The sequence below is a fragment of the Isoptericola chiayiensis genome (assembly GCF_013149805.1).
GTDB lineage: Bacteria > Actinomycetota > Actinomycetes > Actinomycetales > Cellulomonadaceae > Isoptericola > Isoptericola chiayiensis.
This window is the reverse complement of record NZ_JABEZT010000013.1, coordinates 1-49,360: the sequence shown is the minus strand read 5'-3', so window position 1 is coordinate 49,360 and position 49,360 is coordinate 1. Positions and strand designations below refer to the sequence as shown.

The window sequence follows — 49,360 nt, the reverse complement described above, 5'->3', positions numbered from 1 at the left end:
CGTCGCGGATCTTCACCGCGGGTGACGTCGTCGTCCACGACGGCGAGACCCACACGGCGAAGTGGTGGACGCGGAACCAGGTGCCGGCGTCGTCCCCGTGGGGTCCGTGGGAGGTGACCGCCGGCTGACCGCCTCTCGGTGAGGTTGTGGGCGCACTTCCTGTGGTCGCAAAAAACGCGAAAGCGGCATAGCGGGCCAGGAAGTGCGCCCACAACCGTGGGAGGGTGCATCCGCGGACAGGCCTCCGGGCGAACACCCGGTGGACGGCGGTCCTCCTGGGGGTGGGTCGTCGTCCCATCGCCGCCGGGCACCGGGCCCGGCGCACGACGAGGAGGTCCTCCATGCGCGTCCGACACCGTGCCGTCCAAGCCCTGGCCGCTCTCGCGACCGCCACGGCGCTCGCCGTCGGAGGTGCCGCCGTCGCGCAGCCGGCAACGGCGCAGCCGACCGGTCCGGCCCCCGCAGCGGCCTCCGGGGAGGTGGTGGGTGTCCCCGGCCTGGACGTGGAGCGCTACCTGGGCACCTGGTACCAGATCGCCGCGATCCCGGCGATCTTCGAGCTGCAGTGCCGCAAGGACGTCACGGCCGAGTACACGCTGGTGCGCGACGGGGTCGTCGGGGTCCGCAACGAGTGCCGCACGTGGCTGGGTCGGACCAGCAGCGTCACCGGTGAGGCGAAGGTCCTCAATGCGCCGGACAGCTCGGAGCTGAACGTCTCGTTCCTGAAGATCAAGGACCGCTACCTGCACTTCGGTGGCGCCAACTACGTGGTGGTCGGGCTCGGCGCGGACTACGACTGGGCGGTCATCGGCGACCCCGACCGGTCCAGCGGCTTCGTGCTGTCGCGGACCCCGTCGCTGAACGACGCGCAGCTCGACGCGGCTCGCGACGCCCTCGTCGGCGTCGGGTACGACCCGTGCGACCTGCGCCTGACACCGCAGAGCGACGGGCAGCGCACCCGCGCCCCGCTCTGCTGAGCCGGGCGGCCGGCGTGGCGACCGACGTCGGGCACCACGCCGGCCGCGACCCTCAGGACCGCGACAGCACCAGCGCCGAGCTGTGCCCGCCGAACCCGAACGCGTCGACCAGCGCGTGCCGCGCCGTCGTCGGTCGGGCCGCGGTGACCACGTCGAGACCGACCTCCGGGTCCTGACGGTCCAGGTTGATCGTCGGCGGCACGACGGCGTCACCCCACGCTCCCAGCGCTCCCAGCGCGGCGAGCGCCCCGAGCGGCCCGGACGCGCCGAGCAGGTGACCGGTCGAGGCCTTCGTCGCGGTCACGGGCGGCGGGTCGCCGAACACCGTGCGCAGGGCACGGGCCTCGTTGAGGTCGCCGGCGGGGGTGGACGTCGCGTGGGCGTGCACGAGCCCGACGTCCGACGGCGCGAGGCCCGCCGAGCGCAGCGCGAGCGAGACGGTGCGGGCCTGGTTGCCGGGTTCGCCGCCGACGATGTCGTGGGCGTCCGAGGTCAGCGCCCCGCCGTCGACGGCGCCGAGCAGGCGGGCGCGGCGCGCCCGGGCGTGCTCCTCGGCCTCCAGGACGACGAGCACGGCGCCCTCGCCCATGACGAACCCGTCGCGGTCCACGTCGAACGGCCGCGAGGCACGCTCCGGCGCGTCGTTGCGGGTGGACATGGCGCGCGAGCGCGCGAACGCCGAGACGCAGAGGTCGACGATCGTGGCCTCGCTGCCGCCGCAGACGACGACGTCGGCCTCCCCGGCGCGGATCATCGACCGGCCCGCCAGGATCGCCTCGACTCCCGCGGCGCAGGCGCTGACGGGTGCGCGGGCGCCGGCCCGGGCGCCCAGGTCGATCGACAGCCAGGCCGCGGGCCCGTTGGCCATCACCATCGTCACCGCGTGCGGGCTGACCGCACGGTGTCCCCGGTCGATGAGCCGGCGGTGCTGACCGAGCGTCGTGCCGAACCCGCCGTTGGCGGTCCCCACGGCGACGCCGAGACGCTCGGGCTCCACCTCCGGGGTGCCGGCGTCGGCCCAGGCCTGCCGCCCGGCGGCGAGCGCGAGCTGTTCGCCGCGGTCGAGGCGGCGCAGCTCGCGCACGGCCAGGGCGTCCGCGAAGGAGTCGTCCACGCGGGCGCCCATGCGCACGGGAAGGTCGGCGGGCCAGTCGTCGTCGAGCGGTGCCGCGCTGGTGCGGCCCGCCACGAGTGACGACCAGGTCTCCTCCGCCGTGAGCCCGAGTGGCGTGATCGCCCCGATCCCCGTGATCACCGTCCGCCGCATCGACCTGTCCTCCGTCGCTCCACGACGCGCCGTCCGGCACGCCGTGGCGCTCAGGATGCCCTACCCGCACTTCGTTTGCTAGAGCAAAGGTGCAGGTCAGGGGCGATCGGTCGCGGTCAGGTCTCCAGGGTGGCGGCGAAGGCGTCCAGCACGCGTGCGCTGAAGAGCACGAACCGCACCTCGTCCACGGCGGCCGGGTTCTCCTCGTCCCACGCGCGGACGGCGTCCACCGCGACCCGCGCGACGTCGTCGGCCTCCCACCCGTAGACCCCCGCGCTCACCGCGGGGAACGCGACCGTCCGCGACTTCGCGTCCGCGGCGACCCCGAGGGACGTCGTGAAGCACGACTCCAGCAGGGCCGGGTCGGTCTCGCCGCGGTGCCGGTTCGGGCCCACCGTGTGCACGACCCAGGCGGCCGGCAGGTCGAAGCCCGGCGTCGCGACGGCGTCACCCACGCCCAGCCCGTCGGGGAGGGTGGTGCGCCGCAGCTCCTGGCACGCCTCGAGCAGCCGCGGGCCCGCCGCGGCGTGGATCGCGCCGTCCACCCCGCCGCCGCCCAGCAGCGAGGAGTTCGCGGCGTTGACGATCGCGTCGACCTGGATCTCGGTGATGTCGCCCTGCTCGGCGGTGATGCGCACGGTGCCTCCCGGAGTCGGTCGGGGCTCTCGGCTCCCTCGACGCTACACCCGGGCATCGGATCGGTCAGGCGGGGGCCGGCGTCGGTGCCGCGGTCACCGTCAGCCGTCGTCGGCCGCCGACGTCCAGGTCGAGCCGGGTCAGGTGGTCCCCCCAGACCCGGCTGAGCATCGGGTCGCCCAGGTCCCGGCGCACCGTCGTGGCGGGGACGGCCGGGTCCCAGGTGAGCCGCAGCGCCGTGGCGCCCTCGAGCGGGACGACGACGGCGGCACCCGGCTCGAGCCGCACCTCGCCGGCGAGCACCAGGTGCACGGTGGTCGCGGCCTCGGCCGTCGTCGCTGTCTCCAGCTCCCACGCGTCGTGCACGACGACGGTTCCGGCGTCGCGGTCGATCCGTGCGGTGCGCCGCCACGCCGTCAGGTCGTCGACCGGGTACGCCGCCGCGAGGTCCATCGCCACCGTGGTGCCGCCGTCGGACACCTCGACGTCCCGTGCCCGGAACTCCGCACCCACCCCCTGCTCGACCCCCGCGACGGTCGGCAGGTTGTGCCAGGCCGACCGCATGGTCCAGATCGTGTACCGGTCGGGGCCGAACGTCTGCGCCGTGTACGTCGGGCGGCCCGGGTCGACGACGACGGGCACGCCGTCGGACGCGACGACGAACGACCCGACGTCGCAGTGGTTGTGGGCCTCGGCGTCGTGGCCGCCCTTCACGGCCAGCGTCAGCCCCCGGGCCGAGCCGGGGCTCTCGCGGGCCAGCACGATCTGCACCGAGTCGAGGCGGACCGTGCCGGGCAGCGGGGAGCGGCCGCGGGCGGCGGACCAGGTCGGGTCGACGAGCGCCTGGAGGAGCCGTCCGAGGCCGTCGCCGTCGTCGGCGACGGCGGCCCCGTCGGTGCGGTGGGACGCCGCGTGGGCGAGCGCGTCCTCGTCGCCGGCCCGTCGCGCGGCGCGGTGCAGGACAGCCCAGGCCTGCTCGCGCCAGGGCCGGGCGACGCCGTCGGCCACGTTGACGTACCACTCTCCGCCGAGGTGCATGCGGTGCGGGAACGCGACGGTGGCGTGCAGCGCGGGGACGAGGGGTGCGCCGTCGTCGTGCCGGCCGAGCGCGTCGAGCCGGCCGCCGGTCGCGTGGGCGAGGAGCTCGACGGCCTCGAGCGCCCGCCCGGCGCCGTTCCACCAGTACGAGTAGCCCTCGTCGATCGCGCCGTCGGCGGGCAGCGCGGCGACGAACCTGTCGAGGCCCTCGATCACGAGGTCGACGACGTCGGCGCGCAGTGCGGCCTGGTCCGGCCCGTCGAGCATCCGCAGGGCGCTGACCAGCACCTGGGAGTGGATCCAGGGGTTCCAGTTGTGGACGTCGCCGTCGAGGCCGAGCCAGTGCCAGTCGCGCCGGGCGACGAACGGGTCGAGCACGCGGCGTCGCGTCTCAAGGCGGAGCCGCTCGCGCAGACCGGGGTAGCGGTCGTCGAGCGCGGCGCCGAGCAGGTGGTCGGTCCAGGCGAGCTGGGCGGCGACCTCCGCCGCTCCGAGGTCGAGGACCGGGTCGGTGACGTCGGTCAGCACCCGGCCGCGACGGCGCGCGGAGTCGTCGTGGGCGGGCCAGCACCAGGTCGACTGCTCACAGAGCTGCCACAGGCCGTCGGCGACGGCGTCGATCCACCCGGGCTCGGGTGTCGTCGCCGCGGCGACGACGGCGCGGGTGAGACGGCGGGAGCGGGCGAACACGAGCTGTTCGTGCTGGTCCCGGTCGCCGTCGAGGTGCACGCGCGCCGCGGTGCTGGCCAGCGGGGTGGGCCACGGGTTCGACCGTTCCGCGGCGGCCTGCTCGCGGAGCGCCTGCCGGGTCGGCCGGTCGGCACTGCCTTCCTCGGCCCACACCGACCGCTCCGTCGCCGGCGGGACCGGGAGCGCCGAGTCGGCGGGGCGGAGCAGCTCGCGCAACGCGGCCTGCGCACGCACCGGCGCGAACGCGGCGTGCAGGGGGCCGGTGAAGGTGCCTGTGCTCATGCTGCTCCTCGTCGGGCGGGCCGGCTGCCGACGCTACCGCAGTTGACGCCAGCTGGATGTATCGATTCAATCCGAGGATGGACCACAGCCGCTCCTGGTGGGCAGCGCTCGCCGACCGCATGCTCGCCGCCGTCGACCCCTACCGTTCCGCAGGGGGCGCGCTGATCACGCTGCCCGGTCCGACGGGCGCGAACAGCCGCGAGATCGCCGGCCTCGAGGGCTTCGCGCGGACCTTCCTGCTCGCCGGGTTCCGCCTCGCGGGGGAGCGCGGCGACGACCCCCACGGGTACGCCGAGCGGTACGCCGCCGGGCTCGCGGCCGGGACCGACCCGGGCTCGCCGGAACGGTGGGTCCGCCTCGCCGAGCACGGCCAGGCCAAGGTGGAGGCCGCCTCGACCGTCCTGATCCTTGACATGACCCGGCCCTGGCTGTGGGACCGCCTCGACCCGCTCGTCCAGGAGCAGGTCGTGGACTACCTCGCCGACGCCGTCGGGGACGACACCTACCCACGCATCAACTGGGTGTGGTTCCGCCTCGTCGTCCAGACGTTCCTGCGCTCCGTCGGCGGACCGCACTCGCTCGACGAGATGCGCGCGGACCTCGCCACCCACGACACGTTCGCCCGCGCCGACGGCTGGATGGCGGACGGCCCCGAACGGTCCTTCGACCACTACAACGGCTGGGCGCTGCACACCTACCCGGCGCTCTGGGCGCGGATGGCCGGCGCCGTCGACCTCGCCGCCGAGCGTCGCGACCGGGATGTCGCGACGCTCGACCGGTTCCTCGACGACGCCCTCGCACTCGTCGGCGGGGACGACTCTCCGATGCTGCAGGGCAGGTCGCTCACCTACCGCTTCGCGGCCGCCGCGCCGTTCTGGGTCGGCGCGCTCGCCGAGGTGCCCGGCCACTCCCCGGGCCGGCTCCGCCACGCCGCGTCCGCCGTCGTCGGCCACTTCGCCGACCGGGGCGCGCCGGACGACGACGGCCTGCTCACCCTGGGCTGGCACCACACCTGGCCGCGGATCGCGCAGGCCTACTCCGGGTCCGGGTCGCCGTACTGGGCGTCCAAGGGGATGCTCGGCCTCGCGCTGCCGGCCGACCACCCCGCCTGGACGGAGCCCGCGGAGCCGCTGCCCGTCGAGACGGGGGACGTCCTGCGGGCGGTCCGCGCCCCCGGGTGGGTCGTCAGCGCGACGCGGGACGACGGCGTCGTGCGCGTGGTCAACCACGGCACCGACCACGCGCTGCCCGGCGCCGACGTCGGGGACTCGCCGCTGTACGCGCGGCTCGGCTACTCGACCGCGACGAGCCCGTGGCTCGACGACGCGAGCTGGGACGCCCCGTCCGACCAGTCCGTGGTGCTGGTGGACGCCGCCGGCCGGGCGACCCACCGTGCCGGGTTCGAGACGCTCGGCGACCCGCGGGTCCGCGACGGGTTCGGCGTCGCGGGATCCACGGGGCCGGCGCGCTGGATGGACCTCGAACCCGGCCAGGCCGACCACGGCTCGGGGCGGCGTGGCGCGTCGAGCGTCGCCGGCGTGCTCACCGTCGTCTCCCTGGTCCGCGGTCCCTGGGAGGTGCGGTGGGTGCGCGTCGAGTCGGTGCCCGACGGCGGTGCCGCGGCCGCGCTGCGCGTGAGCGGGTGGCCGGTGGTCGCCGGGGACGGGCTGGTCTCGCGCCTGACGCCGCTGCTCGGCCGGTGGGACGCCGAGGAGCTCCGCGGTGACGACGTGAGCCCGCTCGGTCGCGACGCCCGCGTCCCGGTGCTGGCCGGACCGGTCGTGGTCGGGGAGTGGGTCGCCGTGCTCGTCACGCTGCGGGGCGCCCGGGCCGGCGCGGCCCAGGGGGAGGCGGGCGTCGACCTCGACGGGACCACCGCCGTCGTGCGCTGGCCCGACGGGACCCGGACCCGCACGCCGCTCCCCACCCCCTCGACGTAGGCAAACCCTCCGCGAGGTAGGCGACCTTCCCGCGAGGTAGGCGTCAGCCGGCGAGAGCCTTGCGCTCGTCCGGCATCAGGATCCAGAACACGATGTACGCGAGGAACTGCGGGCCGGGGATGATGACCGACAGCGCGGTCAGGAGCCGGACGAGTCCGCGGCTCCAGCCGAAGTAGTCGGCGACGCCGGCGCACACGCCGCCGATCATGCGGCCGTGGCTCGGGCGGTACAGCTTGCGGGGTGCGGTCTGAGGATTGCTCATGCCTCGACAGTAGGCACGACGGCGGTCGTCCGGTATCCGGGGATCCCCCGGTTCGACCCCGAGCGGCCGCGAGCGACCCCGAGCGATCGGTCGACGCGTCAGGCGGGGCGCGCGACGAGGTGCTCGGGCACGAGCTCCTCGCCGTGGACCCCGTCGAGGAGCTCGGCGTCGATCGGCGTCCCGCGCCGCAGCACGCTGATCGCACCCGTGGACTCGAGCAGGGCGACGGCGACGTCGTCGTACCGGTGGATGCCGGCGAGCCGCAGCGTGGAACGCAGCTCACGGTCGGCCACGTGGGCCCGCCGGAGCTGGTCGGGAAGGACCTTGCCGTCGGCCATCAGCACGATCGGGTTCATGGTGATGGCCCGGGACCCGAACGGGCGCACGATCAGGGCACCCGCGATCGACTGCAGCGCGATGAGCGTCCCCATCGCGACCAGCCCGCCGCCGAGCACCGCGACGTCGCCCAGCGCCGCGCGCCCCAGGATCGCCCCGAACGCGATGATCGCGACCAGGTCGTAGTTCGACATCGCCCCGAGCATCCGCTGCCCGATCACCCGCACCAGCAGCATCATCGCCAGGTACATGCCGGTGGTCGCGAGGACGACGGCGAGCGCCTCGGTGGGGGTGAGCCAGAGCAGGTCGCTCAGGGACTGGTCGAACATGGCGGGAGTCTTCCTCGATGCGGCGTGGGTCCGGGTTCGAGGATGCCACGTGCTCGGCCGGTGTCGGCGGACGTCTCAGACGAGCGAGACCCGTCGCTTCCAGGAGTGCAGCGACCAGACGACGCAGCCCACCGCGGTCAGCAGGAGGGCGGGGAGGAAGCCGATGGGCATGACGTCGGCCGGGCCGGTGCTGCCGGCGCTCATCTCGGCGAACAGGTCGAAGGTCTCGAGGGTGAGCCGGTCACCGCTGAATCCGACGGCGACGGGGACGGTGGCGAACGAGACGAACGTGATCACCTGGACGACGACGTAGGTCGCGACCCAGACGAGGATCGGTCCACCCACGCCGAGGCGGTTCAGCGGGGCCTGGCTCCCGACGGAGGCCGCGAAGAAGTACTGCGTGGGCCACACCAGGACCAGCGCGGCGACGGTCGCGAGCACGGCGGGGACACCCCACCCCGGTGCGAGCTCGGCCAGGGTCGACCAGCCCTCGCGCAGCGACGCGAGGATCGGCTGCTCCTGGCCGGTGCCGCGCATGATCAGGGCTCCGGCGGGCAGAGCGATCGCGAGAGCGACCACGACGCCGACCAGGGAGACCAGCCAGGCCCACAGCATCTTGGCCCAGTAGATCGTGGTGCCCTTCTGCGGCAGCGTCTGGGTCAGGTAGCCGCCGCGGCCGAAGCCGGAGCGCCAGAACTGCGCGGCGAGGAGGACCTGGGCCAGAGGGACGAGGAGGAACGTCGACATCAGTGCGACGCTCTCGCCGAGGACGGCGATGACGGGCCAGCGTGTGGCGGCGAGGAGGGCGCCCGCGAGGGTGATCACGGCGGAGATGCCGACGACGACCCCGAGCATCGCCCGGGTCTGGAGGAACTCGTGCTTGAGCAGGGTGATCATGAGCCGTACACCTCTCGGAAGATCTGCTCCAGGCTGGCGCCGTGCTCGGCGCGCAGGTCGTCGACGTCGCCGGTGAGCAGTACGCGGCCGTGCCGCATCATCACCACGGAGTCCAGGGACGTCTCGAGGTCGTGCACCAGGTGCGTGGCGACGACGAGCAGGGAGTCGGCGTCGAGCATGTGCAGGATGCCGTCGAGGATGCTCGCCCTGGCGGCTGGGTCGACGCCGGAGATGGGTTCGTCGAGCAGGTAGACCTGGGCGCGGCGGGACATCGCCAACGAGATGTGCGCCTTCTCCTGCATGCCCTTCGACATCTCCTTGAGCCGCATCGCGGGGTCGAGACGGAAGTGGGAGAGGAGGGCTTCGGCCCGGGCGCGGTCGAAGTCGGGGAAGAAGTCGTCGAACAGATCGAGGCAGTAGCGCACGCGGGCCCGTTCCGGCAGGGCGCTGCGGTCCGGCAGGTACGACACGACAGCCTTGCTCTGCGGCCCGAGCCGGTGACCGGCGATCCGGACCTCGCCGTCGTGGTCGGCGTACAGGCCGGCGAGGGTCTTGAGCAGGGTGGACTTGCCGCACCCGTTCTCACCGAGCAGGCCGACGATCTGCCCGGCGGGCAGGTCGAGGTCGAGGCCGTCCAGGGCGGTGCGGCGGCCGTAGCGGACCGTGAGGCCGCGGACGCTGACGAGTGCGGCGTCGTCGGTCATGGCGGGGTCACGCTCCTGCCGCAGGGTCGGTGTGGTGGTCATGCCATCGCTCCTCGATGAGTCGCTGCGCCTGGGTGGAGGTCATGCCGAGGCCGCGGGCCCGGCGGACGAAGCCGTCGACGGCGTCTCGGGCCAGTTCGGCGCGCAGCGCGTCCACCCGGTCGGTGTCCGCCGTGACGAACCGACCCGCGGTGCGTTCGGACCGGCACACGCCCTGGCGTTCCAGCTCGGCGAGGGCCCGCTGGACGGTGTTGGGGTTGACGCCCAGCTCGCCCGCCAGGTCCCGGACGCCGGGGATGCGGCTCCCGGTGGGCCAGGCGCCGGTGACGATCCGGCGGGAGAACTCGGCGACGAGCTGCCCCCAGATCGGCGAGCCGGTGTCGAACTGCATCCGCTCCCGCCTCTCTGTATTAGTTGCTTAATACAGTGACACATCGCGCCGATCAAGGTCAACCGGTCGCTGCAAGGGCGCGCCGTGCCGCGACATGATCGGGGCATGAGGCGCACGGTGGCGTTCCTGGCCTGCACGACGGCGCTCGCGGCGGGTTGCGCCGGCCCGGGCGCGCCGGGCACCGGGGACGGCAGCGGCGAGGTCGTCTACTCCTGCCGGGGCGAACCCGTGCCGGCGGCCGCGCTGGACGAACGACGCTCCGTCGAGTCGCTCGGCGAGGAGGGGCGTGCCGCGCTCGACGGCGCCGAGGTGCCGGCCGTCGACCCTGCGGACTGGTGGGTGGTCGCCGAGCCGCCGGAGCGGCTCGCGCTGATCCGCGAGCTCGACGCCGTCGACGACCGTGGTGCCGGCGACGTGCGCACCCACGAGATGCTGACCGTCGACAACCTCGACGAGCATGCCTTCGACCCGGTCGAGGGCTGGATGATGGGCTCGTTCGGGACGTGCGCGCTGCGCCGCGACGTCGGCGGCGAGGTCGCGACGGTGACCCTCGACCCGGACCGCCCGCCGGACCCGACGTCGCGTGAGCTGAACCTGCTGGTCACGGAGATGTCGTGCAGCTCCGGCGAGGGCGCCGCGGGCCGCGTGCGGGTGGTCGAGCAGCGAGAGACGACGACGGCGGTCCGGCTGACGGTCGTCGTCGACCCGCGCGGCGGGGACCACAGCTGCCCGTCCAACCCTGCGACCCCCTACGTCGTCGAGCTGGACGAGCCGCTGGGGGAGCGGGTGGTCCTCGACGCGGCCGTGGAGCCGCCGCCCGAACTCACGATGCCGGACGCGGCGGCGCCGTAGGACAATGGGCGCACGGTCCTGGATCCGCCCTCCGGTACCGTAGATGGACGTCCAGCGGTACAGTAGAACTCTGGCGAGCGGTTCAGTAGAGGTCTGCGAACAGGAAGGCGTCGATGGCTGACCAAACAGTTCCTACTACGCCGTACCGGCGGCGGGTGGTCGACGACTTCCTGGACGAGTTCCAGCCGGAATCCCCCGCGATCACCATCGCCGGCCCCAAGGGAGTGGGCAAGACGGCGACGGCACTGCGCCGGGCGGCGTCCGTGATGTCGTTCGACCTCCCGGCGGACCGTGCCCGTCTGGACGCGGACCCGACGCTCCTGACCGCTCTTGACTACCCCGTGCTCGTCGATGAGTGGCAACGCAAGCCGGAATCGTGGGACTACGTGCGCCGCGCTGTCGATGCCGGTGCACCCGCGGGTGCCTACCTGCTGACGGGCAGTGCGACGACTCCCCGGGGCGTGACCGTCCACTCGGGCGCCGGGCGGTTCATCGACGTGCGCATGCGCCCGCTGAGCTTCTTCGAACGCGACATCGCGTTCCCTACGGTCAGCATGTCGGCGCTGCTGCGCGGATCCTCCGAGATCGGCGGCGAGACGGACGTGGGACTGGCGGAGTACGTCGAGGAGATGACGGCTTCGGGGTTCCCGGACATCAGACGCCTGTCGCCGCGAGTGCGCCGTCGGCGCCTCGAGGCGTACGTGGACAACATCGTGCAGAGGGAGTTCGCCGAGCACGGCTACCCCGTGCGTCGTCCGGCGACGCTACGGGCCTGGCTCCGTGCCTACGCCGCGGCGACATCGACCACCACGAGCTACAACGACATCCTCGACGCCGCGACCGTGGGGGAGAACGACAAACCGAGTCGGACGACGACGACGGTGTACCGCGATGTGCTCGCTCAGCTGTGGCAGCTCGATCCGGTCGAGGCGTGGCTGCCGAGCCGAAACCATCTTGATCGCCTCACCCAGGCGCCGAAGCATCACCTCGCGGACCCGGCGTTGGCGGTTGTGCTCCTTGGACTGGACGCCGAACAGCTGATGCGTGGCACGGCCTCCGCCGCAGGTCTGCGCGACGGAGCCGTTCTGGGGCAACTGTTCGAACACCTGGTGACCCTCAGCGTCCTGGTGTATGCGGAGGCAGCGGAGGCCCACGTCCGGCACCTGAGGACCAAGGGAGGTGACCACGAGGTCGACCTCATCGTCGAACGGCGCGACGGGCGTGTCCTGGCGTTGGAGGTCAAGCTCAAGGCGACGCCCGCCGAGAAAGACTTCCGGCATCTGCGGTGGCTGAAGGAACAGCTCGGCCACGATCTCGTCGATGCGGCCGTCGTCACGACCGGACAGCATGCCTACCGGCGCGGCCAGGACGGAATCGCCGTCGTCCCCCTGGCGCTGCTGGGCCCGTGACAGGAGCGCATCGGAGAACCTGTCGGATCAGCCCGTGAGCCCAACGTCGCGCTACCAGCCGCCCGGGTTGAGGATCTTGCGGATCCGCTTCTCGCTGACCGACCCGTCCGTGCCGAGCTGCTGGGCGAACAGCGACACCCGCAGCTCCTCGAGCAGCCACCGGACGTCGGCGAGCTCGGCCGCCCGCGCCGGGTCGGGCGGTCCGGCGGCGTAGGCCTCCCGTTCCTGGTCGTGGACGCCGGTGACGTCCTGGATCTTCCAGGCGAGCTCGGCGTCACGGTGCGGGTTCGACTCGGCCTTCTCCAGCCGGTACGACGCCGCCCGCAGGTAGCGCACGAGGTGCGGCACCCGCCGGGGCGGGGTCGCGGAGACGAACCCGTCGAAGACGAGGCCGGCGACGTGCTCGCGGATGTCCTGCAGCGTGTTGAGCAGGGCCAGCGACGACGACGCCTTGACCTCCGTCTCGACGGTCCGCCACGCGGTCAGCGCGGCGACGACGTGCCCGACGACCCGGTGCACCTCGTCCTCCAGGTGCCGGCGCACGAACGCGACCGCCTCCTGGTACATCTCGGCGTTGCGGATCTGTACAGCGACCGGTCCGCCGGTCGGCGTCCCCGGGGCCTTGTCGGCGTCCAGGCTGGTCAGCGCGATGACGGCGGCGAGCTGCAGGTCGGCGACCAGCGCGTCGGTGTTCCGGTACGGCGCGGCCGCCAGCGTCAGCGACTGCTTCGCCGACCACCGCGAGGTGATCCGGCCGGTCTGCAGCGCGGTCTCCGACAGCAGCAGCCGCCGCACCCCGGCCGCGTGCGCGGCGTCCCGCCCGGAGGAGTCGGCCAGGATCCGCAGGGCCACCGACGGCCCGGTCCCCGACGAGCCGGAGCCCTTCGCGCTGCGTTCCTCGACGAGCGCCGGGTACCCCTGCACGACGACGCCCCCACCGAGATCGGTCGACACGACGTCGGGCAGCAGCCCGTCCGCGAGCCCCCCGGGCCACGTCGAGAGTCCCTCGGCCTCCTGCACGACAGCACCGCCGCCGGAAGGGCCACCGGCGTGCGGTGACCCTGCAGCGGAGGCCGCCGGATCGCCGTCGGACCGCCCGGACCCGGACGAACCCGCGGAGCCCGGGGTCGGGGTGTCGGAGGCGCCGCCGTCGGGCCGTAGCGGAGGGCCCTCCGGGGCCCGTGAGCGAGGCGGCGCCTCCGAGGCACCGTCCCCGGGCGTTCCGGAACGGCCAGACGCAGCCCGCGTGGCTTCCTCCAACGCCACCCCCACGGCTCCCTTGACGGCCGACCGCACGGCGGCCTCCGCCTGGGGCGCGAGCTTCTTCTGCAGGGACAGCAGGTCCTTGGACTCGTCGAGCACCACGGGCCCCGACGGCTGCGCCGCCCCGCGGCCGCGACCCTTCTTGCCGCCGGACCCGCGCCGTCGTCCACCTCCGGCGGGGCCGCCGTCGCGCGACCCGGCGCCCGTGGCGTCCCCGGTGCTCTCGACCCGGAACGTCATCCGCAGGTGCGCGGGCAGCCGTTCGACGCGTTCGGCGTCCCACACCTCGTCGGGGATGATCACGTCGCGCAGCGCACGTACGGCGCGGGTGAACTCGACGTGGAACGGCGTGGCCATGTCTCCGGCCCGCGTGAGGTCCTCCCAGGCCGGGACGTTCTGCCGCATCCAGCCGGCGACGGCGGCACCGACGTCGGGTGCGGGGACCAGCTCGCGGCGCACCGCCTTGGGCAGGGACCGGATGGTGGCGACGCACAGCTCGTCGAGGAGGCCGGGCACCATCCAGTCGAACCCGTCGGGGGAGACCCGGTTGAGGATCGACACCGGGATGTGGACGGTGACGCCGTCGGCGTCGGACCCGGGCTGGAACTGGTAGGTCAGCGGCAGGGTGACCTCGCCCTGGGTCCAGGTCTCCGGGAACGTCTCGGGCAGTGCAGCGGTGTCGGCACCGTCAATGAGCTGGTCGAGAGTGAAGGTGAGCAGGTCCGGGTCGTCGCGGCGGGCCTTCTTCCACCAGGAGTCGAAGTGCCGTGCGCTGACGACGTGCGCGGGGACCCGCTCGTCGTAGAAGGCGAACAGGTCGTCCTCGGAGGCGACGAGTCCCCGCTGCCGCGACCGTGCCTCGAGCTCCTCGGCCTCGGCGAGCAGGCGGCGGTTCTCGGCGAAGAACGCGTGGTGGGTGGTCCACTGCCCCTCGACGAGCGCGTGCCGGATGAACAGGTCGCGGGCGCCCTCGGGGTCGATCCTGCCGAAGAGCACGGGGCGGTCGGCGACGATCGGCACCCCGTAGAGCAGCACCTTCTCGGTGGCCATCGCGGCGCCCTGCTTGGTGGACCAGTGCGGTTCGGAGTAGGTGCGCCTGGCGAGGTCGCCGGCGAGCTCCTCGGCCCACTCGGGCTGGATCTTCGCGACGTCGCGCGCCCACAGCCGGGAGGTCTCGACGAGCTCGCCGGCCATGATCCACGCCGGCGGCTTCTTGGACAGCGGGGAGCCGGGGAAGATCGCGAACCGGGCCCCGCGCGCGCCGAGGTACTCGTTGCGGGCCCGCTTGGCGGCCTGGCGCAGGGCGCGTGCCCGGGCCTCGCCGCGCAGGTGCGCCACGGAGGACGCCTTGACCTCGCCGGTGTCCTGCATGCCGATCTGGGAGAGCATCCCGGACAGCAGGGCGCGGTGGACGGTGTCGCCGTCCCAGGACCGCTTCCAGCTCGTCCCGCCGTCGCCGTCGCCGTCCGCCTCGACCGAGGGGCCCGTGGTGGAGGGGCGGAACGACATGTCGATGTCGAGCTGCTTGGCCATCTGCCGCAGCTGGGCGACGACGTCCTGCCACTCGCGGACGCGCAGGAAGTTGACGTACTCGCTCCTGCACAGCCGGCGGAACGCCGAGGAGCCCATCTGGTGCTGCTGCTCGCGCAGGTACTCCCACAGGTTGAGGTAGCTGAGGAAGTCCGACGTCGGGTCGGTGAAGCGGGCGTGCGCCTGGTCGGCCTGCTCGCGGGACTCGGCGGGACGTTCGCGGGGGTCCTGGATGGACAGGGCGGCGGCGATGATCGCGACCTCGCGGGCGACGCCGAGGCGGGAGCCCTCGATGACCATGCGGGCCAGGCGGGGGTCCATGGGCAGGCGCGCCAGGGTGCGGCCGACGTCGGTCAGGTGGACGTCGTTCGACGCCGTGCCGTCGCGCCCGCGGCGGCGGGCGAGCGCGCCGAGCTCGGCCAGGAGGTTGACGCCGTCGCGCACGGCCCGCGTGTCCGGGGGTTCGACGAACGGGAACCTCGCGACGTCGTCAGGGGAGCCGACCACGCCCACGGAGATCATCTGCAGCAGCACCGAGGCGAGCGACGTGCGCAGGATCTCGGGCTCGGTGAACTCGGGTCGCCCCTCGAAGTCCTCGGCGGAGTACAGCCGGATCGCGATGCCGTCGGCGACGCGTCCGGACCGACCGGACCGCTGGTTCGCCGACGCCTGGCTGATCGGCTCGATCGGCAGCCGCTGGACCTTGGTGGCCTTCGAGTACCGGGAGATGCGGGCGGTGCCGGGGTCGACGACGTAGTGGATGCCCGGCACGGTCAGGGACGTCTCCGCCACGTTCGTGGACAGCACGATGCGCCGGCCCGGGTGCGACTGGAACACACGGTGCTGCTCGGCGGCGGACAACCGCGAGTACAGCGGCAGGATCTCGACGTGGTCGGGCCGCTTCGGGTCGCGGACGCGCTCCTTGAGATGTCCCTCGAGGGCGTCGGCGGCGTCGTGGATCTCGCGCTCGCCGGACAGGAACACGAGGATGTCGCCGGGCCCTTCGCGCATCAGCTCGTCGCAGGCCTCGACGATCCCGGTGACGAGGTCCTTCTCCTCACCCTTCTTCTTCCCGCCCCCCGAGGCGTCGCCGTCCGGGCTCAGGGGTCGGTAGCGGATCTCGACGGGGAAGGTGCGTCCGGAGACCTCGACGACGGGGGCGGCGTCGGGCAGCACGTCGACGACCGCCTCGGGAGCCCCGCCCTCCCGGGCCAGGGCGGCGGGGGAGAAGTGCGCCGCGAAGCGCTCCGAGTCGATCGTCGCCGACGTGATGACCAGCTTGAGGTCCGGCCGGCGCGGCAGCAGCCGGGACAGGTACCCGAGCAGGAAGTCGATGTTGAGCGAGCGTTCGTGCGCCTCGTCGATGACGATCGTGTCGTAGGCGAGCAGGTCGGGGTCCCGCTGGATCTGGGCGAGCAGGATGCCGTCCGTCATGACCTTGACGAGCGTGTCCTCGCTGGACGTGTCGGTGAACCGCACCTGGTACCCGACGACGCCACCCAGCTCCGTGCCGAGTTCGTCGGCGACGCGATCGGCCACGGAGCGTGCCGCGATCCGGCGGGGCTGCGTGTGGCCGATCTGCCCGGCACGGCCCCGGCCGAGCTCGAGCAGGATCTTCGGCAGCTGCGTCGTCTTGCCGGAGCCGGTCTCGCCGGCCACGATCACGACCTGGTTCTCCCGGATCGCCGCGGCGATGTCCTCGCGCCGCGCCGAGACGGGCAGCTGCTCCGGGTAGGTGATGTCCGGGACGACGACGGCGGCACGCGCGGCCGCGGCGCGGTCCAGCTCCGCACGGCTCACCCGTGCCGGGCGCGGCCCGTCGGGGCGGGGGCCTCGCCGACCGCGACCGCGCCCCCGGCGTCGACGTCCGCCGTCGCCGCGACCCCCGCTGTCGCGGGCGGGCGGCGTGGCGGACGGCTGCTCGGTACTCACGGCGACCCATTCTCGCAAGGCTGGCAAGCGGAATCCGTCGCGCGGCTCATACCGCTCACACGGTCGTGGCGAGCTCCGACGTGGTGGCGACCATCCCCATCATGGCCACGATGAAGCCGAAGTAGGCGATCACCGCGAGGAACGCGCCCGCCGTGAACGCGATCGACAGCCACAGGCCCCACTTGCCGAGGGCGTTGTCGTAGCCGACCTTCTTGGAGTCCGAGAGCGCGATCGCGGAGACCACGATGCCCGCGGGCGGGACGACGAACGCCAGCACGAAGCCGACGATGCCCATCACCTTGCCGGGCGGGTCCGGGGCATAGCCCGGGGGCGGGTAGCCGGGCTGCCCGTAGCCGTACCCGGGGTACGCCCCGTAGCCGGGCGGCGGGGGTCCGTAGCCGGGCGGCGGCCCGTATCCCGGTGGGGGCGCGCCCTGGTCGGGGCGGTCCCCGGCGCCGGGATCGGCGGGCCCGGACGGGTCAGGTCGGTCGGCGGGACGGTAGCCCTCGTACGGCTGCTGCGGGTCGCTCACGGCCCCAGTGTGGCGAAGCGGCGGCCCGAGCACCAGGGCGGCTGCGCCCGGGCCGTCGGCCGTGATTCGATCGAGGCATGTCCGCCCGACCTCGCACGCAGCACGACCTCGTCCCGCGACCCGCCCGTGTCCACGCCGTCGAACGGCTCACCGGGTCGATGGTGCGCACCACCCTGCGCGACGTCGACGGCGCCGACCCGGCCGCGCCGTCGTCCCTCGCGGCACTGCCGGCACCCGGCCCGGAGGACCACGTCAAGGTGTTCCTGCCGGACCCCGCCACCGGCGAGCTGCACGCGCCCACGGTCGCGCCCGACGGCGGGCTGCAGCGGCCCACCGGCGTGGTGTCCGTGTCGCGCGAGATGACGGTGCGCGCCACCCGCAGCGTCGACGGCGTCGCGGAGGTCGACATCGACTGGGTGCTGCACGACGGCGGCGGGCCCGCCGCCGACTGGGCCGCCCGGGCCGCCGCAGGTGACGAGCTGGTGCTCGCCGGGCCGCGCTTCTCCCAGGGTGTTCCCGACGGGATCGAGCGCCTCACGCTCACGGTGGACGAGACCGGGCTGCCCGCCGCCGCCCGGTGGGTGGCCGCCGTCGGACCCGACGTGCGCGTCACCGCGATCGTGGAGATCGGCGACGACACCGACGAGGACCACGTCGAGTCCGAGCTCGCCCACGCCGACGTCGAGATCCTGTACCGCACCGACGGGCCCGGTCAGCTCGCCGAGGCCGTCCGGTCCCTCGGAGCGCTGGACGACGGCGAGCACGTGGTCGCGCTCGGCGAGGCCGGCGACCTGACGCCGGTGCGCCGCCACCTGCGCCACGAGCTCGGCCTCGGCCCGGAGCGCGTGACGGTCGCGGGGTACTGGCGGCGCGGCACCGTCAACCTCGACCCCGACCAGCCGCTGGACCCCACCGACCCGGACTGACGGCCCTCAGAAGTCCCGGGCGGTCTCGGCGTGCGCCGACCCGAGCCGCTTCAGGTGCACGCGCCGACGCAACCGGATCCCGGGGCGCAGCAGCATCTGGACGCTGCCCACCAGGAAGAGCCAGGTGCCGGCGGTCGCGGTGGACTCGGAGAAGAACAGCACCGAGCCGACCACGAACCACAGGCCGATGAGGATGTCGTTGGCGATGCTCAGCGTCTCGTAGCGCTGCCGCACCACCAGCTCCTCGTGGCCGATGCGCAGTGTGAGGTCGTCGTCCTGAGGCACGGCATCATGCTGTCATGAGCACGCTGACCTCCGCCGAGCTGACGACCGTCTACACGGACCTGCACGCCCACCCGGAGCTCGCGTTCGCCGAGCACCGCACCGCCGGGATCGTCGCCGACCGGCTGCGCAGCGGGGAGTACGAGGTGCACACCGGCCTCGGCGGCACCGGCGTCGTCGGCGTCCTGGCGAACGGCGACGGGCCGACCGTCCTGCTGCGCGCCGACATGGACGGCCTGCCGCTCACCGAGCGCACCGGCCTGGACCACGCCTCGACGGACACCGCCACGACGCCGGACGGCCACGAGACCGGCACCATGCACGCCTGCGGCCACGACCTGCACGTCACCTGCCTGCTCGGCGCCGCCGCCGAGCTGGCCGCCCGCCGCACCGAGTGGTCCGGGACCCTGCAGGTGCTGTTCCAGCCCGCCGAGGAGGTCGGGGCCGGCGCGCGGGCCATGGTCGCCGACGGCCTCTACGACCGGATCGGCGTGCCCGACGTCGTGCTCGGCCAGCACGTCATGCCCTTCCCCGTCGGCACCGTCAACCTCACGCCCGGCACCTCCATGGCCGCCGCCGACTCCCTGCGCATCACCCTGCACGGCACGGGCGGTCACGGCTCCAGCCCGGAGGCGACCGTCGACCCCGTCCTCATGGCCGCCGCGACCGTCCAGCGCCTGCAGGGGATCGTCGCCCGCGAGGTCGGGATGGGCGAGCAGGCCGTGCTCACCGTCGGATCCGTCCGCGCCGGCACGCAGGCCAACATCATCCCCGACCGTGCCGAGCTCCTGGTCAACGTGCGCAGCTTCGACCATGGAGTCCGCGACCGGGTGCTCGCCGCCATCCACCGCGTCGTCGACGCCGAGGCCGCGGCCTCCGGGGCACCGCGGCCGCCCGAGTACGAGCAGATCGCCCTGTTCAACCCCACCGTCAACGACCCCGACGCCGCCGACCGGACCCGGACGGCGCTCGCGGCCGTCCTGGACGAGCACGAGGACGCGATCCGGGAGGCAGGCAGCCGACCGACCGTCGTCGCGATGCCGCCGCTGTCCGGGTCGGAGGACGTGGGTGACCTCGCCACGACCGCCGGCGCGCCGCTCGTGTACTGGAACGTGGGCGGCGCCGACCCCGCGGCGTTCGCGGGGGTCGACGTCTCGGCCGTCACCGGGATGGGGAGCCTGCCGGACGGCGTCGCGCCGAACCACTCGCCGTTCTTCGCGCCGGTGCCGCAGCCCACCCTCGACCTGGGGGTGGCCCTGCTGGTCGGTGCGGCCCGGGAGTGGCTCGCCTGAGACCCCGGGCTTCAGGCCCCGCGTCCGCTACCGGATGAGGCTCAGGCGGCGGCGTCCTCGGTCTCGCCGCGGAGCCCGTCGATCTGCTCCTGGAGCTGGGACAGCAGGGCGGCCACGTCGTCGGCGCCCTGCTCGCGCGCCTGCTCGGTGACGTGCCGGACCTCGGCGGACGCGGCCTCGAGGGCGACCTGGGCGTCCTCGAGGGCGACGACGGCCCCGTCCTCGGACTCGGCGGCCTGCTCGAGAGCGGCCCGCGCCTCGTCGGTGGCGGCCTGGGCGGAGGCGACGGCGTCGGCGACGGAGCCCTGCAGCTGGTCGGGCACGCCGGTGACCTGCTCCTCGATCTCGCGCAGGTCGCCCTCGATGGCCTCGGCGCGGCTCTGGGCGTCGTCGATGAACTGCTGGACGTCGGCGGGTGCGGAGCAGGCCCCGAGCATCATCGCCAGGGCGAGCAGGCCGGCGGCGGCGAACCGGGAGGTGCTGTGCCGCGGGGTCTGGGGCGAGGTCGTCGTCGACGTCATGGGTCGATTCTGCCTGCGACCTGCGCGGATTCCTGCGGTGTGCGTCACAGGACGGGTGGAGACTTTGTGCACACGTGGTGCCGACGGTCACCCGACGGCTACCTGGGTGGACGGACGGTGAACCGCAGGCGTGCTCCGGGTGGCAGCTGGCCGAGCAGCCAGGTGTGCGTGGTGGGCACGGTGGCCACCACGGGGTAGCCGCCCGTCAGCGGGTGGTCGGGGCCGAACAGCACCGGCTGCCCGTCGGGCGGCACCTGCAGCGCACCGGTCACGCAGGCCTCGCTGGGCAGCTCGGCGTCGCGGGCGTCCCTCGTGCGGGTCAGCGGTGCGGCGCCGCGCAGCCGCAGCCCGACACGGTCCGCGGCGTCGGTCACCTCCCACTCCTGGGCGGTGAGGACCGCGAGCGCCTCGGGCGTGAACCAGTCGTCCCGGGGTCCCGGCACCACGGGGAGCTCCGTCGTCGTCCCGGGTGCGGGGAGGTGGTGCGGGTCCGGGGCTCCGCCGTCGTGCAGCCCGACGGCGTCCCCGGGCGCCGGACCGACGGGCAGCACCGTGCCGGGGGCCAGCGGTGCCGGGCCGAGCCCGGCGAGCAGGTCCGTGCTGAGCGAACCGAGCACCGGCGGCAGGGCGACGCCGCCGCGCACGGCCACGCTGGTGCGCAGCCCGCGCCGGGGCACCCCGAGGGCGAGCTCGTCGCCGTCCGTGAGGAGCACGGGGGACGACGGCGGCACCTCGCGGGGTGCACCGCCGTCGGCCGGGTGCACGGTGGCGGTGCTCGCCCCCGCCGTCGCCACGACGACCCGCCCCCGGGCGCGCAGCCGCAGCCCGGCCCCGAGGGCCTCGATCCCGGCGGTGCCGGACGGGTTGCCGACGGCCCGCTGGGCTGCACGGTGGCTGCGCGGGTCCGCGGCCCCGGAGCCGGAGACGCCCCACCGCGCGGCACCCGTGCGGCCGAGGTCCTGCACGAGCGCCTGGGGGCCCGCGGCGACCACCTCGAGGCGGTGGCCGGCCGGCGCCGGGTCGGCCGGTCCCAGGTCGGCCGGCTCCGGGTCGGTACTCCGCGGCCGGGTCGGCAGGCCGGCGTGCCGACCCGGCCGCGGAGTACCGACCTGATCGGCGTCGGCGGGCACGAACCGCACCGTGTCGCCCGGCGCCCACAGCGCCGGCTCGGGGCGGTCGACGTCCCACAGCACCGCGTCCGTGCGGCCCACGAGCTGCCACCCGCCCGGGTTGTCGCGCGGGTAGACGCCACCGAACGGGCCCGCCAGCGCCACCGACCCGGCCGGCACCCGCGTGCGCGGGGTGGCCCGGCGCGGGACCACCAGGTCGGGGTCGTCGCTGGTCAGGTAGCCGAAACCGGGCGCGAACCCCAGGAAGGCCACCGTCCACGTCGCCGCCGCGTGGCGGCGCACCAGCTCCCCGACCGACCAGCCCAGGTGCGCCGCGACCTCGGGCAGGTCCGCCCCGTCGTAGACCACCGGCACCTCGACCGTGCGCGCCGCGGACCCGTCCGGCGCCGCGCGGCGGGCGGCGGCACGACGGCGCAGCTCACGCTCCAGGTCGCCCGCCCCGATCCGACCGGGACGGAACGGCACCAGCAGCGTGCGGGCACCGGGCACCGGCTCGCCGACGCCGGGCACGGGATCGGCACCCAGGTCCGCGTGCAGCGCGACGGCCCGCGCGCCGTCGTCGAGCTCCACGAGCAGCGCCGCGTCCCCCACGGGCAGGACCCGGACCGTCATGACCCCGGCACGAACGCGCGGACCCGCACGCCCGCCCGGGTCAGGACGGCACGGACCTCGGCCGCCATGCGGACCGCGTCCGGGGTGTCGCCGTGCACGCAGATCGAGTGCGCCCGCACGGCCACGTCCGTCCCGTCCGTCGCCGTGACGAGCCCCTCGCGCACCAGGCGCAGCATCCGGGCCGCGACCTCGCCAGGGTCGTCGAGCACCGCGCCCGGCTCCCCGCGCGGGACAAGCCGGCCCTCGGGGGTGTACGCGCGGTCGGCGAACGCCTCGGCGGCCGTGGCCAGCCCGAGCGACTCGGCGGCGGCCAGCGCCGCCGACCCGGGCTGACCGAGCAGCACCAGGGACGGGTCGACGGCGCGGACCGCCGCGGCGACGTCGACCGCCACCCGCTCGTCGCCGGCGGCGGCGTGGTAGAGCGCGCCGTGCGGCTTCACGTACCGCACCTCGCCACCCTCGGCGACCGCGATCCCGCGCAGCGCCCCCAGCTGGTAGACGACGTCCGCCCGCAGCTCCTCGCTCGGCACGTCCATCGCGCGCCGCCCGAACCCCGCGAGGTCCGGGTAGGAGACCTGGGCACCCACCGCGACACCCCGCTCGACGGCGGCACGCACCGTGCGCCGCATCGTCGCCGGGTCCCCGGCGTGGAAGCCGCAGGCCACGTTGGCGCTCGTCACCACGGCGAGCATCGCCTCGTCGTCGCCGAGCCGCCACCGCCCGTAGCCCTCGCCCAGGTCGCTGTTGAGGTCGATCACGGGCTGCGTCGCGGGTGCCGTCATGGCACCAGTCTGCCCGGCCGTCCAGGGCCGGGTGATGTGCCGGGTGATCTCCCCGGAGCAGCCCTCCTCGGCTGGCACGGGCACCGCCTCTGCCGCAGAGTGGAACTGGTGCGGAAGTGATCCGTTTCACTCGACGGCGCGTGTGTGCGAGGATGCGACCGACCAGCACAGTTGCTCGGGGAAGGTTCGATGTGAGGGTCCAGCGGAGTGACGGGCACGACGGCGAGGCCGCCGTGCCGCCCTCCCGCACGCGGGCCCGTCAGGCCTGGCACGTCCTCGGCGCCGGGACGGCGTCGTTCGTGCTCGCCGCCGGCTTCCTGGCGGGGTCGGCCGCGGACCTGCCCTGGAACTCGTTCGCCCACCACGCCGAGTTCCAGCCGCCCGCGCCCGACGTCCCGGAGCCGGTCGAGATCGTGGGCGCCGCCACCACCGCCGGCCCGCAGACCGTCGACGAGGTGCTGGTGGCCGTGCAGAGCGCCGAGCAGGTCGCCCTCGAGTCGGGCCGAGAGCTCGGCCCCGAGATCCACCAGGCGGCCGCCGAGCTCGGGTCGGTGCTGCTGACCTACGTCGCCCAGCGCGAGGCGCTCGTCGACCCGCAGGTCGGTGCGGTCGGACCCGCGGTCCCCGCGGAGCCCGCGCCGGAGGGCGAGGAAGCGCCCGTTCCCGACGTGCCGATCGCCGTCGAGGACCTCGACCGGAACGACCTCGACGCCCAGACCCTGGAGCCGCTGGTGCCCGTCGAGCCGGCGCAGGCCGAGCCGGCGGACGGGGCGTCGGGCACGCAGGCCGCGCCGTCGGGAGGCGCCGGCGCCGAGGCTCCGACGGGAGCCGGCCTCGAGGCCGAGCAGGACGAGGACGCCGAGGGCTCCGCGGAGACCGCCCCGGAGGACCTGCCCGCGCTGGACGGCCCCGGGCTGGACGTCCCGACGTTCGACGAGCTGCTGGCCGGGGAGACGGCCTTCACCGTCGCGAACTCCGTCGAGCACGACGGCGACGCCGCGACCGCGAGCGGGTCGCCGGTCTCCGAGACGATCGACGGGGCCTTCGACGGAGCCGCCCACGGGAACGCCGACGCGGCCGCCGACGCGGCCGCCGACGGGGCCGCGGCCGAAGCCGGGCACGAGAGCGACACGGCGGAGGGTCACGAGCACGCGCACGACGCCGTCACCTTCGACGACGTCGTCGTCGCCGCGACGCACCTGGTCACGTTGCTCGACCCCGCGTCCGCGGCCTACGTCGTCGACGTCCAGCCCGCCGTGACGCTGATGCCGGACGGCACCTACCTCTCCGACGACGGCGTGCAGGTCACGGCCGACGGGATCCCGCTCGACGGGGCGTCCACCCTGTCTGCCGCGCTGGCCGCTGTCGTCGCCGAGCACGGCGCCTCCACGGCGGGATACCTGAACGGGCGCATCCCCGCCTCCGTGCTGTGCGCCGTCGAGTCGGCACCCGGGCACCTGCTGCGGTGCGACGCCGCGGAGCAGTTCGCCGCGCTGAACGCCGCCTACCGCGACCGGTTCGGCGCCGACATCCCGATCACCGACTCCTACCGCTCCTACGACGCGCAGGTCGCGGTCCGGATCGCCAAGCCGCACCTCGCCGCCGTCCCCGGGACGTCGAACCACGGGTGGGGGCTCGCCCTCGACCTGTCCACGCCGATCTCCGGCGGCGCGTCCGCCGAGTACACCTGGCTGCGCGTCCACGGCCCCGACTACGGCTGGGACAACCCGTCGTGGGCGCGTCCCGGCGGGGTCAAGCCCGAGCCGTGGCACTTCGAGTTCTTCGCCGCCGGCCCCGTGCCGGACCGCGCGTCGAGCGCCGCGGACGTCACGACCGCCGTCGGCGGCAGCTCGTCCGGCGGCGACGGCGTGGGTGCGGGCGTCGGGAGCGGGTCCGGGACCGGCGGCTCGTCCGACAGCGCCGAGGACAGGAAGGGCTCCTCCGGAACCTCCGGCAAGGGCGGGTCCGGCTCGAAGGACGCCTCCAAGGACACCTCGAAGGACGGCGGCAAGAAGCCCCAGCCGTCGCCCTCGCCGAGCGCCTCGCCGAAGCCGAAGCCCTCGCCCGAGCCGTCGGGCGAGCCCACAGGCAAGCCCACGGCCAATCCGTCCCCGTCACCCTCCCCGTCCCCGAGCGTCTCGCCGAAGCCGAAGCCGAAGCCGAAGCCGACGCCCTCCCCGGAGCCGAGCGCTCCGGCCACCCCGGAGCCGACGCCGAGCGAGACGAGCGCCCCGGAGCCGACGGAGCCCGAGCCGACGGAGCCCGCACCGGAGCAGTCGCCGTCCGTACCACCGTCGGAGGGTGAGGGCGAGAGCACGGGCGGTGACTCGCAGGAGACGGCGGTGAGCCGGGACGAGGCGGACCCTTCCGACGACGAGGCCTCGGAGGACGACGAGTCCGGGGACGCGGTCGACGCCACCGCCGAGACGGACGAGTGACGGCGCCTCGAGCTGCCGGCGGCGATCCCCGCCGGTTCCTGGTGGACGGTCGCCTGGAGCGCAACCCGCGCCGGTGGCGCGACAAGGTGGCGGTGACCCGGTTCCTGGCCACGGTCGCCATGCCGCAGCTGCTCGAGCCGCTGACGGAGCGGGAGCTGACGAGCCGGTTGGCGGAGATCGCCGTGGACCCCGTGGGTCTGCGCCGCGCCATGGTGGATCTCGGCCTGGTCGCCCGCACCAGGGACGGCGCCGAGTACTGGCGCACCGAACGCACCGAGCACGATCCGGAACCTGGTGCCGCCGAGGCGATCGCGGCGGCGGACCGTACACTGGGTGAGTCGTCGGGAGGGGCCGTCGGACGAGTCGACGGGCCCCGTGAACGTCCGGCGACGGCCGACCGGTTGGGGTGGACGAATCCGCCGGACGGGTGAACACTCGATCAGTGGCCGCCGGTTTCGGGGGGACGGAGGCCGACCCACGTTGCCGATGGCACACAGGAGCGCCAGACCCCATGCACACCGACCTGAGCACGGAGCCCGACCCGGACACGGGATCGGGGATCTCCTGCCAGCATCAGGACGACGGCACCTACCTCACGCTCTGGGGCGAGGTCGACGCCGCGCTGCGTGAGTCGGCGAGCGACGCCATGGCGTCGGTGGTCGCACGGACGCAGTCGACACCCATCGTGCTCGACGTGCGGGACGTGACCTTCATCGACTCCTCGGGAATCGCGTTCATCCTGCAGATCTACATGCTGGGCCAGGAGACGGGCGCTGCCGTGCGCCTCCTGGAACCGTCCCAGGCCGTCACCGAGATCCTCGAGATGGTCGGGATGGGCGGCCGGATCGAGATCGTCCGCGAGGAGCAGCCCGCCGGGACGTAAGGGATCGGACGGCGACTACCGAGGCCGCGTGGTCCCGCGCTCGACGAGCCGAACCGGGCTCACCAGGTGTTCGGGGTCCTTCTCCCGGTCGTCGATCCTGCGATCGAGCAGCGCGACGGCCTGTTCGACGATCCAGGCGTTCTCCGGGTCGATCGTCGTCAGGGCCGGGGTGACGTGCCGGGCGAGTGCCAGGTTGTCGAAACCTACGACCTGAACGTCCTGAGGCACTCGCAGCCCCGCGTCACGGATGCCGGCCATAGCTCCGACAGCCACCTGGTCGGTGATGGCGAACACGGCGTCGACCGAAGGGTCGTCACGGAGCCGATCGCGGACGCGCACCCGCGCGCAATCCATCTCGAACTCCTCGAGGGTGAGGATCCCGGCCGGTGGAAGGGCCGCGCCCCTGTCCTCGTGCGCCGCCCGCCAGCCTCGGGTGCGGAGGGTCATCATCGACGCGTGCCCTTCGTCGCCCCCGCCGGCGAGGACCACGTGGCGTGCACCTCGTTCCAGCAGGTGTGCGGTGGCGAGCCGCGCTCCCTCGACGTTGTCCATGTGGATCTGATCGAATCGCCGCGGCATGTTCTGTTCGCCGAGCAGCACGACGGGCAGCGAGGGGCGGATGCGGTCGATGTCGTCGTGATCGAGCCCCACGACGCTGAGTATGACGCCGTCGTACGTCTGCAGGCGAGCCATTGACAGGGCGGCGAGCTCGGCCTCCTTGCTCGCGTCGCTCTGCTCGACGGCGAGGTGGCGGCCCGTCGCCGCGAGGAGACGGGAGAGCTGGGCCGCGAGCTCGCCGAAGTACGGGTGGTCGAAGCGAGGGACGATCAACCCGATCGAGCCCGTCCGGTCTGATCGCAGTCGGCGCGCGCTGAGGTTGATCTCGTACCCCAGCTCGTCCACGAGGTCGAGGATCCGCTGCCGGGTCGCCGCGCTGACCCGGGGCTTGCCGTTGAGGACGTTCGAGACGGTCATGACCGAGACGCCCGCAGCGCGGGCGACATCGCTCATCGTGGTCGCCATCGACACCTCTCTCGTCCGCCTGTCCCCGGTGGTCGACCGTCTTCTCCGCTGACGCTGGCGCATTGCCAGAACGCTCGCTACTCTAGTCTGCGACCGAGGTATAACGATATACCTTGGAGGAGGGCACTGCCGCCCGACCGAAGGAGAGCGACATGAAGTCACCGATGACGCGAGTCACCGCCGGGGCGGCCGTCCTGGCCCTGGCCGGTTCGATCGCGGCCTGTAGCAGCGATGGTGGGGAAGCCGACGGCGTGACCACCATCTCGTTCCTGTCCTGGACCGGCGAGGAGCAGATGGAACCGATCATCGAGGCCTTCGAGGAGGAGAACCCCGAGGTCCGGATCGAGGCGTCGTACTCGCCCCCGGTTGCGGAGTACATCCAGACTCTGCAGACCCGTGTGCTGTCCGGTACGGCGCCCGACGTGTTTGTCGTCGCCGCGGAGAACAAGACGAACCTCATCGACGCCGGAGCCGTCGTCGACCTCAGCGGCGAGCCGTTCATGGAGGGCATCCAGCAGTTCAACCTGGACACCTACGGACGCGACGGCGCCGAGTACGGCTTGTCGCTGTCCTCCTGGGCAGCGGGTTACGCGTACAACAAGGAGATGCTCGCCGACGTCGGCTACGACAGCATCCCGGAGACGTGGGACGAGTTCCTCGTGCTCCTTCAGGACCTTCAGGACGCCGGCCACACCCCTTTCCTCGAGAGCGTCGACCAGATGCCGACGACCGTCTCGGCGATGCTGGGGGCCAAGACGTCGGAGATGGACCCGAGTCTCGACGACGAGATCTTCGCCGGCGAGTCGACCTTCGCCGAGCAGTGGACGCCGATCCTCGAGGAGTACAACCGCCTCTACACCGAGGGCCTCGTCTCGCCGGACGTCGTGGCGCTCGACGGCGACCAGGTCCGCGACGAGTTCGCGAACGAGCGCGTCGCCATCATCAACGCCGGTCCTTGGATCATCAATGCGGTGCAGGAAGCCAACCCCGAGCTCCAGTGGGAATTCGGCCAGGTGCCGGGCCTGCCCGACGGCATGCCCTACCAGGCTGGTGCCGCGGCGCCCGGGTATGCCATCAGCGCGAGCTCGGACGAGGAGAAGCAGGAGGCGGCAAAGACGTTCCTGACCTTCCTGGCGTCGGAGCAGGGTGTGGAGATGTTCCACGAGGCCACCAACGACGTGACGGTCACCGAGAACTTCACACCCGAGGTCGACCCGGTGTTCGAGCCGCTCGTCACGCCGATCCGTGACGGTCAGCTGTACCTGCCGATGATCGCCTGGCAGCGGGACGAGGACGTTCTCAACGTGGAGGCTGTGGCCCAGGTCCAGCGGATGATCCAGGGCCAGATCGGGCCCGAGGACGTAGCAGCAGCACTCGACGCAAAGCTCTCGAGCTGAGCGAGCCGAACCGTGCGTGCCCGGCGCTCACGCGCCGGGCACGCACCGGGAGGTCACCATGCCATCCATGACACGCGCGCAGACGCCCGAAGCCCCCGCGACGCGCCGCCGTCGCGGCACCGCCGGCGGCGGGTGGAAGCAGACCACGATCAACCGCGCCTTCCTGGTGCCTGCGGTCGTCGTCTTCCTGTTCCTGTTCGTCGTGCCCCTCGCGCAGGGGCTCTACTGGAGCTTCACCGACTTCACCGGTTACAGCCCGGAGGCGAACTTCATCGGGTTCGACAACTACGTGCGGATCCTCAACGACCCGTCCATGCTGTCGGGACTCACGTTCACGCTGCTGTTCGCGGTGGGGACCACGGTCCTCGTGACCGCCTTGGCGATCCCGCTGGCCGTGCAGCTCAACAAGGCGTTCGTCGGCCGGAACTTCGTGCGTTCGCTGTGGTTCTTCCCCGCGGTGCCGAGCATGGCGATTCTCGGACTCGTCTGGAGCTACATCCTGTCGCCGTTGCCGTCAGGAGTGCTCAACACGCTCCTCGCCGACTGGTTCGGGATCGACGCGGTCTCCTGGCTGTCGGACAACACGCTCGCACGGATCTCCGTGATCCTGGTCGGGGTGTGGGCGCAGACCGGCTGGCACGCGGTTCTCTACCTCGCCTACCTGCAGTCCATCCCGGCCGAGTACTACGAGGTCGCCCGGATCGACGGCGCCTCGCCCCGGCAGCAGTTCTTCGCGATCACGCTTCCGCTGCTGATGCCGGCCATGGTGGTCAGTTCGTTCCTGCTGCTGACCAACGGGCTGAAGGTGTTCGACCTGCCCTACACCCTGACGAACGGTGGTCCCGGCTTCGCGACCTACACCATCACGCAGTCGCTCGTCGTCACCGGGGTGGGGCAAGGGGAGTACGGCCTGTCGTCGGCGCTCGCGGTGATGTTCACCGTTGCGGTCGGCGTCATCGGTTTCACCCAACTGCGGGTGACGAGCCGCATCGGGAGGAGATTCGCATGACGGTCCCCGTCTGGCGCCGCACGCTGCTCAGCGTCGGCATGGTGGCGCTCGCCCTCATCATCGGCGTGCCGCTGTACTACATCGTCATCAACACGTTCAAGACTCAGGCCGACATGGTCTCCTCCCCTCTGGGCCTTCCGGAGACCTGGTCGTTCGCCAACTGGTCCGCGACGCTCGGTGACCCGGGGATCTACCAGTCGTTCGGCAACACGCTGTACGTCACGGTGCTGGCGGTCCTGGCCCAGCTCCTGGTCGGTGCGATGGCTGCCTACGCGATGATCATCGCCCGGAACCGCACCACGCGGATCATCGGGTCGGTCCTCCTGCTCGGCTTCATCATCCCGCCGCAGTCGACCCTGATCCCGCTCTACCGGACGCTCGTCGGGTTCCAGCTCGTCGACAGTCTCAACGGCCTGGTCATCATGTACCTCGGCGGGTCGATCTTCTGCTTCTTCCTCATCCAGGGGTACATGCGCACGCTTCCCTACGAGATCATCGAAGCGGCCCGTATCGACGGGGCAGGGACCAACCAGATCTTCTGGCGGATCGTGCTGCCATTGATCAAGCCGATCCTCGTCACGGTCGGCGTCTTCCAGACCATGTGGGTCTGGAACGACTTCCTGCTGCCGACCGTCTTCCTCTCGTCACCGCAGAAGGAGACGATCGTTCTCCAGGTGTACTCCGCGGTCGCCGAGTTCACCACCGACTGGCCCTCTTTCATGACCATCACGGTGATCGCTCTGATCCCGATGGTCGTCTTCTTCATCTTCACCCAGCGCCACATCGTGAGCGGCCTGCTCGCGGGCAGCGTCAAGGGCTGAGCCCGCACACCACGACCGCAACCCAGGAGCACCCATGCCACATACCAACACCACCGCTGTCATCGACCTCGACCTTCCCGGCCCGCGCATCTCGCGGCACGTCTACGGCCACTTCGCCGAGCACCTCGGGCGCTGCATCTACGGCGGGTTCTACGTCGGGGAGGACTCGGACGTCCCGAACGAGCGGGGCATCCGCACCGACGTCGTCGAGGCGCTGCGGGCGCTGCAGATCCCCAACCTGCGCTGGCCCGGGGGCTGCTTCGCGGACGACTACCACTGGCGCGACGGCATCGGTTCGCGCGACCAGCGCCCCCGCATGGTCAACTCGCACTGGGGCGACGTGGTCGAGGACAACGCGTTCGGCACCCACGAGTTCATGGACCTGTGCGAGATGCTCGGCACCGACGCCTACATCAGCGGCAACGTGGGTTCCGGCACCGTCGCCGAGATGAGCGAGTGGATCGAGTACCTGACTCGTGCCGACGACTCCCCGATGGCGGCGCTGCGCCGCGAGAACGGCCGCGACGAGCCGTGGAAGGTGCCGTTCTTCGGCATCGGCAACGAGGCGTGGGGCTGCGGCGGCAACCTGCGGGTGGAGCAGTTCGCCTCGCTGGCCCGCCAGTACTCCACCTACGTGCGCGACCACGCCGGCAACGAGGTGTACCGGATCGCCGCCGGCGCCTCCGACGACGACCTGCACTGGACCGAGGTGCTCATGCAGTCGTTCGGCCCGCTCGACGCCCCGGCCGACGCCGCCGCCCCGTCCGCGCCGTTCCAGGGCATCTCGCTGCACTACTACACGATGACCGGCACCTGGCAGGACAAGGGCGCCGCCACCGAGTTCAGCGAGGACGAGTGGTACCTGGCCCTGCAGAAGGCCGGGTTCATGGAGCACCTGCTCACGCGCCACGGTCAGGTCATGGACCGCTACGACCCGCACCGGCGCGTGGGGCTGGTCGTCGACGAGTGGGGCACCTGGTGGAACGTGGAGCCCGGCACCAACCCGGGCTTCCTGTACCAGCAGAACACCCTGCGCGACGCGCTCGTGGCGAGCGTCCACCTCGACGCCTTCCACCGGCACGCCGACCGGGTGGTCATGGCCAACATCGCCCAGACGGTCAACGTGCTGCAGGCGATGCTGCTCACCGATCCCGAGTCGGGCGCGCTGGTCCGCACGCCCAGCTATCACGTGTTCGAGATGAACACCGGCCACCACGACGCCGACTCGCTCGCCGTGCACCTCGACGGCGTGCCCACGCGGACGACGGACGGCGCCGAGCTGCCGCTGGTCTCGGCGTCGGCCTCGGTCAAGGACGGTGCCGCGCTGGTCTCGCTGAGCAACCTGGACGCGGCGGCCGAGCGCGCCGTGGTGCTGGACCTGCGCGGCCGCGAGGTGACGGGGCACAGCGGCCGGGTGCTGACCGCGCCGGAGCTGGCCACCCACAACACGCCCGAGGCGCCCGACGCCGTCGCCCCGGTCGAGCTCACGGCGATCCGCCCGCACGAGCGCGGCCTCGAGGTCACCCTCCCGGCCCACTCCTACGCGACGGTCAGCCTGACGCTCGCCTGATCTCTCGCCGTTGTGGGCGCACCTCGTGGCCCGTTCTGCCCCGTTCCAAGTGGTATGTCGGGCCAAGAACTGCGCCCACAACGGTGGCGTCGGCGGCGGCTGGCACAGTGGCGCCATGACGGTCGACGGCGCCACGGTCCGCACCGCACGCCTGCGCGCGCAGCGGCTGCGTGAGCCGGACCTGCCGGACGCGCCCGCCGTCGTCGGGCACCTCCTGGCGGTGCAGGGCCAGGAGGTGCGGCCCACGCTGCACGGGCTCGCCCGCCGGGTCGCGCCCCCGTCACGGCCCGACGAGGCCGGCGCGTGGCGCTCGCTCGACGGCGGCGCCGTCCTGCGCACCCACGTCCTGCGGCCCACGTGGCACCTGGTCCGGCCGGAGGACGCGCGCTGGCTGCTCGAGCTGACCGCACCGCGCGTCGCCCGGGTGATGGCCTCGACGGAGAAGGCGTGGGGGCTGGGCGACCCGTCCGCCGGGATCGAGGTGGTGGCCGCCGAGGCCGCCGCCGGGCCGCGGACCCGCGACGAGCTCACCGCGGCCCTCGTCGCCGCCGGTGCGGTCGCGGCGGACGCGCCCGGCATCGCCGTCAGCCACGTCCTCATGCACGCCGAGCTGCAGCGGTTGCTGATCAGCGGTCCGACGCCGGACGGCCGGCACACGTACGTCGCCTTCGACGCGCGCGTCCCGGCCGGGTACGGGCCGCTGGGAGGCCGGTTCGACCACGAGGCCGCGGTCGTCGAGCTGTGGCGGCGCTGGCTGCCGGCGCGCGGCCACGCCACGGTCAAGGACCTCGCGCAGTGGTGCGGGCTGACGCTGACCGACCTGCGGGCCGGGCTCGCCGTGCTGGTCGACCTCGGCGAGGTGGTCGAGGTGCCCGGCGCCGACGACCTCGACGGCCTCACCCTGGTCACGACTCCCGCCGTGGCGGACGGGCCGCCGGACCTGGCGTCACCGCGGGACGACGGCGTCACGCCGGCAGCGCCGTCGTCCCCGGACGCGCAGGGCGCCCGCACCGCGGACCTGCTGTGCGCCTACGACGAGCTGGTGACCTCGTACGGCGAGACGCGCCACGTGCTGGCCGACCCCGACGCGCCGGAACCCGGCCGGCAGCGGGCCGCCATCCACACGATGCTGATCGACGGACGTCGCGCCGCCCGCTGGCGCTGGCCGCGCCGCCCGCCCGGCCCCGAGGAGCTCGAGCTGCAGTGGCAGCGCACCCCGACCCCGGCCGACCTCGCCGCCGTCGCGCACGCCACCGATGACCTGCGCCGACACCTGACCGGTCCGCCGCACACGGCGCCGGACGCCGTGGCAGGCTAGGCGGATGCGGAACTGGGCCGGCAACCTCCTCTACTCGGCGCGCGGGCTCGTGCGCCCCACGTCCCTCGACGAGCTCGCGGACGTGCTGGACACGCCCGGCCCGGTGCGGGCGCTGGGGTCACGGCACTCGTTCAACGACCTCGCCGACACCCCCGGCGTGCACGTGCAGGTGGACCGGCTCGACGACGGCCGTCCCGCCGTCGACCTCGACGCGGCGACCGGCGTGGTCTCCGTCAACGCGGCCATCCGCTACGGCGACCTGTCCCGGGCGCTGCAGCTCCAGGGTCGCGCACTGGGCAACCTGGCCTCGCTGCCGCACATCACCGTCGCCGGGGCGGTCGCCACCGCCACCCACGGCTCCGGCGACGCGAACCCCTCGCTGGCGAGCGCCGTCGTCGGCCTCGAGATCATGACGACCGGCGGCGAGCTGCGCCGCATCACCCGCGACGGCGACCCCGAGCTGTTCGGGGGGACCGTCGTGTCCCTCGGGGCGCTCGGGATCGTCACGAGGGTCGAGCTGGCCACCGAGCCCTCCTTCTCGGTGCGTCAGGACGTCGCGCTCGACGTGCCGTGGGAGACGGTCCTCGACCGGTTCGACGACGTGACCGGGGCGGCCTACTCCGTGAGCCTGTTCACCGGCTGGGACGAGCCCGCCGTCCGGCAGGTCTGGTTCAAGTCCGTCGTCGAGGACGCCGACGACGGCGGGACGCGACCCGACCCCGTGCCCGACCTGCGCTGGGCCACATCGGAGGTCCACCCCCTGCCAGGGGTGGACGCCGCAGCCTGCACCCCGCAGCTCGGCGCGCCCGGGCCGTGGAACGAGCGCCTGAGCCACTTCCGCCTCGAGTTCACGCCGTCGGCCGGCGCCGAGCTGCAGAGCGAGTACCTCGTGCCCCGCCACCGCGCCGTCGAGGCGATCGAGGCGGTCCGGGCGCTCGCACCACGGGTGGCTCCCCTGCTGCAGACCTCCGAGATCCGCACCGTGGCCGCCGACGAGCTGTGGATGAGCCCCTTCGGGGACCCCGCCGTGGGCCTGCACTTCACCTGGCGGCCGGACGGGCCCGGCGTCGCCGGCGTCCTGCCCGACCTCGAGGAGCCGCTGCTCGCCCTCGGGGCGCGTCCGCACTGGGGCAAGCTGTTCGCCCTCGACCCCGCCGAGGCGGGGGCGCTGTACGCCCGGTTCGGCGACTTCCGGGCGCTCGCCGAGCGGTTCGACCCGGACGGTCGGCTGCACGGCGGGTACCTCGGGCGTCTGCTCGGGTGACGCGGCGCCCGGGCGTGCGGTGCTCGGACGTGGGCGCCCGGGAGCCGGGGCCCCGGCTGGCGTGGCGGGTGCCCGTAGCCCGCGTGACGTGGGCGAAGGTGTGCCACAGTGGTGTGCGTCACGTGCGGATGGACGATGATGTGGTTTGACGTGGCGCGAGACAGCACGAAAGGTGTGTGACCCGTGAGTGCTCAACATCAAGCCCCCCCGCGGGAGCAGTTCACCGGACAGGTCGGGTTCATCCTGTCGGCGATCGGTTCGGCCGTGGGGCTCGGCAACATCTGGCGTTTCCCCGGTGTCGCGTACGAGAACGGTGGCGGCGCCTTCCTGGTGCCCTACCTCATCGCCCTGCTGACGGCCGGCATCCCGATCCTGTTCCTCGACTACGCGCTGGGCCACCGGTTCCGCGGTGGCGCCCCGCAGGCGTTCCGCCGCGTCAAGGGCTGGCTGGAGACCCTGGGCTGGTTCCAGGTGATGATCTGCATCGTCATCGCGATCTACTACGCGGCGGTCGTCGCGTGGGCGGCCAGCTTCTTCGTGTACTCGTTCGGGCTGGACTGGGGTGACGACCCGGAGGCCTTCTTCTTCGGCGAGCACCTGCAGCTCGCCGACGTCGGGGGCGCCGACCCGTGGTTGACGTTCGACTTCGTCGGCGCCGTGCTGATCCCGCTGGTGCTGGTGTGGCTCGTGGTGATCGCGGTGCTCGCCGCCGGCGTGGTCAAGGGCGTGCAGCGTGCCAACGTCATCTTCATCCCGCTGCTGCTCATCGCGTTCGGCGCGCTGGTGGTGCGGGCGCTGTTCCTCGACGGGGCGGCGGACGGCCTGAACGCGCTGTTCACGCCGCAGTGGGACGCGCTGGCCGACCCGGACGTGTGGATCGCGGCCTACGGTCAGGTCTTCTTCTCGCTGTCCGTGGCGTTCGGCATCATGATCACGTACTCGTCCTACCGCAAGCGTCGGTCGAACATGACCGGCCCCGGGCTCGTGGTGGCGTTCTCGAACTCCGGGTTCGAGATGCTGGCGGGCCTCGGCGTGTTCTCGGCCCTGGGGTTCCTGGCCCTCGAGTCCGGCACCACGGTGGACGAGCTGGGGATCGCCGGCGTCGGGCTGGCGTTCGTGACGTTCCCGGCGATCGTGTCCGAGATGCCGGCGGGCGCCCTGTTCGGGGCGTTGTTCTTCGGGTCGCTGGTGATGGCCGGCTTCACGTCGCTGGTCTCGATCCTGCAGGTGGTCTCGGCGGCGCTGCAGGAGAAGTTCGCCCTGAGCCGGACGACGGCGGTGCTGTGGCTGGGCGGTGTGCTCGGCGCGGTCTCGGTGCTGGGCTTCAGCACCACCACGGGGCTGATCCTGCTCGACACCGTCGACTACTGGGTCAACAACATGGGCATCGTGCTCTCCGCGATCCTCATGTGCGTGCTGGTCGTGTGGGTCTACCGCAAGGCACCCGAGCTGCGGTACCACCTCAACGCCGTCTCGACGGCGCAGATCGGGGCGTGGTGGTACGCGTGCGTCGGGGCGATCGTGCCGGTGATGCTGGTGGTGATGCTGGTGCAGACCGTCATGATCCGTATCGACGAACCGTACGGCGACTACGATGAGACGTATCTGCTGTATGCGGGCTGGGGCACCGTGGCGCTGCTGGTGGTCGGTGCTCTCGTCTTCTGGGCGTTCCGCTGGCGCGGGCCCCGGGAGTACCGGGCGTGGCCGCCGTACCCGCCGGTCGAGGACCCTGCCGTGCGGAAGGAGGCCTCGCGATGAGCACCACCGCGATCATCATGATGGTCGTCGCCCTGGTCGTGGTCTGGGGCGGTCTGATCCTGGCGATCGTCGCCCTGCGTTCCCGGCCGGAGCGCACCGAGTTCCCGCCGGGCGGTGAGGACGACCACCGCGAGGACCAGGCCGTCATCGAGCACGACACGTAGACCCCGACCGGACCACGTGACCGAGCTGCCGACGTCGGCAATTCGTCCCGAGATCGGCAGCCCGCACTGCCGACCTGGTGACGAAGTGCCGACGCCGGCAGTGTGCTGCCGGGGGTGACCGACGTCATGCCGCGCGGATTTGGGGCGGCAGCGAATAGATATGCATACTGCTGCATAGACGCCGAGAAGCCCCGACCGGGTACCGGCGTGCCCCTCCCCGTGAACCCCTCGGAGTCGTCATGCGCACCCGCACCGCACTGCCCGTGTCCGCCCTCGCCGTCGTCGCCCTGCTGACCGGCTGCACCACCGCCTCGCAGGACCTCGGGTCCGGCGCCGGCTCCGGCGAGGACACCACCGGTAGCGCCGCGCCGAGCGCCGCCGCGATCGAGACCGACCCGGAGCTGGCCGCGCTGGTGCCCGCAGAGGTCGCCGAGGACGGCGTGCTCACCGTCGGCGCCGAGCTGTCCTACGCGCCCGCCGAGTTCGTGGCCGCCGACGGCGTCACCCCGGTCGGGTTCGACGTCGACATCGCCGCCGCGATCGCCGCGACCCTGGGGCTCGAGTCGCAGGTGGAGCCGTCCACGTTCGACGCGATCATCCCCGCCGTCGGCACCAAGTACGAGGTCGGGATCTCCGGGTTCACCATCGACGCCGAGCGCCTCGAGGTGGCCCACATGGTCAGCTACTTCGACGCCGGCTCCCAGCTCGCCGTCGCCACCGGGAACCCGGACGGGATCGACGCCGCGAACCTGTGCGGCGTCACCGTCGGCGTGCAGACCGGCACCGTCCAGCAGGGCGCCCTCGAGGACGCCTCGGCCGCGTGCGAGGCCGACGGCGCCGAGCCCGTCGAGGTGCTGCCCTACGACTCCCAGGCCGACGTCACCACCAACCTCGCCGGCGGCAAGGTGCAGGCCATGTACGCCGACTCCCCGGTGACGGCCTACGCCGTCGAGCAGGCCGGCGGCTCCATCGAGACGCTCGGGGAGATCACCGACGCCGCCCCGTACGGCGTCGTCGTCGCCCAGGGCGACGACGCGCTCGCCGAGGCCGTCCGGGCCGCGCTGCAGCAGCTCATGGACGACGGCACGCTGACCGAGATCCTCGACGGCTGGGGCAACGCCGAGGGCGCGCTCGCCACCGCCGAGCTCGACCCCGGCGTCTGATGACCAGCCACGCCACGGACACCCCGCGGGCCGGGGCACGGTCGTCGGACCTGCCCGAACCGCTGCACGCCCGGCCCGTGCCCCGGCCGGGCCGGTGGGTCTCCGCCGTCGTCGTGCTCGTGCTCGCCGCGATGGTGCTCCACGCGCTGGTCACGAACCCGAACTTCCGCTGGGACACCGTCTGGCTGTACCTGCGCGACGTGAACGTGGTGCGCGGCGTCGGCTGGACGCTCGTGCTGACCTTCGGGTCGATGGCGATCGCCGTCGTGCTCGCGGTGCTGCTCGCGATCATGCGGCGCAGCGACAACCCCGTGATGCGCTCGGTGAGCTGGGCGTACATCTGGTTCTTCCGCGGCACCCCGATCTACACCCAGCTCGTGTTCTGGGGCCTGATCTCGGTGCTGTACCCGCGTCTGAGCCTCGGCGTCCCGTTCGGGCCGGAGTTCTTCGTGTTCGACACCCGCGACGTCATCACGGCGTTCTGGGCGGCGCTGCTGGGGCTCGCGCTCAACGAGGCCGCCTACCTCGCGGAGATCGTGCGGGCCGGGCTGGGGTCGGTCGACCCGGGGCAGGCCGAGGCCGCGCGGGCCCTGGGCATGAAGGAGTCGCGGATCCTGCGCCGTATCGTGCTGCCGCAGGCGATGCGGGTCATCGCGCCGCCCACCGGCAACGAGACGATCTCCATGCTCAAGACGACGTCGCTGGTCGTCGCGGTGCCGTTCACCCTGGAGATCACTTACGCGACGTCCGCGATCGGCACCCGCACGTTCCAGCCGATCCCGCTGCTCATCGTCGCGGCGCTGTGGTACCTGCTCATCACCTCGGTGCTCATGGTCGGCCAGTACTACATCGAGCGGTACTACGGGCGCGGGTTCGACGGCGGTGCCACCGGACCGCGGCGCGGTGCGGGACGGAAGGGCTCCGGCGGTACCGGCAGCACGGGCGGGGCCGGCCGGCGCGCCGGACGACTGAGCCGGCAGGCCGCGATCCGCGGCGCCGGCACCACGAAGGACGACCCGTTCGCGGAGGTGACCCCATGAGCGCGACGACCGCTCCGACGTCGGACGCGACCCCGGCGACCGAGGTGCCGATGGTCGAGGCGCGCGGCGTCCACAAGGTGTTCGGGCACGGCGCCGGCGCCCTGCACGTGCTGCGCGGCGTCGACCTGGTGGTGCCGCAGGGCTCGGTGACGGTGGTCCTCGGGCCGTCGGGGTCCGGCAAGTCGACCCTGCTGCGCTGCCTCAACGAGCTGGAGGAGATCACCGCCGGCTCGGTGCACGTCGACGGCGAGCTGCTCGGCTACCGCCACGACGCGAAGGGCGTGCTGCACCGTCTGCACCCGAGACGGATCGCCGCGCAGCGGTCGCGCATCGGCATGGTGTTCCAACGGTTCCACCTGTTCGGGCACATGACGGCGCTCGAGAACGTCGCCGAGGCGCCCGTGCAGGTGCGCGGGCTGTCGAAGGCGGCGGCGCGGCGGCGGGCGGCCGAGCTGCTGGAACGGGTCGGGCTCGCCGACCGCGCCGACCACTACCCGGCGCAGCTCTCCGGCGGGCAGCAGCAGCGCGTCGCCATCGCGCGGGCCCTGGCGATGGACCCGGAGCTGATGCTGTTCGACGAACCGACGTCCGCCCTGGATCCCGAGCTCGTCGGCGAGGTGCTTACCGTCATGCAGGACCTGGCGCGGTCCGGGATGACGATGGTGGTGGTCACCCACGAGATCGGGTTCGCCCGTGAGGTCGCCGACCACGTCGTGTTCATGGACGACGGCGTCGTCGTCGAGCAGGGGCCGCCCGGCGCCGTGCTGGAGAACCCCTCCGAGCCGCGGCTGCAGGAGTTCCTCTCCCACGTGCTGTGAGGTGCTTCACGGTCGGAGGGGCAGGGGGCGGGCGTGGGTGCTCAGAGCTTCGAGCAGGTGCTGCCCCAGTCGGTGTGGCCGTGCCAGACGCTCTTCCAGATGTGGGCCGAGTACCCGGAGTAGGACGTGCGCGTCTTGGAGATGCTGCGCGTCATGCCGCTGGACCAGGTGCGTGACGGGCCCGTGAGCCACGTGGTGCCCCGGTAGCAGCCCGAGGACGACGTCGGGATCTGGTAGATCCGCAGGAACCCGGACGCGCTGCCCGACCCGCGGTACTTCCACGAGCCGTAGATCCGTCCGCTGGACTTGTAGACGCAGATCGTGCCGGGCCCGCTGGTGCTGTCGCAGTCCGAGCCCGAGCCGATCGCAGTCGTGGTCGCTCCGCGGTCCGTCTCGAGCGACATGCCGCCGGAGGCGTCCGGCCCGTCACAGCTCTCGACCATCTCGACCCGGTGGGTCGCCAGGTCGTCCGGTGCGCCCATGGCCCGGTTGTAGGCGACGTCCATCTCGTCGGTGATCGTCACCTCCTGCAGCTCGCACCCGCGGGCGGCGGCGTCCGCCTCCCAGTCCGTGGCCTCGGCCTCGGCGCGCTCGGCGGCGGCCCACTCGACCCAGACCCGCTCCGCGCTGCCCGGCTCCGGCACACCGGGCAGGTTCCCGGCGGGTTCGCCGTCGGTGACGGTGCCGCCGTCGGACCCGCCGACCGGGCCGACCGGGGTGCCGACGTCGGCCTGGGCCGCGGGCACCGCCACGAGTCCGACGCCGAGGGCGAGCGCGCTCGCGCCCAGCCCGGCGACGAGGTTCCTGACGAGGTTCGTACGCATGCAGTGGCTCCTCACGTCGTCGTCGAGGACGCGTGCGGGCGTCCACGGTCGCCCCCGAGCGTAGCGATCGGGTCGTTCGGGGCAACTGTGGCCCATTACGGTGTAACACCGGCGGGGGTGCCGGCAATGAGCAGGGTGTAGGACCGAGAGGACGAGCGTGGACGACGCCGAGGCGCGGACGGTGCTGACCCGGCTGTGGGTCGACCATCGCGAGGAGGTCGTGCGGTTCGTGGCCCGGCGGGCCGAGCCGGAGCACGTCGACGACGTCGTCTCGGAGACGTTCCTGGTGGCCTGGCGAAGGGTGGACGAGGTGCCGACGGAGGCCCGCCCGTGGCTGTACGGCGTCGCCCGCAACGTGCTCGCGACGCAGGGGCGCACGCACGGGCGGTGGCGTGCGCTCGGGGTGCGGCTCGGGCAGGAGCCGGCGACGGCGTCGGAGGGCGTCGACGAGGTGGTCACCGAACGCACCGACCTGCGCCGCGCCTGGGAGCTGCTCGGTGACGCCGACCGCGAGGTCATCGCCCTGGTGGCCTGGGACGGGCTGACCAACATCGAGGCCGCGCAGGTGCTGGGCTGCCGCGCGTCGACGTTCGCCGTGCGGCTCAACCGGGCCCGCAAGCGGCTGCTGGCGTTCTCCGAGGTCCCGAGCGGGACGGCCGACAAGCTCCGCCGGCTGCAGCAGGAGGCGCCGTGAGATCCCCGTTGATGGACGAGCTCTCGCGCCTCGACCCGGCCCGCGGGTTGCGGGCTCCCGGCAGCCCGCACGACCCGGAGCTCGCGGCCGTCCTCGCCGCGGACCGCCGCGCGCCGGCCGCGTACCGGCCCGTGCGTCGTCCCGCCCACCCGGCCGCGATCGCCGGGACGGTGGCGGGCGGTGTCGCGGCGGTCGCGGTGGGGGTCACGCTGACGACGACGCTCGGCGCGCCCACCGCGTACGCCACGTGGACGGCGGTGCCGGTCGCGGTCGACGCCGCCGACGCCGTCGAGCGGGCGGGCGCGTGCCCGACGGCGGCGCACGACATCGCCGGGGACGGTGCGGAGGCGGAGATCACCGAGGTCCCCCTGGAACCTGTGCTCGCCGAGGCGCGCGGCGACTACACCTACGTGGTGCTCGCGGGGGACGGTGCGGTCGGCGACTGTTTCGTCACCTCCGGCGGGGAGGCGCCGGACGTGTACTCCTCGGACGCGGTCGGGGTGGAGGTCGCCGTCCCGGACGCGCGGGGCCTGACGGTGGCGGGCAGCGGCACGGCCTCCTGGTCCGCCGGGGACGCCGCGGAGGGCGCGGTGACGTCGGTGTTCGGCCGTGTCGGGGACGAGGTCGCGGCGGTGACGGTGGCTCGCACGGACGGCGAGCTCGTCGAGGCGACCGTCGAGGACGGCTGGTTCGCGCTGTGGGCGCCGGGGGAGTCGGCGTTCGCGACGTCGGCGCAGGTCACCTACACCGACGGCACGGTCGCCGACGCCCCCCTCGGCTGACCCCGGACGCTGTGGGCGCACTCGTTGGCCCGATATGCCGCCTATGGGCGCCTTTGAGTCCCCAGAAGTGCGCCCACAGCGGGGAGGCCCACGTTCAGCCGGGGAGGCCCGCGTTCAGCCGGGCAGCGTGAGCGTGAAGCGGCAGCCGTGCCCGCCGTCGGGCAGCGCGACGTTGGCGACCTCGACGGTCCCGCCGTGCGCCTCGGCGACCGACCGCACGATCGACAGCCCGATCCCCGCGCCCCCGGAACCCGGCGTGCGGGCCGCGGTGCCGCGCCACCCCGCCTCGAACACGCGGGACAGATCGCCGTCCGGGATGCCGCCGCAGCCGTCCGTCACCTGCACGACGGCGGTCCCCGCGCCGGCCGGACCCGCCCCGGCCGCGCGGTGCTCCGGCGATCCCGGTGGCCCCGGCGACCCCGGCCCGCCCGGGGCCACCCGCACGCACACGGTCCCGCCGGCCGGGGTGTGCCGCACGGCGTTCGACAGCAGGTTCCCCAGGGCGCGGGACACCTCCCGGGGGTCGACGGTGACGACCACCGGTGCCGCGACCTCCCCGGTGAGCCGCACGCCGCGGGCCTCGGCCGCGGGCGACATCGCCGCCAGCGCGTCGGAGGCGAGGTCGCCCACGTCGGTCGGCTCGCGGGACAGCTCGAACCCCGTCGACTGCAGCCGGGACAGCGCCAGCAGGTCGTCGACCATCTCGCTCATGCGACGGTTCTCCGCCAGGATCCCGGCCGCCGCGTCCGCCGGGCGGGTCACGCCATCCTCCATCGCCTCGGTCAGCGCCCGCACCGCCGCCAGCGGGGTGCGCAGGTCGTGGGACACCCAGGCCACCAGCTCGCGGCGCCGCTCCTCGACCTCCCGGTCCCGGTCGCGGGCCGCCACGGCCGCCGCCCGCTCGGTGGCCAGCCGGTGCGTGCGCAGCGCCAGCGCCAGCCCGATCACCAGCGCCACCGGCACCGTCGCGAGGAGCAGCCACAGCACCGTCGTCGAGTCCTGCTCCGACAGGAACATCGCCCGCGCGCTCGCGTAGACACCGGCCGCGACCGACGCGACCACCACCAGCGGGGCCAGCACCGCGGCGGCCGTGGGCCGCCGTCGACCCAGCGCCAGCACGCCCGCCGCACCACCCAGCCCGACGACGGCGGCCACCCCGGCGGACAGCGCCACGCCCGCCAGCGGCGTCACGGGACGGCCCCCTCGGGGACGGACGCGTCCCACCGGTAGCCGACGCCGAACACCGTCACCAGGCGCGTCGGCGCGGACGGGTCCGCCTCGACCTTCTCCCGCAGCCGCCGCACGTGCACCGTCACCGTGGAGCGGTCGCCGTACTCCCAGCCCCACACCTCGCGCAGCAGCGCCTCGCGGTCGTGCACCTGCCCGGGGTGCGTGAGGAACCAGGCCAGCAGGTCGAACTCCCGCGCCGTCAGCGCCAGCTCCGACCCGCCGCGCAGCACCCGGTGACCCGGCAGATCCACGGTGAGGTCGCCGTCGCGCAGGGTGCCCGACGGCGGGGCGTCCGACGGCGGCACGGTGTCCGACGGCGGCACCGCGGCCGCGTGCGCGGGCCGCCCTCCGCCGTCGGGCAGCCGCGTGCCCGCCCTGCGCAGCACCGACCGCACCCGCAGCGTGAGCTCGCGCGGGCTGAACGGCTTGGTCACGTAGTCGTCGGCACCCACCTCGAGGCCCGTGATGCGGTCGTCCTCCTCGCCGCGCGCCGTCAGCATCAGCACCGGCAGGTCCGGCCGGTCCGCACGCAACCGGCGGCACACCTCGATCCCGTCGATGCCGGGCAGCATCAGGTCCAGCACCACGGCGTCCGGCGGGCGCTCGCGGGCGGCGGCCAGGGCGTCCGGGCCGTCGGCGGCGTGCTCGGCCGTGATGCCGGCGCGCTCCAGGTAGGCGACCACCACGTCGGCGACGGTGGTGTCGTCGTCGACCACGAGGACCCGGACCATAGGGCCAGCGTAGGGCGGCCGGCACGCCGGACGGCCGCCGTCGTCCCGTCACGGGCGCACCGTCACCGGACCGTAAGGCGTGCACCATGACGGATGTCATGGCCCGGCCGTGCGCGGTGCACCCGAACCGGTGCGCCACGGCACTGCCGCCGCCGCGGCGCCGCGACCAGGATGGACACGTCCCCCTCACCACGACCCCGAGGAGCATGACGTGATCCAGGCCCTGCAGGAGTTCACCGAGTCCCTGTCCCCGATGCTGCAGTGGCTGGGCGTGATGCTCGCCGGGGCGATCCCGTTCGTGGAGTCCTACGCCGGCTCCGTGCTCGGCATCCTCGCCGGCGTCAACCCGGTGGTCGCGGTCGTCGCCGCCGTCGTCGGCAACGTGATCTCCATGATCGTGTTCGTGCTGGTCGCCGGGCGGCTGCGGCGCGCCGCCACCGCCGGGCGCAGCAAGCCGGAGACCCCTCGCCGCGTCAAGCTGCGCCGACGCTTCGACAAGTACGGCGTCGCCGGCGTGAGCCTCCTCGGCCAGACGGTGCTGCCCAGCCAGATCACCTCGGCGATCATGGTCTCGTTCGGGGCCTCGCTGCGCGCCGTCATCGGCTGGCAGATCGTCTCGATCATCCTGTGGGGCGTCGCGTTCGGGATCCTCGCCGTCCTCGGCGTGGACGCGCTCGCCGCCGTCTGACCGACGGAGGAAGCGCGGCGGGCGCCGTCACGGCACGGCGCCCGCCGGGAAGTTCTACTCCCCGCCCTCGCAGGCGATGCCGTTGCCGTTGGCGTCGAGGCCGCCGCGGTAGCCGGGCTGCCCCTGCTGGATCGGCGCAGCGCCGGACTCGCGGGCGTCGTCACAGCTCCAGTACCACCACTGGTCGCCGCCACCGCCCTGGTCCTGCTGCTCCTGCTCCTGCTGTTGCTGCTCCTCCTCGCGCTGGGCGGCCTGCTCGTCGAGCTCGTTCTGGCGGCTCGTGAGCTCGGACTCCTTCTCGGCGATCTCGTTCTCGCGCTCCGTGAGGGCGTCCTCCCGCTCCTGCAGCGTGGTGGAGCGCTCCTCCATCTGGGCCCGCTCGTCGGCGACCTCGGCCTCGAGCTCCTCGGCGGCCGCGACCTGGCGCTCGGCGTCGGCCACGGCCTGGCGGGCGTCGGAGGTCTGCACCATGGAGAACATGACGCCCACGATGATGCCGAGCGCGAGGCACGCGACCCCGCCGCCGGCGAGCACGAGGGGGGAGGGGCCGCGACGGCGCGGGCGCTGCGCCTCGCGCTGGGCCTCCGCGGCCGCGGCCTGCTGGGCGGCCACGCGGGGGTCGACGCGCTCCGCGGCGGAGGGCTGACCGAGCGGCGGCACCGGTGCCGTGGCCCGCTGGGTCGGGTGGGGGTCCGACGGCGGTCGTGCCGCCGACGCCGGAGGGCCCGGCGGGTGGGCTCCCGGGGCGGGTGCTGCGGGGCCGTGTGCTGCGGGGCCGGGTGCCGCCGTCGTCGGGGCCGAGGCCGGGGACGCCGGGGCCGGGTCGAAGGCGCTGACCGGCGTCATGACCGCCGTCGCGCCGGGGTCCTGGGCGGTGGCGGGCGACGCGGTGGCGGGTGCGTCGTCGTCCACCCAGTACTCCCACCCGGCGGGGGCGGGCGGCCAGGACGGGTCGGGCGACCAGCCGGCCTCGGGCCGGAAGCCCGGGGGGACCTGCCAGCCGGGAGGGGGGTTGAATCGCACGGTCATGACTCTCCTTCGGCGTGGTGCGGCCCCACTATGCCGAACCCGACCCCTCCAGGTCCATGTCGGTGGGCCCTGATAGTTCTGTGACATGTTCCTTCTCGGTGGCGACGGGGCTCGCGGCGGGGCGACGCTCGTCCACTCGGCGAGCGACCTGGTCGTGGCCGCGGAGTGCGAGCACGCACTGCTGCGCCGGCTGGACGAGGTGCTCGGTCGGGTGCCGGCGCGGCCGCGCGAGCGCGACGAGATGCTGGAGCGCACGGTCGCCCTCGGGGAGTCCCACGAGCGGGCGGTCCTGGACGAGCTGCTCGACCGCTACGGGGAGGCGCCGTCCGACGGTGCGGGCGGCGTGGTCGAGATCGCCGCACCGCGGCGCATGACGGTCGAGGACCTGACGGACGCCCACTCGGCGACGCTGGCGGCCCTGGAGGGCGGTGCCGACGTGGTCTACCAGGCCGCGTTCTTCGACGGCCGGTTCCACGGCCGCGCCGACTTCCTGGTCCGGGACGGCTCCGGGCCCGGGCCGCGGTACTCCGTGTGGGACACCAAGCTGGCGCGCCGCGAGAAGGTCCGCGCCGTGCTGCAACTCGCCGCGTACGCGGACCAGCTCCTCGCGGCGGGCATCGACCCGACCGAGACCGCCCACCTGGTGCTCGGCACCGGCGAACGCACCGACCATCTGCTGGACGAGGTGCTGCCCGTCTACCGCGCGCGCCGCGACCGGATGCTCGACGTCGTCGCGCGGCACGTCGAGGCGGGCGAGCCGGTGGCCTGGGACGATCCCGGGCACGGCGCCTGTCGCCGGCTCGGCGCCTGCCCGGACTGCGCGGCCGCGGCCGAGGCCCACCAGGACGTGCTGCTGGTCGCCGGGGTCCACGCCCCGCAGCGGGCACGCCTCGCCGAGGCGGGGATCACCACGATGGCCGGGCTCGCCGCCGCGACGGCGTCGCCCGCGGGCATGAACCCGGACCGGTTCGCGGGGCTGCGGCGGCAGGCCGCGCTGCAGCTCGGCACGGACCCCGGCCACGGGTCCGTCAAGGTCGAGACCGACGACGGCCCCGGCGAGCTGCGCTGGGCGCTCACCGACCCGGCCGCCGTCGAGCGGCTGCCCGAACCCAGCGACGGCGACGTGTTCTTCGACTTCGAGGGCGACCCGTTGTGGACGCCGCCCGACGACGTCACGGCACCGGCGGCGTCGGGCATCGACTACCTGTTCGGCTGGGTGACGCGTGACCTCGACGCCGAGGGCCGCCCCGCCTTCCACGCGCTGTGGGCGGACTCGTTCGCCGACGAGGCCGACGCGCTGCGGCGCTTCGTCGACGAGATGGCCGAGCGACGTCGTCGCTGGCCGGACATGCACGTCTACCACTACGCCGCCTACGAGCGCACCCACCTGCTGTCCATCGCCGCGCGGCACGGGGTCTACGAGGAGGAGGTCGACGACCTGCTGCGCTCCGGCGTCCTGGTCGACCTGTACGCCACGGTGTGCTCCGGGCTGCGGATCTCCCACCGGTCGCGCTCCATCAAGAAGCTCGAGCCGCTGTACATGGGGGACGAGGCGGCGCGGTCCGGGGTCACCGACGCCGCGACGTCCGTGGTCGAGTACGCCGAGTACTGCGACCTGCTCGCCGCCGGTGACACCGCCGGGGCCGCGCGCCTGCGCTCCGAGATCCTGGACTACAACCGCTACGACTGCCTGTCGACGCTGCGGCTGCTGGACTGGCTGCGGTGGGCGCACGACGAGGTGGTCGGCCCGGTGGACGGCCCCGTCGCGGCGCCCCTGGACGTGGAGGCGCCGCGCGAGACGACGCCGGAACGCCAGGAGCGCGAGGCGCTGGAGGCCGACGTGCGGGCCGCCGTCGAGCACGCCCACCCGCACGAACCGGACGACCGCGCCGCCGTGCGCGCCCTGAGCCTGCTCGGCGCCGCCGTCGGTTACCACCGCCGCGAGTCCAAACAGTTCTGGCAGGCGCACTTCTCGCGGATGCAGCTCCCGCCCGACGAGTGGCCCGGGCGCCGCTCCGCCTCCGTCGTCGAGAGCTGCCGCGTGCTCAGCGACTGGGAGACCGAACCCGGCAAGCGCGCCCCCTCGCGGGTGCTCGCACTGACCTGCCAGGCGGTCGAGGGCAGCGAGCTGCGCGCCGGGGCGAGCGCGTTCCTGCTCTACGACGTGCCGTGCCCGCCGGTGATCGGGGCCGTGGAGGCCCTCGCGCAGCGGTGGTTCCACAACAAGATGGCCATCCAGGACGTGCAGCGGGTGGTCGACGGCGACCGCGATCTCGACGTGTTCGTCGTGCGTGAGCACGTGGGGCCCGGGCAGGAGACGCACGACGACGTCCCCTGCGCCCTGAGCATCAACAGCCACGTGCCCGCCGGCCCGCTGGAGACGGCGACGGCCGAGGCCGGCCGGGCAGCGCTCGAGGCCTGGCAGGTGGGGGAGTCCGCCGGTGTCGCGATGGCCGACCGGCTGCCCGCGGGCCCCATGACGGACCTGCTGCAGCGCCGCCCCTCGCGGGTCACGGGCGGTCTGCCGGTGGCGCCGCCCGGGCCGGACGGGGAGCCCGACGTCGTGACCGCCGTCGAGCGGGCCGTGCGTCGCCTGGACCGTTCCTACCTGGCCGTCCAGGGCCCGCCCGGGACCGGCAAGACCTACCTGGCCTCGCACGTGATCGCCGCGCTGGTCGCCGACGGGTGGCGCGTCGGGGTCGTCGCGCAGTCGCATGCCGTCGTGTCGAACCTGCTCGGTGGGGTGCTCGGGGCCGGAGTCCCCGCCGAGCAGGTCGCCAAGAAGCTGCCCTCGGGCGTGAAGCCCGCCGAGTCCGGGACACCGTGGCAGGACGTGAACGCGGACGGGTTGGCCACGTTCGCCGCCGAGGCGCTGGACGCGGGCCGCGGTTGCGTCGTCGGCGGGACGGCGTGGGACTTCGCGCACGAGCGCTGGGAGCCCGACGGGCTCGACCTGCTCGTCATCGACGAGGCGGGACAGTTCGCGATCGCCAACACCGTCGCCGTCGCGCGGGCCGCGTCCCGGCTCCTGCTGCTCGGCGACCCCCAGCAGCTCCCGCAGGTCTCCCAGGGCACCCACCCCGATCCCGGGGTGGCGGGCTCGGCGCTCGGGTGGCTCGCCGACGGCCACGAGACGCTGCCCGGCGAGTTCGGGTACTTCCTGCCCGCCTCGCGCCGGATGCATCCCGCGCTGTGCGCACGGGTCTCCGACCTGGCCTACTCCGGGCGGCTGCACGCGCACTCGACCGCCTCCGGACGTGCCCTGGACGGGGTGGAGCCGGGGGTGCGGCAGGTGCTCGTCGACCACGTCGGGCGCGCGGTGTCCTCCGTCGAGGAGGCCGACGAGGTGGTGCGGCAGGTGCGGGCCGTGCAGGGACGCGCGTGGATGTCCGCCCCGGGGGAGGCACCGCGCCCCCTCGGTCCCGAGGACGTCATCGTCGTGGCTGCCTACAACGCGCAGGTGTGGACGGTGCGGCACGCCCTCGACGCGGCCGGGCTGGAGGACGTACCCGTGGGAACGGTCGACAAGTTCCAGGGGCAGGAGGCGCCCGTCGCCATCGTGTCGATGGCGGCGTCCTCGCCGGAGGAGGTGCCCCGCGGGATGCGGTTCCTGCTCAGCCGCAACCGGATGAACGTCGCGGTGTCGCGCGGCAAGTGGTGCGCGATCGTGGTCCGCTCACCCCGGCTGACGGACTACCTGCCGAGCTCCGTGGAGGACCTGGAACAGCTCGGCGCGTTCCTCCGCCTCACCGCGAGGTAGGCAACTTTCCCGCGAGGTAGGCAAACCCGCCGCGGAGTAGGCCAACGTCCCGCGAGAGGCTTCTATGGGTTGTCAAGGGGTCTGTGAGAGGTCGGCTCGTTTGAGGGCTCGGTAGAGGTTGCGGGCGATGTAGTTCTTCAGGCA

Annotated in this window: 44 protein-coding genes; 25 read left to right on the top strand and 19 right to left on the bottom strand. The window is 73.5% G+C overall.

All coding sequences use genetic code 11. The features are described 5' to 3' along the window. Positions 1–8 precede the first annotated feature (8 nt). Together HDG68_RS17685 and HDG68_RS16495 are read left to right on the top strand one after the other, a co-directional pair. Complete coding sequence (locus tag HDG68_RS17685) at positions 9–128, top strand: carbohydrate-binding protein (protein ID WP_425483775.1); 120 nt, start codon at positions 9–11, stop codon at positions 126–128. 213 nt (positions 129–341) lie between these two features. Next, on the top strand, positions 342–977 hold the full coding sequence (locus HDG68_RS16495; RefSeq protein WP_172153748.1) for a lipocalin family protein: 636 nt from the start codon (positions 342–344) through the stop codon (positions 975–977). 52 nt (positions 978–1,029) lie between these two features. Here HDG68_RS16495 and HDG68_RS16490 read toward each other — a convergent pair whose 3' ends face one another. The 3 genes from HDG68_RS16490 to HDG68_RS16480 form a co-directional block, all read right to left on the bottom strand. Then, the gene (locus HDG68_RS16490) at positions 1,030–2,244 is read right to left on the bottom strand and encodes a beta-ketoacyl-[acyl-carrier-protein] synthase family protein (RefSeq protein WP_172153747.1); all 1,215 of its coding nucleotides are present in this window, start codon (positions 2,242–2,244) and stop codon (positions 1,030–1,032) included. Positions 2,245–2,360: 116 nt separating this feature from the next. Next, complete coding sequence (locus HDG68_RS16485; RefSeq protein WP_172153746.1) at positions 2,361–2,882, bottom strand: O-acetyl-ADP-ribose deacetylase; 522 nt, start codon at positions 2,880–2,882, stop codon at positions 2,361–2,363. A 64-nt stretch (positions 2,883–2,946) separates the two neighbouring features. After that, positions 2,947–4,890, bottom strand: a complete 1,944-nt coding sequence (locus tag HDG68_RS16480; protein WP_172153745.1) for a heparinase II/III domain-containing protein — start codon at positions 4,888–4,890, stop codon at positions 2,947–2,949. 77 nt (positions 4,891–4,967) lie between these two features. On the opposite strand from HDG68_RS16480, the gene HDG68_RS16475 reads away from it, so the two are divergent. Beyond that, the gene (locus HDG68_RS16475; protein WP_172153744.1) at positions 4,968–6,830 is read left to right on the top strand and encodes a DUF2264 domain-containing protein; all 1,863 of its coding nucleotides are present in this window, start codon (positions 4,968–4,970) and stop codon (positions 6,828–6,830) included. Between the two features lie 43 nt (positions 6,831–6,873). Here HDG68_RS16475 and HDG68_RS16470 read toward each other — a convergent pair whose 3' ends face one another. The 5 genes from HDG68_RS16470 to HDG68_RS16450 all read right to left on the bottom strand — a co-directional run bounded on the left by HDG68_RS16470 (position 6,874) and on the right by HDG68_RS16450 (position 9,749). Beyond that, positions 6,874–7,092 carry a PspC domain-containing protein gene (locus HDG68_RS16470; protein WP_172153743.1) on the bottom strand — a complete coding sequence of 73 codons (219 nt, stop codon included), beginning with the start codon at positions 7,090–7,092 and terminating at the stop codon, positions 6,874–6,876. Between the two features lie 98 nt (positions 7,093–7,190). Then, positions 7,191–7,757: a DUF421 domain-containing protein gene (locus HDG68_RS16465; RefSeq protein ID WP_172153742.1), complete on the bottom strand. Its 567-nt coding sequence runs from the start codon at positions 7,755–7,757 to the stop codon at positions 7,191–7,193. A 75-nt stretch (positions 7,758–7,832) separates the two neighbouring features. After that, positions 7,833–8,654 (bottom strand): hypothetical protein, encoded by an 822-nt coding sequence (locus tag HDG68_RS16460; protein ID WP_172153741.1) that lies wholly within the window; start codon positions 8,652–8,654, stop codon positions 7,833–7,835. Further along, a complete protein-coding gene (locus tag HDG68_RS16455; protein ID WP_246254249.1) occupies positions 8,651–9,400 on the bottom strand; it encodes an ABC transporter ATP-binding protein in 750 nt (249 codons plus the stop codon). Before HDG68_RS16455 ends, HDG68_RS16460 begins: the two co-directional genes overlap by 4 nt. Next, positions 9,366–9,749: a GntR family transcriptional regulator gene (locus HDG68_RS16450; protein WP_172153740.1), complete on the bottom strand. Its 384-nt coding sequence runs from the start codon at positions 9,747–9,749 to the stop codon at positions 9,366–9,368. Before HDG68_RS16450 ends, HDG68_RS16455 begins: the two co-directional genes overlap by 35 nt. A 105-nt stretch (positions 9,750–9,854) precedes the next feature. Here HDG68_RS16450 and HDG68_RS16445 point away from each other — a divergent pair, with 105 nt between their 5' ends. Both HDG68_RS16445 and HDG68_RS16440 read left to right on the top strand, forming a co-directional pair. Beyond that, positions 9,855–10,601, top strand: coding sequence for a hypothetical protein (locus tag HDG68_RS16445; protein ID WP_172153739.1), 747 nt, complete (start codon positions 9,855–9,857; stop codon positions 10,599–10,601). Between the two features lie 155 nt (positions 10,602–10,756). Then, positions 10,757–12,010 (top strand): ATP-binding protein, encoded by a 1,254-nt coding sequence (locus tag HDG68_RS16440; protein WP_343037634.1) that lies wholly within the window; start codon positions 10,757–10,759, stop codon positions 12,008–12,010. 51 nt (positions 12,011–12,061) lie between these two features. Here HDG68_RS16440 and hrpA read toward each other — a convergent pair whose 3' ends face one another. Beyond that, positions 12,062–16,735, bottom strand: a complete 4,674-nt coding sequence (gene hrpA / locus HDG68_RS16435; RefSeq protein ID WP_172153737.1) for an ATP-dependent RNA helicase HrpA — start codon at positions 16,733–16,735, stop codon at positions 12,062–12,064. Positions 16,736–16,790: 55 nt separating this feature from the next. Next, entirely contained in the window at positions 16,791–17,267 is a 477-nt protein-coding gene (locus tag HDG68_RS16430; protein WP_172153708.1) for a hypothetical protein, read from the bottom strand. Between the two features lie 77 nt (positions 17,268–17,344). On the opposite strand from HDG68_RS16430, the gene HDG68_RS16425 reads away from it, so the two are divergent. After that, positions 17,345–18,193 (top strand): siderophore-interacting protein, encoded by an 849-nt coding sequence (locus HDG68_RS16425; RefSeq protein ID WP_172153736.1) that lies wholly within the window; start codon positions 17,345–17,347, stop codon positions 18,191–18,193. Between the two features lie 6 nt (positions 18,194–18,199). On the opposite strand, the gene HDG68_RS16420 is transcribed toward HDG68_RS16425, so the two are convergent. Next, on the bottom strand, positions 18,200–18,478 hold the full coding sequence (locus HDG68_RS16420; protein WP_172153735.1) for a YrhK family protein: 279 nt from the start codon (positions 18,476–18,478) through the stop codon (positions 18,200–18,202). Positions 18,479–18,492: 14 nt separating this feature from the next. Between HDG68_RS16420 and HDG68_RS16415 the strand changes: the two genes are divergently transcribed. Beyond that, entirely contained in the window at positions 18,493–19,767 is a 1,275-nt protein-coding gene (locus HDG68_RS16415; RefSeq protein WP_172153734.1) for an amidohydrolase, read from the top strand. Between the two features lie 41 nt (positions 19,768–19,808). On the opposite strand, the gene HDG68_RS16410 is transcribed toward HDG68_RS16415, so the two are convergent. The 3 genes from HDG68_RS16410 to HDG68_RS16400 all read right to left on the bottom strand — a co-directional run bounded on the left by HDG68_RS16410 (position 19,809) and on the right by HDG68_RS16400 (position 22,812). Continuing rightward, complete coding sequence (locus HDG68_RS16410) at positions 19,809–20,288, bottom strand: hypothetical protein (RefSeq protein WP_172153733.1); 480 nt, start codon at positions 20,286–20,288, stop codon at positions 19,809–19,811. A 98-nt stretch (positions 20,289–20,386) separates the two neighbouring features. Continuing rightward, on the bottom strand, positions 20,387–22,030 hold the full coding sequence (locus HDG68_RS16405; protein ID WP_172153732.1) for a 5-oxoprolinase subunit B/C family protein: 1,644 nt from the start codon (positions 22,028–22,030) through the stop codon (positions 20,387–20,389). Next, complete coding sequence (locus tag HDG68_RS16400) at positions 22,027–22,812, bottom strand: LamB/YcsF family protein (RefSeq protein WP_172153731.1); 786 nt, start codon at positions 22,810–22,812, stop codon at positions 22,027–22,029. Before HDG68_RS16400 ends, HDG68_RS16405 begins: the two co-directional genes overlap by 4 nt. 191 nt (positions 22,813–23,003) lie before the next feature. Here HDG68_RS16400 and HDG68_RS17630 point away from each other — a divergent pair, with 191 nt between their 5' ends. The 3 genes from HDG68_RS17630 to HDG68_RS16385 all read left to right on the top strand — a co-directional run bounded on the left by HDG68_RS17630 (position 23,004) and on the right by HDG68_RS16385 (position 26,133). Beyond that, a complete protein-coding gene (locus HDG68_RS17630) occupies positions 23,004–25,250 on the top strand; it encodes a D-alanyl-D-alanine carboxypeptidase family protein (RefSeq protein ID WP_172153730.1) in 2,247 nt (748 codons plus the stop codon). After that, positions 25,247–25,681: a DUF2087 domain-containing protein gene (locus HDG68_RS16390; protein ID WP_172153729.1), complete on the top strand. Its 435-nt coding sequence runs from the start codon at positions 25,247–25,249 to the stop codon at positions 25,679–25,681. Before HDG68_RS17630 ends, HDG68_RS16390 begins: the two co-directional genes overlap by 4 nt. An 80-nt stretch (positions 25,682–25,761) precedes the next feature. After that, the gene (locus tag HDG68_RS16385; protein ID WP_172153728.1) at positions 25,762–26,133 is read left to right on the top strand and encodes an STAS domain-containing protein; all 372 of its coding nucleotides are present in this window, start codon (positions 25,762–25,764) and stop codon (positions 26,131–26,133) included. Positions 26,134–26,148: 15 nt separating this feature from the next. Here HDG68_RS16385 and HDG68_RS16380 read toward each other — a convergent pair whose 3' ends face one another. Continuing rightward, a complete protein-coding gene (locus HDG68_RS16380; protein ID WP_172153727.1) occupies positions 26,149–27,156 on the bottom strand; it encodes a LacI family DNA-binding transcriptional regulator in 1,008 nt (335 codons plus the stop codon). 152 nt (positions 27,157–27,308) lie between these two features. Here HDG68_RS16380 and HDG68_RS16375 point away from each other — a divergent pair, with 152 nt between their 5' ends. The 11 genes from HDG68_RS16375 (at position 27,309) to HDG68_RS16325 (ending at position 39,478) form a co-directional block, all read left to right on the top strand. After that, a complete protein-coding gene (locus HDG68_RS16375) occupies positions 27,309–28,553 on the top strand; it encodes an ABC transporter substrate-binding protein (RefSeq protein ID WP_172153726.1) in 1,245 nt (414 codons plus the stop codon). A gap of 67 nt (positions 28,554–28,620) precedes the next feature. Further along, a complete protein-coding gene (locus HDG68_RS16370; protein ID WP_246254246.1) occupies positions 28,621–29,562 on the top strand; it encodes a carbohydrate ABC transporter permease in 942 nt (313 codons plus the stop codon). Beyond that, the gene (locus HDG68_RS16365) at positions 29,559–30,383 is read left to right on the top strand and encodes a carbohydrate ABC transporter permease (protein ID WP_172153724.1); all 825 of its coding nucleotides are present in this window, start codon (positions 29,559–29,561) and stop codon (positions 30,381–30,383) included. Before HDG68_RS16370 ends, HDG68_RS16365 begins: the two co-directional genes overlap by 4 nt. Positions 30,384–30,417: 34 nt before the next feature. After that, positions 30,418–31,953 carry an alpha-N-arabinofuranosidase gene (locus HDG68_RS16360; protein ID WP_172153723.1) on the top strand — a complete coding sequence of 512 codons (1,536 nt, stop codon included), beginning with the start codon at positions 30,418–30,420 and terminating at the stop codon, positions 31,951–31,953. 115 nt (positions 31,954–32,068) lie between these two features. Next, entirely contained in the window at positions 32,069–33,271 is a 1,203-nt protein-coding gene (locus HDG68_RS16355) for a DNA glycosylase AlkZ-like family protein (RefSeq protein ID WP_172153722.1), read from the top strand. A 4-nt stretch (positions 33,272–33,275) separates the two neighbouring features. Further along, positions 33,276–34,535: an FAD-binding protein gene (locus tag HDG68_RS16350; protein ID WP_172153721.1), complete on the top strand. Its 1,260-nt coding sequence runs from the start codon at positions 33,276–33,278 to the stop codon at positions 34,533–34,535. A 183-nt stretch (positions 34,536–34,718) separates the two neighbouring features. Further along, positions 34,719–36,293 (top strand): sodium-dependent transporter, encoded by a 1,575-nt coding sequence (locus tag HDG68_RS16345; protein WP_172153720.1) that lies wholly within the window; start codon positions 34,719–34,721, stop codon positions 36,291–36,293. Further along, positions 36,290–36,457: a methionine/alanine import family NSS transporter small subunit gene (locus HDG68_RS16340; RefSeq protein WP_172153719.1), complete on the top strand. Its 168-nt coding sequence runs from the start codon at positions 36,290–36,292 to the stop codon at positions 36,455–36,457. Before HDG68_RS16345 ends, HDG68_RS16340 begins: the two co-directional genes overlap by 4 nt. 239 nt (positions 36,458–36,696) lie before the next feature. Next, positions 36,697–37,620 (top strand): ABC transporter substrate-binding protein, encoded by a 924-nt coding sequence (locus HDG68_RS16335; protein WP_172153718.1) that lies wholly within the window; start codon positions 36,697–36,699, stop codon positions 37,618–37,620. Beyond that, positions 37,620–38,660: an amino acid ABC transporter permease gene (locus tag HDG68_RS16330; protein WP_172153717.1), complete on the top strand. Its 1,041-nt coding sequence runs from the start codon at positions 37,620–37,622 to the stop codon at positions 38,658–38,660. Before HDG68_RS16335 ends, HDG68_RS16330 begins: the two co-directional genes overlap by 1 nt. Next, a complete protein-coding gene (locus HDG68_RS16325; RefSeq protein WP_281359103.1) occupies positions 38,657–39,478 on the top strand; it encodes an amino acid ABC transporter ATP-binding protein in 822 nt (273 codons plus the stop codon). The genes HDG68_RS16330 and HDG68_RS16325 overlap by 4 nt, the downstream gene beginning before the upstream one ends. A gap of 41 nt (positions 39,479–39,519) precedes the next feature. Here the strand turns inward: HDG68_RS16325 and HDG68_RS16320 are convergent, their stop codons facing one another. Further along, on the bottom strand, positions 39,520–40,302 hold the full coding sequence (locus HDG68_RS16320; protein WP_172153716.1) for a hypothetical protein: 783 nt from the start codon (positions 40,300–40,302) through the stop codon (positions 39,520–39,522). Positions 40,303–40,459: 157 nt separating this feature from the next. Between HDG68_RS16320 and HDG68_RS16315 the strand changes: the two genes are divergently transcribed. Then, positions 40,460–40,996 carry a sigma-70 family RNA polymerase sigma factor gene (locus HDG68_RS16315; RefSeq protein ID WP_172153715.1) on the top strand — a complete coding sequence of 179 codons (537 nt, stop codon included), beginning with the start codon at positions 40,460–40,462 and terminating at the stop codon, positions 40,994–40,996. After that, entirely contained in the window at positions 40,993–41,778 is a 786-nt protein-coding gene (locus tag HDG68_RS16310; protein ID WP_172153714.1) for a hypothetical protein, read from the top strand. The genes HDG68_RS16315 and HDG68_RS16310 overlap by 4 nt, the downstream gene beginning before the upstream one ends. A 114-nt stretch (positions 41,779–41,892) precedes the next feature. Here the strand turns inward: HDG68_RS16310 and HDG68_RS17470 are convergent, their stop codons facing one another. Both HDG68_RS17470 and HDG68_RS16300 read right to left on the bottom strand, forming a co-directional pair. Continuing rightward, the gene (locus tag HDG68_RS17470) at positions 41,893–42,969 is read right to left on the bottom strand and encodes an ATP-binding protein (protein ID WP_172153713.1); all 1,077 of its coding nucleotides are present in this window, start codon (positions 42,967–42,969) and stop codon (positions 41,893–41,895) included. Beyond that, complete coding sequence (locus HDG68_RS16300; protein ID WP_172153712.1) at positions 42,966–43,739, bottom strand: response regulator transcription factor; 774 nt, start codon at positions 43,737–43,739, stop codon at positions 42,966–42,968. Before HDG68_RS16300 ends, HDG68_RS17470 begins: the two co-directional genes overlap by 4 nt. A gap of 211 nt (positions 43,740–43,950) precedes the next feature. Between HDG68_RS16300 and HDG68_RS16295 the strand changes: the two genes are divergently transcribed. Next, positions 43,951–44,427, top strand: coding sequence for a hypothetical protein (locus tag HDG68_RS16295; protein ID WP_172153711.1), 477 nt, complete (start codon positions 43,951–43,953; stop codon positions 44,425–44,427). Between the two features lie 54 nt (positions 44,428–44,481). Here the strand turns inward: HDG68_RS16295 and HDG68_RS17255 are convergent, their stop codons facing one another. Further along, positions 44,482–45,456 carry an excalibur calcium-binding domain-containing protein gene (locus HDG68_RS17255; protein WP_172153710.1) on the bottom strand — a complete coding sequence of 325 codons (975 nt, stop codon included), beginning with the start codon at positions 45,454–45,456 and terminating at the stop codon, positions 44,482–44,484. 85 nt (positions 45,457–45,541) lie between these two features. On the opposite strand from HDG68_RS17255, the gene HDG68_RS16285 reads away from it, so the two are divergent. After that, positions 45,542–49,216, top strand: a complete 3,675-nt coding sequence (locus HDG68_RS16285; RefSeq protein ID WP_172153709.1) for a TM0106 family RecB-like putative nuclease — start codon at positions 45,542–45,544, stop codon at positions 49,214–49,216. The last annotated feature ends 144 nt before the right edge of the window (positions 49,217–49,360 follow it).

Coding starts and splice junctions, on each gene's coding strand:
- HDG68_RS16495 (WP_172153748.1), top strand. CDS start 342: ATGCGCGTCCGACACCGTGCCGTCCAAGCCCTGGCCGCTCTCGCGACC.
- HDG68_RS16490 (WP_172153747.1), bottom strand. CDS start 2,244: ATGCGGCGGACGGTGATCACGGGGATCGGGGCGATCACGCCACTCGGG.
- HDG68_RS16480 (WP_172153745.1), bottom strand. CDS start 4,890: ATGAGCACAGGCACCTTCACCGGCCCCCTGCACGCCGCGTTCGCGCCG.
- HDG68_RS16475 (WP_172153744.1), top strand. CDS start 4,968: ATGGACCACAGCCGCTCCTGGTGGGCAGCGCTCGCCGACCGCATGCTC.
- HDG68_RS16470 (WP_172153743.1), bottom strand. CDS start 7,092: ATGAGCAATCCTCAGACCGCACCCCGCAAGCTGTACCGCCCGAGCCAC.
- HDG68_RS16465 (WP_172153742.1), bottom strand. CDS start 7,757: ATGTTCGACCAGTCCCTGAGCGACCTGCTCTGGCTCACCCCCACCGAG.
- HDG68_RS16460 (WP_172153741.1), bottom strand. CDS start 8,654: ATGATCACCCTGCTCAAGCACGAGTTCCTCCAGACCCGGGCGATGCTC.
- HDG68_RS16455 (WP_246254249.1), bottom strand. CDS start 9,400: ATGACCACCACACCGACCCTGCGGCAGGAGCGTGACCCCGCCATGACC.
- HDG68_RS16450 (WP_172153740.1), bottom strand. CDS start 9,749: ATGCAGTTCGACACCGGCTCGCCGATCTGGGGGCAGCTCGTCGCCGAG.
- HDG68_RS16445 (WP_172153739.1), top strand. CDS start 9,855: ATGAGGCGCACGGTGGCGTTCCTGGCCTGCACGACGGCGCTCGCGGCG.
- HDG68_RS16425 (WP_172153736.1), top strand. CDS start 17,345: ATGTCCGCCCGACCTCGCACGCAGCACGACCTCGTCCCGCGACCCGCC.
- HDG68_RS16415 (WP_172153734.1), top strand. CDS start 18,493: ATGAGCACGCTGACCTCCGCCGAGCTGACGACCGTCTACACGGACCTG.
- HDG68_RS16410 (WP_172153733.1), bottom strand. CDS start 20,288: ATGACGTCGACGACGACCTCGCCCCAGACCCCGCGGCACAGCACCTCC.
- HDG68_RS16405 (WP_172153732.1), bottom strand. CDS start 22,030: ATGACGGTCCGGGTCCTGCCCGTGGGGGACGCGGCGCTGCTCGTGGAG.
- HDG68_RS16400 (WP_172153731.1), bottom strand. CDS start 22,812: ATGACGGCACCCGCGACGCAGCCCGTGATCGACCTCAACAGCGACCTG.
- HDG68_RS16385 (WP_172153728.1), top strand. CDS start 25,762: ATGCACACCGACCTGAGCACGGAGCCCGACCCGGACACGGGATCGGGG.
- HDG68_RS16380 (WP_172153727.1), bottom strand. CDS start 27,156: ATGGCGACCACGATGAGCGATGTCGCCCGCGCTGCGGGCGTCTCGGTC.
- HDG68_RS16375 (WP_172153726.1), top strand. CDS start 27,309: ATGAAGTCACCGATGACGCGAGTCACCGCCGGGGCGGCCGTCCTGGCC.
- HDG68_RS16370 (WP_246254246.1), top strand. CDS start 28,621: ATGACACGCGCGCAGACGCCCGAAGCCCCCGCGACGCGCCGCCGTCGC.
- HDG68_RS16365 (WP_172153724.1), top strand. CDS start 29,559: ATGACGGTCCCCGTCTGGCGCCGCACGCTGCTCAGCGTCGGCATGGTG.
- HDG68_RS16360 (WP_172153723.1), top strand. CDS start 30,418: ATGCCACATACCAACACCACCGCTGTCATCGACCTCGACCTTCCCGGC.
- HDG68_RS16355 (WP_172153722.1), top strand. CDS start 32,069: ATGACGGTCGACGGCGCCACGGTCCGCACCGCACGCCTGCGCGCGCAG.
- HDG68_RS16350 (WP_172153721.1), top strand. CDS start 33,276: ATGCGGAACTGGGCCGGCAACCTCCTCTACTCGGCGCGCGGGCTCGTG.
- HDG68_RS16340 (WP_172153719.1), top strand. CDS start 36,290: ATGAGCACCACCGCGATCATCATGATGGTCGTCGCCCTGGTCGTGGTC.
- HDG68_RS16335 (WP_172153718.1), top strand. CDS start 36,697: ATGCGCACCCGCACCGCACTGCCCGTGTCCGCCCTCGCCGTCGTCGCC.
- HDG68_RS16330 (WP_172153717.1), top strand. CDS start 37,620: ATGACCAGCCACGCCACGGACACCCCGCGGGCCGGGGCACGGTCGTCG.
- HDG68_RS16325 (WP_281359103.1), top strand. CDS start 38,657: ATGAGCGCGACGACCGCTCCGACGTCGGACGCGACCCCGGCGACCGAG.
- HDG68_RS16320 (WP_172153716.1), bottom strand. CDS start 40,302: ATGCGTACGAACCTCGTCAGGAACCTCGTCGCCGGGCTGGGCGCGAGC.
- HDG68_RS16300 (WP_172153712.1), bottom strand. CDS start 43,739: ATGGTCCGGGTCCTCGTGGTCGACGACGACACCACCGTCGCCGACGTG.
- HDG68_RS17255 (WP_172153710.1), bottom strand. CDS start 45,456: ATGACCGTGCGATTCAACCCCCCTCCCGGCTGGCAGGTCCCCCCGGGC.
- HDG68_RS16285 (WP_172153709.1), top strand. CDS start 45,542: ATGTTCCTTCTCGGTGGCGACGGGGCTCGCGGCGGGGCGACGCTCGTC.